Raw genomic sequence first — 55732 nt, forward strand, 5'->3', positions numbered from 1 at the left:
GGCTGTGTGGCGCCGGCGGCAAGGGCGGGGTGGGCGGCGTAAGCGCCACCCAGATCGGCGGCGTCGGTGGCGCGGGCGGTGCCGGCGGACTCTTCGGCGCTGGCGGCGGCGGCGGTGACGGAGGACAGGCTGACGACACCGTCGGCGGGGCCGGCGGAGCCGGTGGTCGTGGCGGAGTTGTACAAGGCTCGGGCGGCAACGGTGGCGAGGGCGGCAATGGCGGCAAAGACGGCGGGGTCGGCGGAGCGGGTGGAGGCGCCGGCTGGTTCGGCACCGGAGGCCACGGCGGCAACGGCGGAACCGGCGGCACCAACGGCGCGGACGGCGGATCGGGTGGCCACGGAGGAATGATCTTCGGCGCCGGCGGTGCCGGCGGGGACGGCGGCAACGGTCAACCCGCCAGCGGCGGCGCCGGTGGCGCGGGTGGCGCTGCCGGCTTGTTCGGTTCCGGCGGTGGCGGAGGTGACGGCGGGGTCGGCCATGACACCGGCGGGCTGGGCGGCGACGGCGGCAACGGAGGCCTGTTCTACGGCGACGGCGGCGACGGCGGCGACGGTGGCGTCGCAGGCCTGGTCGGCGGGTCCGGCGGTGCTGGCGGCAACGCGGGGTTGATCTGGGGCGACGGCGGTGCCGGCGGGACCGGCGGCTGGGGCGGGTTCAGCCTTCCCGGTCAGGGTGGCTCTGGGGGCGACGGGGGCAATGCCGGCCTGCTCGGCAACGGCGGTAACGGCGGAGCCGGCGGCATCACCTCGGCCGTCGGGAGCGTCGGCGGCCCAGGTGGCAGGGGCGGCAATGCCTGGCTGGTCGGCAACGGCGGTAACGGCGGCAACAGCGGGACCGGTACCCCCGCAGGTGAGCCCGGTGCCGCCGGTCGCGGCGGAGATCTGCTGGGCCAGGACGGAATCGTCGGGTCGACCTAGCGACTCGGCCTAGATTCCGATGCACTTGGGCGAGATGCAAATCTATGAAACGGCCATAAAAGTTGCACAGACCGCGATAACATGCTAAACGCGCCGATTCCCCGCCGGTATTGCCCACCGGTTGAGAGCGATTCCCGGCCCGGTCTGACGCATTGACCATCATCGTATGGGAGGTGCCAGATGTCCTTCTTGAGCGTGTTACCCGCCGTCTTGGGAACAGCAGCAACAGATTTGGCCGGAGTCGGTGCCGCCGTGGAAGCGGCCAACAGGGCCGCAGCCGCGCAAACGACCGCGGTACTTGCCGCCGCCCAGGACGAAGTGTCGGTCGCTATAGCCTCGCTGTTCGGCATGCACGGTCAGGCCTATCAATCGCTCAGCGGACAGGCCGCTGCGTTCAACAACGCGTTTGTGCAGCTGTTGAACGGCGGGGCCGGGTCCTATGCGGCCGCGGAGACCGCGGCCGCCCAGCCCTTCCAGAGCCTGATCGACGTGATCAACGCGCAGTTTGTGGCACAGACCGGACGCCCGCTGATCGGTAACGGCACCAACGGCGCCCCGGGGACGGGGCAAGCCGGAACACCCGGCGGATGGTTGCTCGGCAATGGCGGAGCGGGCGGATCCGGCGCACCGTCGGCGGCTGTCGACGGCGGGAAAGGCGGCGCCGGCGGGGCGGCGGGACTGTTTGGTAGCGGCGGAGCTGGCGGAACCGGCGGGAGCACCTCGGCCTCCGGCAAGGCCGGAGGTGCCGGCGGGGCTGGCGGCAATGCCATGCTGATCGGCGCCGGCGGCCTCGGCGGCGCCGGTGGAGCCTCGACCAACGCCGCTGGGGGCGGTCTAGGTGGGGCCGGCGGGGCCGGCGGGAACGCCGGCATGCTCTTCGGGGCGGCCGGGGTCGGCGGTCCTGGCGGATACTCCGCGGCCGTTCTGCCCGCAGGGACTGGAGGAGCCGGTGGCGCCGGCGGCGCCGGCGGAATGTTCTCCAGTGGCGGGGCCGGCGGGGCCGGCGGCGTAGGCGGCAACGGTGGAGCCGGCGGTGCTGGTGGCGTTGGCGGAATGTTCTCCAGCGGCGGTACCGGCGGGGCCGGTGGAACTGCCTTTGACGCAACGGCTGGCACGGGTGGCGCCGGCGGCGCCGGCGGCGCCGGTGGGTTGTTCGGTGACGGCGGCGGCGGCGGGAGCGGCGGACAAAGCCTGGTCAAAGGCGGGGCGGGTGGCCACGGCGGCAACGCCGGCATGTTCGCGTTCGGCACCGGCGGCGCCGGCGGCAACGGCGGGGAGGCCCCAGGAGCCGCCACCACCGGCGGCGTGGGCGGCGACGGTGGCAATGGCGGCATGATCTTCGGCTCGGGTGGCGCCGGTGGGGCCGGCGGGGCCGCCGGGACCACCGGCGGTAAGGGCGGGGCCGGCGGCAACGCCGGTGCACTCGTCGGATCCGGCGGGGCAGGCGGCACCGGTGGCGCCGGCGCCGCGACGCTCGGTGGTGCCGGCGGAGCGGGAGGCACCCCCGGCGTCTTCGGCAATGGCGGCAACGGCGGTAGCGGCGGAGCCAGCGCAGTTACGGGTGGTGCTGGTGGTAGTGGCGGCAACGCCACTAACGGGCTGATCGGCAACGGCGGCAACGGCGGTTTGGGTGGGACGGGTGCGGCCCCAGGTAAGGCCGGCCCCGGTGGCATCAGCGCGCTGCTGTTGGGGGCAGACGGATCGAACGCCCCCGCTAGCGGAAACCCACTGCATGCCGCCCAACAGCAAGTACTCGCCGCGATCAACGGGCCCCTTCAAGCAGCTACCGGTCGGCCGCTGATCGGGAACGGACTCAACGGAACCCCCGGAACCGGGGCTCCCGGTGGAGCCGGCGGATGGCTGTTCGGCAATGGCGGCAACGGAGCGTCCGGCACGTCCGGCGTCAGCGGTGGGGCGGGCGGAGCCGGCGGGGCCGGCGGCATCCTGTTCGGCAGCGGCGGGACGGGCGGCACCGGTGGGGCCGGGGCCGCCGGCACCGGTGGAGCCGGCGGGGCCGGCGGTGCGGCCATGTTCATCGGGTCCGGCGGAGCCGGCGGTACCGGCGGCGTCGCGGGCGGCGGCGGAGGTGCCGGCGGGACCGGCGGCAACGCCGGCATGCTGTTCGGCGCCGCCGGCAACGGCGGAGCCGGAGCCAGCACGAAGGCCGGCGGTGCAGGCGGTGCGGGAGGCAATGGTGGACTCTTCGCAAACGGCGGGATCGGCGGAGCCGGCGGGTTCGGGGGTACCGGTGGGACCGGCGGTTCTGGCGGTGCCGGTGGATTGTTCGGGGCCGGCGGGATGGGCGGCGCCGGCGGCGAAGGCGTCCCGAAAGCCGGGGCCGGCGGCGTCGGCGGGACCGGCGGGTTGTTCGGCGCAGGCGGGACAGGCGGCTCTGGTGGATTCGGCATCAGCGGCGGGGCCACCGGCGGCGCCGGTGGTGCCGGCGGCAACGCCGGCCTCCTGGCTATGGGCCCATCCGGCGGCGCCGGCGGCAGCGGCGGTACCGGCGGGCTCGGTGCCACCACCGGAGGAATCGGCGGTGTCGGCGGCAACGGCGGCATACTGTTCGGCTCGGGAGGCGCCGGCGGGATCGGCGGGTACAGCACCACCACCGGCGGAGCCGGCGGGGCTGGCGGCAATGCCGGCCTGCTCAGCGGCTCCGGTGGCGCTGGCGGCACCGGTGGGGAAGGCGACACGACCGGTGGTGCCGGCGGAGCCGGTGGCAAGGCCGGCGCGAGCGGCAGCGGCGGTGACGGTGGCGCCGGCGGGTTCGGTGCTACCACCGCAGGCAAAGGCGGAAACGGCGGAGACGCAGTGTTGATCGGGGACGGCGGAAACGGCGGTAATGCTGGGAAGGCCGGGGGGACGGCCGGAACGGGTGGCACCGGCGGACTGTTGCTGGGTAACAACGGCAACAACGGTAAGGCGTAACGGTTTACGGTCCGAGCGGCCCGGCGCGTGCATACGCGCGCGCCGCCCCAACCCGCACCGTGACGATCACGTCGAGCCCGTCCATTTCGCAGGCGGCAACGCTCGATCGCATTTCGTGCGCCACCGTCGTGGCGCGTGCGCACGCCGCTGAAACCCCGTGCGGCAGCGCGGCGGCACCGGCTAACGCGGCCAAGTCGGCGGCCGCCTGCGCCCGGTGTCGTGCCACAACGACCGAGCCCAGGTAAGCACCGGCCCCGGTTACGCACAGCAGCACGGCGACCACGGCCACCGCCAGCACGGTGGCCGAACCGCGATCATCGCGGCTCGGCAGCCGAGATTGCTCGGGCGGCAATATCCCAGCCCGGCAACAATTTCGAATGCGCGACGACGGTGGCCACCACGAAATCACCCTCGCGGTGAACCTGGACGTGCGCGCCATCCGGCGCGATGCGGCGCGCGACGTCGACCGCGTCACGATCGTCCCCTCGGGCGGAGAGTCGGGCGGCTTCCCGCGCCGCGTCGACGCAACGCACCTGCATTGACACCGCAGTGATTCCGGCCAGGCACAACACCAGCACCACCACCAAGCTGGCGATCGCCAGTGCCGCCTCAACTGTGCTCGACCCGTCATCTAGACATTGGTGGTCAACGCCCGCCCGATGATGCGGCTCAGCGCTGACACCACCGAATCTCCGGTCACGACGGTGTAGAGGATCGCGCCGAAGGCCGCCGCCGCAATGGTCCCAATGGCGTACTCGACGGTCGACATGCCCGACTCGTCGGCCATCAGCACCGTCATGCGCGCCGCCAGAACTCGAAACATGTTGGGCATCAACGTATTCCTTTCTCAAAGTAAGCCAGACTGCAACACGTCCCCGGCCAGCCCTACCACCACGGGCACAATGCCCAGGCACACAAACGCCGGCAGAAAACACAGGCCGAGCGGACCGGCGATCAGCACCCCGGCGCGCGCCGCGGCTGCGGTTGCCGCGGCGGCAGCGTCATGACGGGATTGCACGGCGAGCTCGGTGACACCGTCGGCCAGTGCGGCGCCCGAAGACGCCGACCGCCGGGCCAACCGCAGCAGGCCGTCAACCTCTGCGTCGACCGCGCCGAGATCCGCCGGCGCCGCCCACGCGATCGCCGGATCAGCACCCAGGGACAGCAAGTCGGCGGCCCGCCGCAACACCGCCGCCAGCCGCGGTGGCGCAAACCGGGCAGTCGCGCCCGCAGCCGTCGCGACCGCCATACCCGCTGCCAAGCAAACAGCGAGCACGTCCAAACTGGACGCCACGCCCAGCGGATCCGGACCGACCCGGCGCGGCCGCCGCACGTCACGAGCCGACGAGGACATGCCAGCCCGCGCACGTACGACCGGTGTACCCCCGCCTACCAACAGGGCCACAGCCAACAACACCGCCGCCGCGGCCGTCACGGCGACACCACGCGATCGGAGATCCGGTCCGACCACAACAGCCCGGCACAAGCCAGCCCCACACCGATGACCAGCACCCAGCCACCTGCGCCGAACAGGAACCTCAGCGGCCGAGCGCCCAGCAACTGTCCCAGCAATACCCCCAGCACCGGCAACCCAGCCAGGATCGCGGCGGTGGCCCTCGCACCGGCCAGACCCGATGTCACCTTTGCCGAGAACCGTTGCCGCTCAGCGATATCGCGTTGGGCTGCCCGCATCAAGGTGGCGATCGCCAGACCGTGATCAGCCGCGAGCTGCCAGCACACCGCCAGTCGCTCCCACTGCGTCGGCAGTGCCGAGGAGGCTGCCGCCGCACGCAGTCCGCCCGCGACGTCGGCGCCCAATCGTGCCCGCGCCGCGACGGCCCGCAATGCCGACGACACCAGCCCGACTGTCTCGTCAGCCGCGGTGTCGAACGCGCGGACCGGATGAGCGCCCACGCGAAGCTCGCCGACCAGCACCTCGAGTCCGGCTTCCAGCGCCCGCGCCTCCCCGATGCCCCGACGGTCGCGGCGGCGGCGACGGTAGCGCAGACCCACCGTCGCGACCAATACGGCCCCGGCCAGGACGGTCGTCATGGGCATTACGAGAACCGCCGCAGCAAACACACACCCGCAGCCCCCTACCGCCGCCCGCGTGCCCAGGGGTACCCGTCGACCGCCGCGTGCCGGCGTGACAAGCCGTCGGCGCGGAGACCCCGGCAGTACCAGCAGCGCCAAAGCCATCAGCACCGTGGCCAGATGCAGCCCCGTCATGCGGGCAACCGAGTTCGCAGCAGTTCACGAAGATCGGGAACCTCAGCGGGGCCGCGATCGACGTGCCATGCCGTGACCGCTTGGACCCGGCCGCCGTCAGCCTGGCGCAACACGGCGATCTCGCTGAGCCGGCGCTGCCCGCGGGGGTCGCGTGTGACGTGTAGTAGCACCTGAACCGCGGCGGCGAGCTGGCTGTGTAACGCGGCGCGGTCGAGACCACCCAACGCGCCCAACGCCTCCAGTCGGGCGGGGACTTCGCCCGGGCTGTTGGCATGCACCGTGCCAGCGCCGCCCTCATGCCCGGTGTTCAGGGCAGCCAGGAGATCCACCACCTCGGCGCCCCTGACTTCGCCGACCACGATCCGGTCTGGGCGCATTCGCAGCGCTTGGCGTACGAGCTGACGAACCGTCACCTCGCCGACTCCCTCGACGTTCGCACACCGTGCGACCAGCTTGACCAGATGCGGATGCGGCGGTGCCAGCTCGGCGGCATCCTCGACGCAGACAATCCGCTCGGCCGGCGAAACGGCCCCCAACATTGCGGACAACAGGGTTGTCTTGCCGGCGCCGGTGCCACCGCAGACCAAAAACGCCAACCGTGCGGCGATGATGTCGGCGACGAGCTCGGCGGCCTCGGGTGTGATCGTCCCCGCAGCAGTGAGCGCCGCCAAATCCTGGGTGGCCGGGCGCAGCACCCGCAACGACAGACATGTGCCGGCGGTTGCCACCGGCGGCAGGACTGCGTGCAGCCGTACCGCGAAGCCGGCGCCGATTCCGGTCAGCTGGCCGTCCACCCACGGCTGCGCATCGTCGAGTCGGCGGCCGGCCGCCAACGCCAGGCGCTGGGCCAGCCGTCGCACCGCGGCGTCATCTGGGAACCGGATATGACTGCGCCGCAATCCATTTCCATCGTCGAGCCAAACGCTGTCCGGCGCGGTCACCAATACATCGGTGGTGCCGTCGGCGCGCAGCAATGGTTCGAGGACGCCAGCACCGGTCAGTTCTGTCTGCAGCAGACGAAGATTTGCCAGTACCTCGGTGTCACCGAGTATTCCGCCGGACTCGGCGCGAATCGCCGCGGCGACCACGTTGGGCCGCAGCGGACCGGATTCGGCGGCCAGCCGTTCCCGCACGCGTTCAATCAGGGGACCGTTCACGCCGCACGACCAGCCAGCGCCCCGCGCCCATCCGCCAGCACACCGAGCACGGAACGAGCGGCAGCGCCCAGTGCGGATCTGCGTCCCAGCCGCAATCCGCCGTGCTCCAACCGCTCGGCCAACCGCGGCTCGGCACGCATCGAAGCCAACAACGGCAGCCCCACGATGTCGGCGACCTCGGCAGCCCGCAGCCCACCCGGTGCCGGCCCACGCACGGCCAGACCGAGATTCGGGTTGATTGCCGCCAACACGGGCGCGAGGGTGGCGGTCGCCGCACACGCCCGCACGTCGCAACGGCTGACCAACACCACCAAATCGGCACTGTCCAAGGCGATGTGGGTTGCCTCGGTCAATCGCCGCGGCAGATCGCACACCACCGTGACTCCCCCGCGGCGACCGGCCTCGACGATCGCGTCTACCGGACCCGCGGCCAGCTCGTATCCGCGCCGAGTGCCCGACAGCACGCTGATCCCGCGATGGCGCGGCAACGCCTCGCGCATCGCCGACCAGTTCAGTCGGCCACCCTGAATCGCTAGGTCAGGCCATCGCAGCCCGGCCGCAGTCTCACTGCCGACCAGCAGATCGGCCCCGCCTCCCCATGGATCCAGATCCACCAGCACGGCATCGACCGCCTCCTGCGCCAGAGCCGCCGCGAACAACGACGCCCCGCCACCACCGCAACCCCCGATGACGGCCACCACCTCGCCGCGATGTCTGTCGTCGCGCGTGCAGCGCGCCAACTCCGCGGCGTCGGCGAGCTCGGCGACGAGTTCCTGCTCCTGCTGGGGCAGTCTCGACACCCGCTCGGCACCGACCGCGACGGCTGCCGCCCACACCGTCGCCGTGACTTCGGTACCCGTCAGGACGGTGACATGAGCGCGGCGCGGTAGGGCTTCCTGCGCGCAACGGTCCGCCGCCGCTCGGTCCAACACCACTGCGGCAGCGGCCGACCAGGTCTTCCTGCTGACCGAACTCCCGCCTGCGGCATGCACCACCCGCACGCCGACGGCGGCGGCAACGCGGTCGAGTTCCGCACGCAGTTCCGGCTCGGTCAACATCGCCAACACACCGGATCCGGTCGGTTGGGGTCGCGGAAACGAAGTCACCGCTCCACCGTGCGGGGCCAACGGTGTTGGACGCCAGTGCCAAAGACGGATCTGGGGACAGAGTCCGGACTGTGTACAAAGACGTTCGCTGGACCCGGCCCGTCCGGGCCAAATCACCGTCCCCGCAACGCGCAGTGGACACGGCTTGCCGGCCGGGAGCGGAAGATTTTTACCCCAGAAAAGGGACGACCCCCGCCAGGGGGGGAGGAGGCGGAGGTCGTCGTGTATCAGCCCCGGGGGGTCGGGCTGATACACCCTCGGCTCGAGGCCGAGTAATGCTTACTATACACATGCCAGCCGGGATTCACGCAAGTACTCCCAGTAATGAAAGTAGCGCTTGAGACGTGTAAATGCGGTGGCCTAAAAGACAACAAGGGTATTCACATTTCCGGATTTGACCCCAAGCTCGCAGCCGCGCGGCATCACCCACCTATGCTGAGTTGGTGACTGTCCCCGACTCGGCCGGGCCGCAGCAAACCTCGCCGCAAACACCGGAGCCAACCGAGGCGAGTGCGCGCACCGCTGCCTTCTTCGATCTGGACAAGACCATCATCGCCAAGTCGAGCACCCTGGCGTTCAGCAAACCCTTCTTCGCGCAAGGCCTGCTTAACCGGCGGGCGGTGTTGAAGTCCAGCTATGCGCAGTTCATCTTCCTGCTCTCTGGCGCCGACCACGACCAGATGGCCCGGATGCGCACAAACCTGGCCAACATGTGCATCGGCTGGGATGTCGAGCAGGTCAAGTCGATCGTCAACGAGACGTTGCACGACATCGTGACGCCCCTGGTGTTCGCGGAGGCCGCCGATCTCATCGCGGCCCACAAGCTGTGCGGACGTGACGTCGTGGTGGTCTCGGCTTCCGGCGAAGAGATCGTCGGCCCGATCGCGCGCGCGCTGGGCGCCACCCACGCGATGGCAACCAGGATGGTGGTCGAGGACGGCAAGTACACCGGCGAGGTCGGCTTCTACTGCTACGGCGAAAACAAAGTGCAAGCCATCCGCGAACTCGCCGCGCGCGAGGGTTATCCGCTCGAGCATTGCTATGCCTACTCCGACTCAGTCACCGATCTGCCGATGCTCGAGTCGGTAGGCCACCCGTCGGTGGTGAATCCCGACCGTGCTTTGCGTAAGGAAGCCGTCGAGCGCGGCTGGCAGGTCCTGTCGTTCTCCCGACCGGTGTCCTTGCGCGATCGGATCCCGGCGCCATCGGGTGCCGCGATCGCCACGACGGCGGCGGTCGGTGTTACCGCCGTGGCTGCCGGCGCGGTCACCTACGCGCTGTTGCGCCGCTTCGCGTTCTAACCCGATCTAGCACTACCGTCCCAACTTTCCCAGCCGCCACGACAGCAAACACGTCTTGCGCGCAATCCGAAGTCGTTCCACAACTTTGACGCGATTAGGCCTTGCTGTGCCTGTGGTCTAGTAGTACAAAGGAGCTACGGCAGCCCGGTGAGGCCAAGGTCGATCCGGAAGAGAAGGTTCGTCCTCCCGACCCGGGCACCCAGCACGGTTCCCGGCACCCACGCGGAGTCATAGCCGCGAAGATGGCAGAAGTGTTGCGGGCCTGCGTAATTGCGAAGAACGGACTGCCTCGACAGCTCTTTGGGTGGGGTTGCAGCAGGAAGTGTCGCAAACGCGCCGAGGCCACCCACGCAGCCCACATAATGCACGCTTGGTAACCGAGAACCGTGTTGGCGGGCGGTGATTCGAAGTCATTCGGGTCACCGCCCGCTTTGCATTCTCCAGACACTGTCGCACTACGTCGTCCGCCGGTTCCAGCTACTTTCGTGGTACCGACTCAGCGATCGACAACGCCTCCTGTGCGCCCGCTCGCAACGCCCGGCAACACAGCACCAACCAGCTCGCCACGCCGTCAGGTACACCCGAGGCGAACTTGACCGCGGCATCGCGGTAAGCCGCCGGCTGGCGCATCCAATTCACCTCCGGCACACCTAGTCCGTGCGGGTCCAACCCGGTCGCGATCGTTACCAAGCGCGACACCGCGCGAGCGACCACTCCGTCCGCGCTGCCAAATGGCCTCAGCGTCAACAACTCTCCATGTGCCACCGCAGCAACCACCGGTGCCGACGCCTGGGTAGGCCGGCTGACCAACTCCGCGAGCAGTTCCAGGCGCGGTCCGATCTCCCGATCGGTACGCGGCCGGCCCAGTCGCTCCTCGTCGACCTGGTCGGCCGCGGCCAACACGTGCAACCGGGCCAAGGCTTGCAGCGGCGCCCGTCGCCAGACCCCGACAAGCGCGCCCTCGCCACCTTCCAGTGCCTGTGCCACCCGCAGCGCTCCCCCGAACACCGGATCACTGACGCCGGTAGCGTCCGCAACATCCTCCAGCCGCACCGGGCCGCCATCGAGGACCGAGGAGGCCCGCGCCGCCCGCAGCGACGCCTCGGCGGCCGTCACAGGCCAGCCCCGCAGATTGGCCCGGTGCCGGTGGGCGCGGCCTAACGCTTCACGTGCCCGGTCGCTGGCTTCGGCGACGCCGGGTAGCTCCATCAGGGGAGCCAGCGGATCTGTCACAGCTTGCCAACCTAGTGGGTCGCCGCCATCACGCCCCGCGCTGTGCCCCGGGAATGGCCTCCAGCAACTGGCGGGTGTAGTCGTGCCCAGGCCGGGTGAACACGGCTTCGGTGGCCGCGTGTTCGACCACCCGTCCGGCCCGCATTACCAACACGTCGTCGGAGATTTGGCGGACCACTGCCAAATCGTGGCTGATGAACAGGTACGTCAGACCCAGGTTCGCTTGCAATTCGCCCAGCAGGTCGAGGATTTGCGCCTGCACAAGTACGTCGAGCGCGGACACCGCCTCGTCGCACACCAGAACGTCGGGACGCAGTGCCAGCGCCCGCGCGATCGCGACCCGCTGCCGTTGACCCCCGGACAGCTCGCGCGGTAGCCGATCCAGCACCGACGACGGTAACGCCACCTGGTCGACCAGCTCACGGACCGCCTGTCGGCGCTGAGGCCGGTCGCCGATCCGGTGAATGCGCAGTGGCTCCTCGATGGCCCGGGACACCGAATACATCGGATCCAGACTGCTGTACGGGTTCTGGAAGACCGGTTGTACGCGCCGGCGGAACGCGAGTGTGGTGCGCGCTGTCGTGACGTCCTGTCCGTCGAAGACGACGCTGCCCGACGTGGGTGGCAGCAATCCGAGCACCATCCGCGCCAGCGTCGATTTGCCTGATCCCGACTCCCCCACGACCGCGACGGTGCTGGCCCGACGCACCCGGAACGACACGCCGTCGACGGCCCGAAACTCCGTCCGGCGCCACGGGACACCGCGAGACTCCCGGTAGCTCTTGGTCAACTCCGAGACGACGAGAATGTCGTCCGATCCGCTGGCGTGCTCCGACGCTTGCGCCGCGACTTGCTCGCGGATCTGTGCCGAGCGCTTGTCGCGGGCGGTCAGCGACGGGGCCGCGGCGACCAGACGCTGGGTGTACTCGTGCTGGGGGTTACGCAGAATCGATTGTGCGGCACCGGATTCCACCACTATTCCGCGGTGAATCACGGCGACTTGCGAAGCCCGTTCGGCGGCCAATGCCAGATCGTGGGTGATCAGCAGCAGCGCGGTGCCCAACTCGTCGGTAAGCCGCTGCAGATGGTCCAGTACCTGCCGCTGGACGGTGACGTCCAACGCGGAGGTCGGCTCGTCGGCGATCAGCAGCCGCGGTCGGCCCGCTAGGCCGATGGCGATCAAGGCGCGTTGGCACATGCCGCCGGACAATTGGTGCGGATAGCGATCCGCCTGCTTCGCGGGATCGGGCATACCCGCGGCCGCGAGCAACTCCACCGCCCGCATTCGCGCGGCACGACCGTCGGTGTTGGCCCGCAACGCTTCCCGGATCTGGAAGCCCACCTTCCACACCGGGTTCAGATTGGTCATCGGGTCCTGTGGCACATAGCCGATCTCGCGTCCCCTGATCGAACGCAATAGCCGCGCGTCGGCGCCGGTGATGTCGCGTCCGTCGAACGTGATGCTGCCGCCGGTGATTCGCCCGCCCGGTGAAAGTAGTCCCAGGATCGCGGCTGCCGTGGTGGATTTGCCCGAACCCGATTCGCCGACCACAGCCACGGTCTGGCCGCGCGGCACGGTCAGATCCACGCCGCGGAGCACGGGCTCGTCAGCGCCGAACCTGACTTCCAGGCCCTCGACCGATAGCAACGGCGATTCGGCGTCGCTCATGCTCGCCACGCCCGAGATGCCGGGTCCAGGCCGTCGCGCAACGCGTCGCCCATCATCATGAAGGCGAGCACCGTAATTGCCAGTGCGCCAGCGGGATAGAACAGGATGGGTGAGCCCGCCCGCAGTCGCAGCTGCGCGACGTTGATGTCGCCACCCCAGGACACCACCGATGGTGGCAACCCGACTCCGAGGTAGGACAACGTGGCCTCGGTCGCCGTGGGCCTAGGCGCCACCCTGGCCGTGTTCGTCGTCGGCGGGGCGCTCGGTGCGCTGGCTGGCTTCTACGGAGGTTGGGTGGACGCGGTGGTGTCGCGGGTCACCGACGTGTTCTTCGCGGTGCCCCTGCTGCTTGCCGCGATCGTGCTGATGCAGGTGATGCACCGAACTGCGCGCGATCCGCGCGACCTGCGGCCACCCGAACAAACCCAGGATGGCGATCACCGTCCACAGCGTGCGGTGGTGCATCACCTGCATCAGCACGATCGCGGCAAGCAGCAGGGGCACCGCGAAGAACACGTCGGTGACCCGCGACACCACCGCGTCCACCCAACCTCCGTAGAAGCCAGCCAGCGCACCGAGCGCCCCGCCGACGACGAACACGGCCAGGGTGGCGCCTAGGCCCACGGCGACCGAGGCCCGTGCGCCGTAGATGGTGCGCGCGTAGATGTCGTGTCCTTGTAGGTCGGTGCCGAACCAGTGTGCCGCCGAGGGCGAAAGCAGGCTCTGGTTCGGATCGGCGTACGCGGGGTCGGCGCTGGTGAACAATGCCGGAAACGCTGCGACCAGGAGAATCAACAGGATCAGCGCGGCCGCGACCAGGAACTTGGGGCGCCTATACATAGCGAATCCGTGGGTCCAGCACCGCATACAGCAGGTCCACCAACAGGTTGCTGACCAGATAGATCAGCACCAGCACTGTCACGATCGAGACCACTGTCGGCGCCTCCTGGCGGGTGACCGCCTGATACAGCACACCGCCGACGCCGTGGATATTGAAGATTCCCTCGGTCACGATCGCACCGCCCATCAACGCCCCGAGATCCGCGCCGAGGAAGGTGACCACCGGAATCAGCGAGTTGCGCAGAATGTGCAGCGTCACCACCCGGGGGCGCGATAAACCCTTAGCGGTCGCGGTGCGCACGTAGTCGGCGTGCGCGTTGGCGGCCACCGCGGAACGCGTCAATCGCACCACATATGCGAATGACACCAGGCCCAACACGATTCCGGGTAGGAGAAGCCGACCGAACGTCGCTTGTCCGCCCACGGTGACTGGCGCCCAACCCAATTCGACCCCGAAGACGAACTGCGCGAGGAAACCGAGCACGAAGATCGGGATCGCGATGATGACCAATCCGGTGATCAGCACCGTGGCGTCGAAGATGCCGCCCTGGCGCAGCCCGGCGATCACACCGAACGCGATGCCCAACACCGCCTCGACCACCAGCGCGATCAGCGCCAGCCTGATCGTCACCGGAAAGGCATGGGCCAGAACGGAGCTGACCGGCAAGCCGGAGTAGGCGCGGCCCAGGTCGCCATGCAGCAGACCGCCCAGGTATCGCAGGTACTGCACCAGGAACGGGTCATCCAGGTGATATTGGGCGCGCAATTGGGCAGCCACCGCGGGACTCAGCGGGCGGTCACCGGCCATGGCGGCCACCGGGTCGCCGGGCAGCAGGAACACCATGCCGTAGATCAACAGCGTGGCGCCCAAAAAGACCGGGACCATGACGGCAATCCGGCGCAACACGTACCAAGCCATTTAAGCCACCCCGGTCTTGACGATGTTCTCGTAGTCGGGCAGCCCGTTCCAGGTGGGGTTGACATTGCTGACCTGACTCGACCATCCGATGACGCTGATGTAATACCACAACGGCACGGCTGGCATGTCGCGCAACAGGATTCGCTGTGCGACATTGGTCAGGACATCGGCGGCGCGCAGATCTGGCGCGGCTTCGGCGGCTGCGAGGGCATCGTCGAACTCGCGACTGGAGTAGCCGACGTCGTTGGATCCGGCGCCCGTGGCGTACAACGGGGCCAGGAACTCGATCATGGATGGAAAGTCGCCGATCCAACCGGCCCGGAATGCGGTGTCGATGGTGCGGTTGGTGATTTGGGTGCGGAAGCCGGCAAAGGTGGGGTGCGGTGCGCCGACCGCGTCGATGCCCAGCACGTTCTTGATGCTGTTTGCCACCGCGTCCACCCACTCCTGGTGTCCGCTGTCGGCGTTGTAGGCGATGGCGTACCGGCCGTCCCACGGCGAGATCGCATTGGCTTGCGCCCAAAGTTGGCGGGCCCGTTCGGGATTGAAATCCAGTGCATCGCTGCCAGGTATGTGGGGATCGAATCCGGGTAACGAACTCGCGGTGAAATCTCGTGCCGGGCTGCGAGTTCCGTTGAAGATCTGTTGACAGATCTGCGGGCGGTTGATGGCCGATGACAGTGCCAAGCGGCGCAGGCGGCCTTCTTCACCGCCGAAGTGCGGCAGCCGCAATGGCGTATCCAGTGACTGGCTGACGGCAACCGGCCCCTTGACCGCGTTGCCGCCCAGGTCCCGCTCGTAGATGGTCAACGCACTGGACGGAATCGTGTCCAGCACATCAAGATTGCCGGACAGCAGGTCGGAGTACGCGGTTTCCAGGTTGCCGTAGAACTCGAACCGCAGGCCCTTGTTGCGGGGCTTGCGATTGCCGTGGTAATCGGGGTTGGCCGTAAGGTCGACCCGGACGTTGTGTTGCCAGGCCGGTCCATCGGCGCTGTCAGCGAGTCGGTAGGGGCCGTTGCCGATTGGATGCTGCCCGAAGGCGGCCATATCCCGAAACGCCGACGGCGGCAACGGATAGAAGGCGCTGTGCCCCAAGCTGAGCACGAAGTCGATGGTCGGTGCTTTCAGGCGCACGGTGAATTCGAGGTCACCGATGACTCGCAAACCGGACATGGTGGTCGGCTTGCCGTCACCCGGTGGACCGGCGACGTCGTCGTAGCCTTGGATGGGGCTGAAAAAGTTCTGCTGCAGTTGGGCATTGGCGCTCAGCGCACCGTAGTTCCAAGCATCGACGAACGAGTGGGCAGTTACCGGTGAGCCGTCGGTGAATTTCCAGCCGGGCTTGAGCACGATCCGGTAGTTGATGTTGTCGGTGGACTCGATCGACTGGGCGACCTCCGGTGACGCCCGACCGGCCGCGTCATAGGACATCAACCCGGCAAAAAGCCGATCGAGGATCCGGCCGCCATTGCTGTCGTTGGTGCCGGTTGGGATGAGCGGGTTGGGGGGTTCGGCAGCGTTGACGACCACCACGTCGGGGGTCAGCACCCCTCCCCCGCAGCCGGTCAACATGGCGACCAGCAACAGGACGGCCCCAAGCATCCCTCGACGCATGACAGCGACCCTAAAGCGTGCCAAGCGTTAAGTAGTCGAACCCGGCTGGATGGTCACCTGCGTGACCGGATGAACCTGCAACTGGCAGCTGGCGATTTCCGTCGTCACCGTCTGCGCGTCGGTCGCCCCAGGCAGGACGACCCGCAGGTCGGCGGCGGTGGGACAGGACTCTGCGTCCGCATCGACGGACAACGCTTCCACGACCGACTCGCCACGCTGGGACGGCGACAACGTGACCGTCGGGAAAGCGTCGGCGCCGTTTGGTAAACCACCCATGTAGCCGCGCAAGGTGGGTTGGGCTGCAACGAGAGACGCGCCGGTGCCGGCCTCCACCTGCGGATAGCCGCTGAGCGTGCACGCGACGACCCCGGGGGCCGCGGCGAAAACCAGGGTCACCGCGCGGTGACCTACCGCCGCTTCCGGGCCGGCGACGGTGATCGAGACCTGCTCAGCCGAGCACGGCGCCGGATCTCCCGGGTCCGCGGCTGCCCGCGCGCCCGACAACGCAATGGCTACACCGACACCCAGGACGGCGGCTGATCGAAAGGCACATGTCATGTCCAAAATCTATGCGCAAGTGGTTCTGATCGCAGCAGAGCTACGCTCACACTCATGACCCCGTCAGAATCGGAAGGCACGCAACAGACCGCGTCGTATCCGCCGCCGACGCAGTTCGCCGAGCAGGCCAATGTCCGCCCCGGCTGCTACGAACAGGCCGAGGAAGACCGCCTTGCGTTCTGGTCCGAGCAGGCCGACCGGTTGTCCTGGGCGACGCCGCACAGCGAAGTGCTGGACTGGTCCGACGCGCCGTTTGCCAAGTGGTTCGTCGGCGGCAAGCTCAACGTCGCCTACAACTGCGTGGACCGCCACGTCGAGGCGGGCAACGGGGATCGGGTGGCAATCCACTGGGAGGGCGAACCCGACGATCATCGCCGCACCTTCACGTACTCCGAACTGCAACAACAGGTTTCGAAAGCGGCCAACGCCCTGCTGGAGCTCGGCCTGGAAGCGGGCGACCGGGTAGCCATCTACCTGCCACTCATTCCCGAAGCCGTGATCGCGATGCTGGCGTGCGCGCGGTTGGGCATCATGCACACCGTGGTGTTCGGCGGGTTCACTGCTCATGCCCTGCAGGCGCGCATCGCCGACGCGCAGGCCAAGGTGCTGATCACCGCCGACGGACAGTTCCGGCGCGGCAAGCCGGCACCGCTCAAGGAGGCCGCCGACGAGGCGGTCTCGGTGCCGGACAGCCCGATCGAACACGTTGTGGTGGTGCGGCGCACCGGAATTGACGTGGCCTGGAACGACGACCGCGACATGTGGTGGCACGACGTGGTCGACTCCGCCGCCGCCGAGCACACCCCCGAGGCGTTCGACTCCGAGCAGCCGTTGTACCTGCTCTACACATCGGGCACCACCGGCACACCCAAAGGCATCGTGCACACCAGCGGCGGTTATCTGACCCAATGTGCGTACACGATGCACGCCATCTTCGATCTCAAACCCGAACGCGACGTCTTTTGGTGCACCGCCGACATCGGTTGGGTGACCGGGCACACCTACGGGGTTTACGGTCCGCTGTCCGTCGGCGCCACCGAGGTGCTCTACGAGGGCACTCCGAACGCACCCAGCGAACACCGGCATTTCGAGATCATCGAAAGATACGGTGTCACAATCTATTACACCGCACCGACGTTGATCCGCACGTTCATGAAGTGGGGCCGCGAAATTCCGGACGCCCACGATCTGTCCAGCATCCGGCTGCTGGGCTCGGTCGGAGAGATCATCAATCCCGAAGCGTGGCGCTGGTACCGCGATGTGATCGGCCGTGGCGAGGTACCGGTGGTCGACACCTGGTGGCAGACCGAGACCGGTGCGGCGATGATCTCGCCGATACCGGGCGTCAGCAACGCCAAGCCCGGTTCGGCGATGGCGGCGCTGCCCGGCATCTCGGCCAAGATCGTCGACGACCACGGCGACCCGCTGCCCCCGGACGAGGAGGGTGAAACGCACGTCACCGGTTACCTGGTGCTCGACCAGCCGTGGCCGTCGATGCTGCGCGGCATCTGGGGTGACCCCGAGCGGTACCGCCGAACGTACTGGTCGAAGTACGCCGAGAAGGGTTACTACTTCGCCGGCGACGGCGCCCGCTTCGACCCCGACGGGGACATCTGGGTGCTGGGCCGCATCGACGACGTCATGAACGTGTCCGGGCACCGGATTTCCACCGCCGAGGTGGAGTCGGCGCTCGTCGGGCACTCCGGGGTGGCCGAGGCGGCCGTCGTCGGTGTCACCGATGACACCACCGGTCAGGCCATCTGCGCGTTCGTCGTGCTACGCAGCAAACACGACGCAACCGAGGGGACCGTCGACGAGTTGCGCGCACAAGTGGCTCACGAAATCTCACCGATCGCCAAGCCGCGCGAAATCCACGTGGTGCCCGAGCTGCCCAAGACCCGCAGCGGCAAGATCATGCGCAGGCTGCTGCGCGATGTCGCCGAGAATCGCGAACTCGGTGACACGTCGACACTGCTGGACCCCAACGTCTTTGACGCGATCCGCGAGTCGAAGTAGGTCAGCTGCTGCGGCATTCGCTCGTCGAACGTCACGTCAGAGTGGCGCCCGGTGCCCGTCGTCGCGCTGGCGTGACGCTCGACGCAAACCGTCGCGAACTCAGCCGATCGGAACGAAGCCCGACCCCGGCCGGTTCTTGGCGTTGATGTCGTCGAGGTCGGCGTTGATCGACATGACCACGGCCGGGGTGTGCAGCGGAATGTACTTGGTGACGCAGGTGGGCAGGCTGTCGCTGAACGCGCCGTGAATCATGCCGACCAGTAAATTGTCGACGGTCACCGGCGCCCCGGAGTCGCCCGGGCCGCCGCATACCTGCATCAGGATGGTGCCGGGGTCCTGGCCCGGCCCCCAGGTGACGCCACATGAGTTGCCGGTGGTGCGGCCCTGTTTGCAAGCCACCTGACCGAACGTCGGTTCGGGACCGATCCCGTTGATGGCGAAGCCGTTGAAGTTAGCCACCGGAGTCACCTTGGCCGGGTCGAACTTGATCACCGCGTAGTCGAGCCCGTCGTTGCCTGCGACCATGGTGCCCACCTGGATGTGGTTCGGACCGGCCTCGGCGGCGACCGGTGCACCCGGACCGCCGCAGTGCGCTGAGCTGAAACCCACCAGATCACCGAACTTGTCATGCCCGATCGCTGTCAGCGTGCACAGGGTGCCGGTGTTGACGATGATGCCGGCACCGCCCCCCAACGGAATCTTGTCGTCTGCCGCCGCGGTGCTCGCAGGTAGAAACAGAAGGCCCAACAGCGCGGCCATGATGACCGCGGCGGGTTTCCGGCCGCTCGGCGCCTTCTGCAAGGTGATGCTCCCGTCGGGTCGTCAAAAAGATTGGAAAGAGATTGGAGACAGTGCGTCAGTGTAGAGGATCGCGGTGCGGGGTCGGCCGCCGTTTCCAGCGCACTTCGGCTGGCCTCGTCCGCCCTGGGGGCGCATGGCAACATAAACCGCGACGCGCGCACTATTTGGGTTCCAGCGGCGCTGAACCGGCGCGAAACGGAGAGGACCGTCTGTGAGCAAGCCCGATCGCAAGAGCGGTGTGCCCAGCACGCTGACCACGATTCCGCTGACTGATCCGCATGCCAGGGTCGGGGACCCGTCGGTCGGTGAGCTGATCAAAGACGTGACGACGCAGATGTCGACCCTGGTGCGCGCCGAGGTCGAACTGGCCCGCGCCGAAATCACCCGCGACGTCAAGAAGGGCTTGACCGGCAGCGTCTTTTTCATCTCGGCATTGGTGGTGCTGTTCTACTCCACTTTCTTCTTCTTCTTTTTCCTGGCCGAGCTGCTGGACAACTGGCTGTGGCGCTGGGCCGCCTTCTTGATCGTCTTCACGCTCATGGTCGTGGTCACCGCCGCGCTGGCGCTGTTCGGCTTCCTGAAGGTGCGCCGCATCCGCGGACCGCAGAAGACCATCGAATCGGTCAAAGAGGCCCGCACCGCGTTCACCCCGGGCCACGACAAGGCCGTCGCTGCCCCGGCGAAAGACATCGCGATCTCCGCCGACACCAAGACGCCCACCGACCCCTCGGGCTGGTAAATGCCGGCTCCGGGACCGTCGATGGTCCGCATCGACGGGCCTTGGCGTCATCTGGATGTGCACGCCAACGGCATCCGATTCCATGTCGCCGAGGCACATTCGGCCGACGAAGAGACGCCGGCCACCACGCTGCCGCTGGTCATCCTGCTGCACGGGTTCGGGTCGTTCTGGTGGTCATGGCGCCACCAGTTGCGCGGTCTGACCGGAGCCCGGGTGGTCGCGGTCGACCTGCGCGGCTACGGCGGCAGCGACAAACCACCGCGCGGCTACGACGGCTGGACGCTGGCCGGCGACACGGCCGGACTTATTCGCGCACTTGGACATTCGTCGGCGACGCTGATCGGCCACGCCGACGGCGGACTGGCCTGCTGGGCCACCGCGTTGCTGCATTCGCGGCTGGTGCGCGGCATCGCGGTGATCAGCTCTCCGCACCCGGCCGCATTGCGGCACTCAACACTCACCCGCCGCGATCAAAGCCGAGCGTTGTTGCCGACGTTGTTGCGGTACCAGGCGCCGATGCTGCCCGAGCGACTACTGACCCGACACGACGGCGCCGAGATCGAGCGGCTGGTCCGTAGCCGTAGCAGCGCCAAATGGGTTGCATCCGAAGACTTTTCACAATGCATCGGCTACCTGCGGCAGGCGATCCAGATCCCGGGGGCCGCGCACTGCGCCCTGGAGTATCAGCGGTGGGCGGTGCGCAGCCAGCTACGCAGCGAGGGTCACCGCTTCATCAAGTCGACCGAGGCTCAACTCGGCGTGCCGTTGTTGCACATTCGCGGCGACGCCGACCCCTACGTGCTGGCCGCGCCGGTGGAGCGCACGCAACGCTATGCCCCGCACGGCCGCTACGTATCCATAGCCGGCGCAGGGCATTTCAGTCACGAAGAGGCACCCGAGGAAATCAATCGGCACCTGTCGCGCTTCTTGCAGCAGGTGCACCGCCCGCGGGTCAGCTGACGCAAGCCCCGGTGTTCACCTGTTGGGTGGCACCGATCTTGTTCAACTGACCGGCCACCTCCTCGGCGGTCAACACGAAGCCGGTGTCGGCGTCGTCGACGGCGGCGCCGAACACCACCCCGAGTACCCGGCCGTTGAGGTCGATCAGCGGCCCACCCGAATCACCTTGCTCCACATTGGCCCGGATGGTGTAGACGTCGCGGGTGACCTGCTGCGGGCTGCGGTAGATGTCGGGCCCGCTGAGCTTGATGGCTTCGCGGATCCGTGCGGGGGTAGCGGTGAAGTTGCCGCCGCCCGGGTAGCCGAGCACCACCACGTCGGTGCCGGTTTTGGCCGGGGTGTCGTCGAACACCAGCGGAGCCGACGGCAGCCCCGGGACGGCCAGAATCGCGATGTCGACCTGCGGGTCATAGGACACGACCGTGGCGTCGAAGTTCTTGCCGTTGGCCTGCAACGAGACGCTGCTGGATCCGGCGACCACGTGCGCGTTGGTCATCACCCGCTCGGGCGAGATTACGAATCCGGTGCCTTCCAATACCTTCTGGCAGCTTGGTGCCAAACTGCGGATTTTCACGACGCTGGACGCCGTCGCGGCCACCACCGGATTGTTGGCCAGCGCCGGATCCGGCGAGGCGACCGGGATCACCGGGGTACGGCTGAACGGTTCGAGCACCGCGGGTAGCCCGGAGGTGTTCAGCAGTGCCGAAAGTCGTTTGGGCACGGATTGCAACCAGGTCGGGGCCACCTCGTTCACTTCGGCGAGCACCCGCGAACCCCGCACCGCAGCGGCCAGTTCCGGCTGGTCCTTGGACTGGGTCAACGGCGTCGCCAACAGCCAGGCAGCGGTCAACACCACCATTAGCTGCACGCCCACGCCGATGACGGAGTCGACGGTGCGGATCGGTCGGTTGCGGATCGCACCACGCACCGCCCGGCCCAGGACCACGCCAGCCACCTCACCGACCACCACCAGGGCCAAGATCAAGAACAGGGCGGCAAACAGTTTCGCGCGCGGCGCGGCGATTTGGCTGACGATGTGCGGCGCCAATAGCACCCCGGCGACCGCGCCGAGCAGCACGCCGGCGAACGACAGCAGTGAACCCAGGGCGCCAGAACGCCAACCGGAGATCGCCGCGATGAACGCGACCGCGAGTATGGCGATGTCCAGCCACTGGGAGGGCGTCATCGAATTCACCGCGGCCCACCCCGCAGCCCGTCCGAGTCGCCGACCAGCTCCATCGCGTCGTCCAATTCGCGGATGTCGTCGGTGTTCCACGGCTGCGCCCAGCCCGCGACATCGAGAACTGCAGAGATCACCTGGCCAGTGAAGCCCCACACCAGCATCTGGTTCAACAGAAACGCCGGTCCGGCCCAACGGCGCCCCAGCGGGCCCCGGTACACCATCAGGCGGTTCGCCGGGTTGACGAAGGCCCGCACCGGGACCCGGGCCACGATCGCTGTTTCGGTGTCGTTGACAACGTCGACCGGGCCGGGATCCGGCGAGTAGGCCAACACGGGTACGACGTGGAAACGCGACGGCGCGATGAACGTCCGTTCCATGGTCGCCAGCGGATGCAGCCTGGTGACGTCGATCCCGGTCTCCTCGCGTGCCTCCCGCAAAGCCGTCGCGACCGGACCGTCGTCGCCAGGGTCGGCCGCACCGCCGGGGAAGGCGGCCTGTCCGGCGTGGTGGCGCAACGTCGAGGCCCGCACCGTCAGCAGCAGGTCGGCGTCGTCGGGCGGTCCACCGGCGGCCGGTGCGGATTGCGGACCCGAAAACAGCACCAAGACAGCGGCATCGCGCCCGCCGCCGGCGAGCGACGTCACCGACTTTGCCGCGGTCACCATCGCAAGAACGTCGGCAGGTAGCCGGCGCCGATACGCCTCCGGAATCTGGTCGACGTTGTCGATCAGCGGTTGCAACCACGTCGGCCCGGCGGCGGGGTTCAACTCGACCGTGCCCCGCTCATGGGTGGTCTCCGCCGCATTCACCGGTACCTCATGTGGTTCGTTCACCCCGCCTCACTCCCCGACCGCGGCCGCGATCTCTTCGGCGCTGCCAAAGGCCCGCGGCAGGGTCTGCGCAACGCTACCGTCCGGCCGTAGCACCACCGTCGCGGGCATCACGTTTGCCACTCGCAGCGCCGCCGCCACCCGGCGGCGGCCATCCTGCAGCGTCGGCAGCCGAACGCCCAATTCGGCCAATCGCAGCAGGGCGGCAGTTTCGTTCTCGTCCTGATGCACCGTCACCACCGTCACGTCGGATCCGACCCGACGTTGATACTCGGCCATCGCGGGCAGTTCGGCAGCGCAAGGCGCGCACCAGTACGCCCACAAGTTGATCACCACCCGTCGTCCGGCCAGCGCCTTCGCCACGTCTACGGCCGTACCGTCCGCCGCGCATTCGACCACCACCCCGCGCAGCGCCGCTATGCCGTCTCCAGAGCCGCTTCGAGAGCTGTCACTTGGGCAGGGCGCCAGGTCGGCCCGCTGCCGGGGCCCGGCCAAGGCTTCCGGGGTGTCGAGGTCGCGGTGTTCGCGTTGCACGGGCGCCTGGGTGGTCGCCGACGGCGCTGGTTCTTCGCGAAGTTCCGCGACCAGCGCCACCACCAGCGCGGCCACCACCACCAGGACCGCAATGGTCCAGCGGGTGGTGCCAGAAAGCTTCATGCCCGCGCGACTACGCGTGTTGATCGAGGCCGGCCAGGGCCAGCAGGTGATCGGTTTCCGGCCCTTGGACCAACGGCGCGGCCAGCAGCGGTTCGGTGGGACCGAGCCCATAAGACGGGCAGTCCTTGGCGAGAACACACACCCCGCAGGCGGGTTTACGGGCGTGGCAGACCCTGCGACCGTGGAAGATCACGCGATGGCTGAGCAAGGTCCATTCTTTGCGCTCGATCAGCTCCCCGACGGCGTGCTCCACCTTGACCGGGTCTTCCTCTTCGGTCCACCGCCACCGCCGGACCAGGCGCCCGAAATGGGTGTCGACGGTGATGCCGGGAATGTCGAACGCGTTGCCGAGGATGACGTTTGCGGTCTTGCGGCCGACACCGGGCAACGTCACGAGCTCAGCCATGGTTTTGGGCACCTCGCCGTCGAACCTTTCGACGAGTGCCTGCCCGAGTCCGATCAGTGAAGTCGCTTTGTTGCGGTAGAAGCCCGTCGGCCGAATCAGCGCCTCCAGCTCCTCGCGATCGGCCTGCGCGTAGTCCAGCGCCGTCTGATACTTGACGAACAACGGCGGCGTCGTCAGATTCACTCGTTTGTCGGTGCTTTGCGCCGACAAAATGGTGGCCACGGCAAGTTCGAGCGGCGAGGTGAAGTCCAGCTCGCAGTAGACGTGCGGAAATGCTTGCGCCAGGGCACGATTCATCCGCCGCGCCCGCCGGACCAAGCCGGTGCGGGTTTCGTTGGCGAAGCGCTTGGCGACGGCGTTTCCGATGGCGTTTGCGACCGGGGGGCTGGGCCGGGCCGGCTTTGCTTTACCGCGCCCGGACGACCCCCCAGACGACTTAGCCGCTGTCACCTACGACAGAGTACTGATTTCGTGATCTAGCTGAGACCCCGTCTTGATAGGAAGCCAGGTTTACTCTTTGGGTGCTGTGGTTGCTGGTGGCCTGCATTCCCTGGCTACTGATGCTGGCGACGCTCGGACTGGGGCGGCTGGAGAAGGTGCTTGCCCACGACCCCGCGCCCGCCGACGCTTTGCAACTCCCGGCAGCCACGCGGCCGGCGCTGACCGGACGGCATCACGCCGAGACGTCCTTCGCCGCCGACGTCTCCGGCCGCATCGAATCGGGTCTGCCCACCCGCATGCAAGGGCAATACCGGACGAACACGCAGTTTACGGTGATTCGACACGTTAATCGTGTGTAGCGTTGAGCAGGTCGTACCGGTTGGCCTACCTTTAGACTCGTGTCCGCCGTCACAGGTTGACCTGCCCGCATCTAATTCGTTGGAACATGAAGAGGTAAGAAGAGGCAACGTGGACGAGATCCTGGCAAGGGCCGGAATCTTTCAAGGGGTTGAGCCCAGCGCAGTCGCAGCACTGACCAAGCAACTTCAACCCGTTGACTTCCCCCGCGGACATACCGTTTTCGCCGAAGGTGAGCCGGGCGACCGGCTTTACATCATCGTCGCGGGCAAGGTGAAGATCGGTCGCCGGTCACCGGACGGTCGCGAGAATCTGTTGACGATCATGGGTCCGTCGGACATGTTCGGCGAGTTGTCGATCTTCGACCCCGGCCCCCGCACGTCCAGCGCGACGACCATCACCGAGGTCAGGGCGGTTTCGATGGACCGCGACGCGCTGCGGGCGTGGATCGCCGACCGGCCGGAGATCGCCGAACAGCTACTGCGGGTGCTGGCTCGCCGGTTGCGCCGCACCAACAACAACCTGGCCGACCTGATCTTCACCGACGTCCCCGGGCGGGTGGCCAAGCAGCTGCTGCAGCTCGCTCAGCGGTTCGGCACTCAGGAGGGCGGCGCGATGCGCGTCACCCACGACCTCACCCAGGAGGAGATCGCCCAGCTGGTGGGCGCCTCTCGGGAGACGGTGAACAAGGCACTGGCCGACTTCGCCCACCGCGGCTGGATCCGGCTGGAGGGCAAGAGTGTGCTGATCTCGGACTCCGAGCGCCTGGCCCGCCGCGCGAGGTAGGCGCCTGCCGATGGCAGGTTCGATGCCGGCCGCGTTCATCGGACACGGCAGCCCGATGAACGCACTCGAGGCCAACCGCTACACCGCCGCGTGGCGGGCGTTCGGCCGTCAGGTGCCCCGTCCCCGCGCCATCTTGGCGATCAGTGCGCACTGGTACATCAACGCGACGGCGATCACCGTGATGCCGCAACCCCGCACCATCCACGATTTCTACGGGTTCCCGTCCGAGCTTTTCGACGTCCAATACCCCGCCCCCGGCCTGCCCGAGCTGGCCGAGGAGGTCGCCGAGGTGGTCCATCCCACCTGGGTGGGCGCGGACGTGGACAGCTGGGGCATCGATCACGGCACCTGGTCAGTATTGGTGCACGCCTTTCCCGACGCATCGGTACCGGTGGTCCAGCTCTCGATCAACGCCGACAAGCCGCTCGACTACCACCTCGACTTGGGCGCGAAGCTGGCACCGCTGCGGGAGCGTGGCGTGCTGATTCTCGGCAGCGGGAACGTCGTGCACAATCTGCGCGCCATGCAGTGGGACCTGGGCGAGCATGGATACGACTGGGCCAGGCGGTTCGACGAGGACGCCAAAGCTCTGATCCTCTCCGACCCCGCCGACGTCGGGCGCCTCCGGGAGCACCCGGACTATCGGGCAGCGGTGCCGACACCGGACCACTTCATCCCGTGGTTGTACGTCGCGGGGCTGGCCAGCGTAGCCACCGACCAACTCGACGTGCTGGCGGACGGGTACGTCTACGGGTCGTTGTCGATGACCGCGTACACGCTCGGGTTGACGCCGGGCGAGGACGTGGGCGCCGATTCAGAGGTGCCGCCGCAGGCGCCATCGTTTCCTGCCGACGCCTCCAACATCTGAACTTCACCCGTGCCGAAGCGGCTCGCGACCTGGGGGGGATTCCACTGCAGCCGGTGAAGCCGGCTCCGGGACCGGCAGAGTCACGGCGTCGTCGCCGAGCGTGAACGACTGCCCGTGGTGGGTGAGCGTCAAGGACTGGCCAGAGTGCAACCGATAAGTGGCTTGCTGATCGCTCACCTCGACCGCCAAACACCTCCCGCGCCACAAGATGCGAAACGCCAGTCGGTTCAGCGCCGGAGGCAGCTGCGGCGCGAACGACAGTGCGTCACCGTGGTTGCGCATTCCGCCGAAACCGGCCACACACACCAGCCAGGACCCGGCAAGGGCCGCGATATGCAAGCCACTCGACACGTTGTCGTGCAGGTTGTGCAGATCGATAAACGCGGTTTCGGCAAGGTAGTCCAGGGCCAGCTGCAAGTGACCGACCTCGGCGGCCAGTATCGCCTGGCCGCACGCCGACAGCGACGAGTCCCGGACCGTCAATGCCTCGTAATAGCGGAAGTTTCGTTCCTTCTCCTGCGCGGTGAAGGCATCACCACGCAGGTACATCGCCATCGTGACGTCGGCCTGTTTGACTACCTGCTTGCGGTACAGCTCGAAGTACGGGTACCGCAGCAGCAGCGGATAATCCTCCTTCGGTGTCGCCGCAAAGTCCCACCGTCCTTGGCGGGTGAAGTTTTCGGCTTGCTCGTGCACACCCAACTCGGCGTTGTAGGGCAGCGTCATCCGATCGGCGCTGTCGCGCCAGCGGGCGGTCTCCTCGTCTCCAACTTCTAGCCGTTGTGCGATGTCGGGGCGTCGCTCACAGGCATCCGCGGCATCACGAAAGTTCTGCTGCGCCATCAGGTTTGTGAATAAGTTGTTATCCCCCAACGCGGAGTACTCGTCGGGCCCGGTGACGCCGTCGATGCGGAACTTCCCGGATGCGTCGCGGTGCCCGAGGCTGGCCCACAGCCGGGCGGTTTCCACCAAAAGCTCTACACCGCAATCTGTTTCGAACTCGGTATCGGCGGTGGCGGCAAGGTACTGTGCGGTGGCATAAGCGATGTCGGCGTTCACGTGCACTCCCGCCGTGCCCGCCGGCCAGTACGCGGAGCATTCCGCACCGTTAATGGTCCGCCACGGGAACATCGCCCCGTCATGACTCAATTCACGAGCGCGGTGTTTTGCCTTGTCCAACGTCGCATGCCGCCAGCGCAGCGCGTCGGCGGCGGCCTCGGGCATGGTGTGAGTAAGCATGGGCAGCACGAAAATCTCGGTATCCCAGAAGGAGTGCCCGTCATAACCGGGCCCGGTGAGCCCTTTGGCCGGAATCGGTCGACTCTCGCCGCGGGCACCGGCCTGCAGCACCTGAAAGAGCGCGTACCGTACCGCCTGCTGCAGTTCCGGGCAGCCGTCGATCTCGATATCGGCGTGCGACCAGAACTTGTCGAGGTAGTCACGTTGTCGTGCGAGCAGGTTCTGCCAGCCGGTCTGTTTGGCCTGGGCGAGCGCGGCGTCCACCTGCGCTCGCAGTGCCGGCACGGAGCGACGGCTTGACCATCCGTAGGCGACGTACTTCGTCAACCGCAGCACCTCACCTTTGGCCACATCGACCGCGATGGTCAGCCGCGCCAGATCTTCCTCCGCCCCGATGGTGACGTCGGCAGCTGAGCTCAGCTCCAAGTGATGATCCATCCCGGTGGCTACCCGCAGTCCCGAACGCTTGGTGTGATGTACCAGGACGGCCGAAAGGTCTTGTGCTGTAGCGAAATCAGCCGCTAGAGGCCGGTCGAGTGCGGCCGCGAGGCGCGGGTCGGCACCACCGGTTGGCACCGGTTCGTTGGCCAACAGGTCGGATTGCACAACCAGATCCAGATCGGCGTCCAGTGGTTCCACCTCGTAGCGGATTGCGGCCACCGCGCGCTGCGTGAACGACACGAGTCGCTCTGAGCGGATTCGCACCGAGCGCCCGGTCGGCGATGTCCAGACTGTGTCACGACGCAGAGTTCCGCTGCGAAAATCCAGTACCCGTTCGTGTTCGACCGCTCTGCTGTAGCGCATGTCCATCGGCGAGTCCTGAACGAACAGCCTGATGATGGTCCCATCGGTCACATTGACGACGGTCTGACCGTCTTCGGGATATCCGTATCCGCCTTCGGGATAAGGCAATTCGCGCTCTTCGTAGAACCCGTTGAGGTAGGTGCCCGGGGTACCGACCGGCTCGCCCTCGTCGAGGGTTGCGCGCACACCGATGTTCCCGTTCGACAGCGCAAATATCGATTCCATGTCGGCCAAGGACTCCAGATTCAGTCCGCACCAACGCAATTCCCACGGAGCGACATGGAATCCGGGTTCGCTGTAATTCTGGCTCATCCCGACAACCCTATGCGACCCCCTATGCGACGTGCCAAGGCCGCCGCGAGCCTCCCGACGCCGGCGGACCCGTCCGGCTTGTTCCGCAGATACCCGGGCGACCGGCGGTCAAACCGGTTACACCGGAAGGAACCGGGTATACGGCGCGCAGTCGTTGTCCGAGCGAGCCATGCCGAGGGAGTTATGGTCTTCTATCGTTTCCGCTGTCAATCCGGTTGTGGCACAACACAACTGATGTACACGATGAATGACCGTCCGGACGTCGTCGACTGTCCGGGATGCTCTGGTCCAGCCCATCGATTGATGGCCGCGCCGCACCTGGGCCGTTCCAGCGCGGCCATGGCCCTGCAAGATGCCACGCGATCCACCGCCGATCAGCCCGGTGTCGTCGGGCCGCCGCCGCCGACGGTCGGACGCCAACGGGTGAGCACGCATCCGCTGCACCGTACCCTGCCGCGGGATTGAGGCCACCTGAGATGCCGGAGCTCATCTTCCCCCTCGACTCGACCAAGAGATTCCCTGACCAGCAGATCGTCGGGCACAATCGCTGGCACCCCGACATCCCGGCGGCGGTGACCGTCAAACCGGGTGACTCCTTTCGAGTGCACTGTCGCGAATGGTTCGACGGGGACATCCACAACGACGATTCCGCCGAGGACATTCTTAACGCGCCGATGACCAAGGTGCACGCCTTGTCCGGGCCCATCGCCGTCGAGGGCGCCCGCCCTGGCGATCTGCTCATCGTGGACATCCTCGACCTCGGCCCGCTTCCGCAGGAAGACTCCGGGCCGTTGGCGGGACAGGGCTGGGGCTACACCGGAATCTTCGCCAAGAGCAACGGGGGCAGTTTCCTTGTCGAGCAGTTCCCGGATGCGTACAAGGCGGTCTGGGACTTCGCGGGAGAAAAGGCGACATCGCGCCACATTCCGGGTGTCGAGTTCACCGGCATCACCCATCCCGGACTGATGGCCACCGCTCCATCTGCGGACCTGCTGGCGAAGTGGAACAGCCGCGAGCGGGCGTTGATCGCGACAGATCCGGACCGCCTGCCGCCGCTGGCGCTGCCGCCGGATCCCGCCGACGCCGTCCTCGGCACCCTCGCCGGTGACGCATTCGAGCAGGTCGCGGCCGAGGCGGCCCGTACCGCCCCGCCGCGGGAGAACGGCGGCAACATGGACATCAAGAACCTGACCCGCGGCAGCCGAGTCTTCTTCCCGGTCTTCGTCGCCGGCGCCAACCTGTCGGTCGGCGACTTGCACTTCTCGCAAGGCGACGGCGAGATCACGTTCTGCGGCGGTATCGAAATGGGCGGGTTCCTCGACCTGCGGGTCGATATCCTCCCCGGCGGGATGGACACCTATGGAGTGAACGAGCACCCGATCTTCATGCCGGGCAACACTCAACCGCAGTACTCCGAGTGGCTGACATTCTCCGGAACCTCGGTCACCCTCGACGGCGAACAGCGGTATCTCGATTCGCAACTGGCTTACCAACGTGCATGTCTGCACGCCATCGCCTATCTGACGAAGTTCGGATACAGCCCGGAACAGGCTTACCTGCTGCTCGGTGCCGCCCCGATTGAAGGACGGTTCTCCGGAGTGGTCGATATCCCGAATTCCTGTGCGACAGTTTATCTTCCGACGGCAATCTTCGATTTCCCCATCACCCCGTCAGCGCGCGGGCCCGTGCAAATCGACCCCGGAATCGGGGCTCCGCACGCCGCGGCGTGACCCGCGATCGGCGCACGGCGCTCCCGACGCGAGGCAGGACTACCGAAGACCGGCGCCGCCCGGGCCCGCGGGCACGCCCTGGACGTAGCGGGCCGCCTCCGCGGCGTGGTTGCCCGTCACGCAGACGTCGTAACGTTGCGCCTCGAGCGTCTGAATGCTGGAGAAGTCGCGCTGGCCCCGCGTCGAGAAGTGGGCTACGAATCCGAACACCGCTCCCCAGAATGCGCCGATAGCCATCGCGATCAGCAACGTCCAGATCCACCACGGTCCCACCGTGAAGATCGCGAACAGCAGACCGATCAGCAAACCGAACCAGGCGCCGCTTCCCGCGCCGGCCAGCGCCGCCCTGCCGTTGGTCATTCGTCCGGTCACGTGCTCGATGGTGCGTACGCCGTCACCGACAATGCGCACGTGCTGAACCGGGAAGCCGCCGTCGGACATGCGGTCCACCAGTCGCTGGGCATCGATGTAGTTCTCGAACGTTGCGATGACTTGGCGTCCACCAGGCGAATCGCCCGTCACCTGGTAGTCGGGCGCACCAGTCGGGTTGACCATCAATAGCTCTTATCGTCGGCTTGGCTTCGTTTGGTCATAGGGACGGGTTAACCGGATTGCAGCGGCAAAAACGTCCCGGTCGGGTTTCGGTCGAGCCGTGCTGCGCAGGAACCGGGTTTTCGGATGCCGCCTAGGGTGGCGGCAGAGCGGGTACGGAATGGTCGAGACACAAATTAGAGAAAGAGCGGATAACCAAACGGATGAATGTTCCTGACTGGGTCTGGGGCGTGACCATTCTCGCCATCATCGGCCTGCTGGCGTTCGACTTCTTCTTCCATGTACGCAAGGCGCACATCCCGACGCTGCGCGAAGCCGCGGTGTGGTCGGCGGCTTACGTCGGCATCGCCGTGCTGTTCGGTGTCGGGGTACTGGTCTTCGGCGGCAACCAGGCGGGCGAGGAGTACTTCGCCGGGTACGTCACCGAAAAGGCGCTGTCCGTCGACAACCTGTTCGTCTTCCTGGTGCTCATCAGCGCGTTCCGGGTGCCACGCGAGGATCAGCAGAAGGTGCTGCTGTTCGGGATTGTGTTCGCCCTGATCGCTCGTACCGGCTTCATTTTTCTCGGCGCCGCACTGATCAACGCGTTCGCGTGGGTCTTCTATCTGTTCGGGCTGATCCTGCTGCTCACCGCCGGCAGCATCATCAAGCCGCACGACGCCGATTCCCGCAAAGCCGACAATCTCATCATCCGGATAGCCCGAAAGGTGATCCCCACAACCGACCACTACGACGGCGACAAGCTGTTCACCACGGTCGACGGCAAGCGGGCGATGACGCCGATGCTGCTGGTCATGGTGGCCATCGGTGGCACCGACATCCTTTTCGCGGTCGACTCGATCCCGGCCATCTTCGGTCTGACGCAGAACGTCTTCATCGTCTTCACCGCGACGGCGTTCTCGCTGCTCGGCCTGCGGCAGTTGTACTTCCTGATCGACGGCCTGCTGGACCGGCTGGTCTATCTCTCGTACGGCCTGGCCGCGATCCTCGCTCTTATCGGCGTGAAGCTGATTCTGCACGCTCTGCACGAGAACAACGTCCCGTTCATCAACGACGGCGAACCGGTGCCGGTTATCGAGGTCAGCACGTCGCTGTCGCTGTCGGTGATCGTCGGTGTTCTCGTGGTGACCGTCATCGTTTCGCTGCTCAGCCATGAAGGCAAAGCCACGACCGCCATCGCCAACGCCCGGCGGCACGCGACGGCCTATCTCGACTCCGAATACACCCACGATCCGGACGAGCGTGAACGCATCTTCCAAAAGTTACTCGATGAACGGGATCAGATCCTGGCGCTCGGACCGAAGTACCGCGAGCAGGTACGCGGTGAGCCGGCGCTGATCGACTTACTCGAACGCGCCGCCGCCAAGCACGACGAGGCGGTCGGGCGCGGCGAAGCCGCACCGCACGCCAGCAAGGGGTTGACCTCGTGACGGTGGTGCCCATTGTTTGATTGGTTGTTCGACGCACTCGGTCACTCGTGGTGGGCGTATCCGCTGATCTTCGCCTTCTGCGCGTTCGACGCGGTCCTGCCGATCCTGCCCAGCGAGACTGTGCTGCTCACCGGCGGCATCCTGGCCGCCGACGGCTCGATGATGCTGGGTTGGGTGATCGTGATGGCGGCCCTGGGCGGGTTTGTCGGCGACAACATCGCCTACCGCATCGGTCATTCGGCCGAAGACTGGGCTCGGCGCTGGATCGCGCGTGGCGAAAAAGGTCAGCGTGCCCTGGACTGGGCACATCGGGAACTGGACCGGCACGGCGGTCCGCTGGTGATCGTGGCGCGGTTCGTTCCGGGCGGTCGCACCGCGACAACGATCTCCTGCGGCGTGCTGCAGTTTCCGTACCGCCAGTTTCTGGTGTACGACGCGATCGGTTCGGTCTTGTGGGCGACGTTGAACACGATGATCGGCTTCGCCGGCGGCCACGCGTTCGACGACCGGCCACTGCTGGCGTTCGTGGTGTCGTTCGGTGTGGCGCTGGCCTTGGCGGGGACGATCGAATTGGTCAGGTGGTTGCGCAGACGCTCCAGGGCGCGGCAAAGCCAGGACTTTTCCGCCCACCCGTAACGCCGAGCTACTCCTGCGGCTCGTCTTCGGGCGGAACGGCGTTTGAGCGACGGCGCACGGACTTGGCAATGGCGTGGCCCGACGACGGCGAGCTCAACACCATGAATGCGATACCCAGCACCGCGAAGGTGATGATGGTGGCGTTCTCGGTGGCGATCGATGATGCGAGGATGGCGATCACCCCCGGTCCGGTGGCCAACCCTTGCGCGTGCAGCTGACTGTTGGTGTCGGGCAGGCGCAGCACGCCGTAGACGCTGATGGTGAGCAGCAGCAGGCCGGCGATCAGCAGGATCGCACCCAGAATGTCCAGTACTAGAGAAATCATTCGAACGGCCCTCCCGAGCCCAGATAGCGGGCAGCCGCGACGGTGGCGACGAAGGACAGCAACGCCAGTGCTACGGCCGCGTCCAGGTAGTAGGGCTGGTGGTGGTAGTAGCACAGCAACGCCAACAGCGACACCACCAGCGCTGCCAGCAGATCCAGGGCAACGACACGTTGGACGACGTCGCGGGCCCGCAGCAGCACCAGCCCACCGGCCACCAACAACAGAGTGTTCCAAACCAGGGCGACGACGAAAAGGACGTGCATCGTGGCGCTCACGGGAACACCCGCTGCTGAGCGCGCCGATAGGAGGCGAGTTGGGCACGTCGGACGGCATCGGGATCGCGCGCGTCCAGGACATGCAACAGCAGTTCGCCCTTGTCGTCGTCGACGTCGACGACGACGCTGTCCGGGGCCAAGCCGACCCGGATCGCCCAGGCCGTCGCCGAGCTGGCGATGTTCGGCTGGATCGGTATGGTCACCACGCCGGGCGCCATCGGCCGCAGGCCGAGGCAGCACCCGGCCACGTGCCAACTGCCGCGGGCCATATCGATCAGCGTGAAGATGACGAATGCCGGCAGCCCGGCGACTCGGCGCCATGCCGTCGTCCCCGGCGGACGCGTCGGACGTGCTTCGTCGCGGCTGGAGACAGCGCCGGCCCCGACGATCAGCGCCGAGAGAACCAGACCTGTCACGATGTCACCGGGCTTCAGACTGGTCAGCGCCAGCAGGTAAACGGCCGTAAGCGTCGCCACTCGGGCCAAGATGGCGATCATCCAAACCTCCCAATGAGCACATTGGCCGCGTCCTGGCTGAGTACCAGCAGGGGCTCTGCCCACAGGCCGACAGACAGGACAAGCGCCGCCAGCACGGTCACGAATACCCGGGTCGCCCGCGGGCTGACCACGTCGACCCGATCCTCGACGATCCAGAATTTGCGCTGATAGATCTGGAACATATAGATCAGCGACAACACGCTGCCTACCACCAGCACCACCACCAGCGCCGGGTTGTGCACCGCGATCGCGGCCCGGAACAGCTCGAGCTTGCCGATGAAACCCGCCGCGGGGGGAACCCCGGCCACGCTGAACGCCCCGATCACAAAGGCGGCCGCGACCAGCGGTCCGCGCAGGCCCGCCGCGAGGAAGAGCAAGCCCTTGTTCAGCGCGTTGACAACGCTGTACACCACCGCCGCGGACAGCCCGATGGGTCCGCCGACGCTCAGCGCAACGAGCACATAACCGACCTGCCCAATGGCCGAGTACGCCAGGGTCTCGCCGTCGTCACCGCGCGACACCGCAAGCACCCCGCCGTACAGGATCGAGGCGACGCCGAGCAGGACCAGCGCGGTCGCAGCGAACTGCAGCTCCTGCGCGAATAACCCGGCACCGAAGCGCAGCAGGCCGTAGCTGCCGATGTTGGCCACCGCGCCGCTGAGGATGGCGGCGACGGCGGGACGGGTCCCGGCGTACACCGTCGGCAGCCAGAAGTGGAACGGGAACAGGCCGAGTTTGACGCTGAACGCGACGAAGAATCCGACGGCGACCAGCATCGCGGCATTGGCCCCGACTGCGTCGATCCGCTTGGCGACGTCCGCCATCGCCAATGCCCCGGTAATCCGGTAGGTGCCTGCGACCGACAGCAGGAAGACAAACGAGCCGAGCAGGTTGACCGACGCGAAGATCAGCGCAGCCCGTAGCTGTCGCGGACGCTGACCGTAGGTGGTCAACGCGTACGAGGCCGTCATCGCGATCTCGAAGAAAACGTAGAAGTTGAACACGTCACCGGTGAGGAACAGCCCGTTCAATCCGGCGGCGAGCAGGACCACCAGTCCCGGGAAGGTACGCGTCTGCGCGCCGTTGACCGCTTCGTTCGCTGCCGCCGCGAGCAGCACGACGATCGACACCAGCGCGAAGGCGACACCCAGGGCGTCGGCGCGTAGCACGATGCCCACCCCGGCCGGCCATCCGCCGGTCACCACCTGCTGAGGTCCATGGCCCACCACGTGCGCGGTGAGGACGACCACCACCAGCAAAGTTGCCGCGAGCGCCGCCACACCCAGCCAGGACACCCAGCGGCGTCGGCCGTCGAGGGCGACCAGCACCGCGCCGGCCGCCCACGGCACCAAGAGTGCCAGCGACAAAAGCATCATCGGACCATCACGTCATCTCGTTCCGGTCCAGCTGCTCGTCGCGCCGCAGGCTTTCTTCGTGCTCGGCTTCTTGAGCGGCCAGTTCGCCGCGGCGCGAGGTCCCGAACATCTCGACGACGCGATGCACCAATGCGAGCAGCAATGCCAGTGTGGCCAGGCCGATAACCAGCGCGGTCAGCACTAGCGCCTGGGGCACCGGGTCGCTGACCGGACCGCCCGATCCCGGGCCGATCGGGGCCCGTCCCCGCGACATGCTGGCGCCGATGAGCGCCACGACTGCGCACTGCGAGATGAGTGCGACACCCACCACGATGCGGATCAAATCGTGCTGCAGCAGCAGATAGGCACCGGCGCCGAACAACACGGCAGCGGTGATGGCGAACGCGAGATTCATGGCACTTCCCCGCTTTCGGTGCGATCGTCGGCCGGATCTTCGATCTGGTAGTCCGGGTCGGCGAGTTGATGCACCAGCATGGTGAGCACGCCAATGACCAGGAAGAAGATTCCGAGGTCGAACAGCAGGGGGGTGAACAGTTCCAGAGAGCCGAAGTGGATCACGGGTTGACCGGCCGCCGGCCGATGGCTGAACAACGGCTCGTTCCACAGCAATGGGAAGAAGCCGACGGCCAGTGACAGCAGCAGGCCGCCGACCGCCACCCACGGCGAATACCGCAGTATCGGCAAGGTCCGTTCGGCGGAGCGGGCACCGAGACCGATGTAGCGCAGCGCGATCGCGAGCGCGACGACCACACCCGCGCCGAAGCCGTCGCCGGTGTCGCGGTATCCCTTCACAATCAGCGCCGCCGCCACCATCAGGCTCGGCCCCAACAGCAGGCGCGAAACGACTCGCAGGACAAGATCGCGCCGCCTCACCACAGCTTGCCCTTGCGTAGTAGCGCGGCCACGCCGACGACGGCAACCAGCAGCACCGTGATTTCGGCGAGGGTGTCCAGTCCGCGGAAGTCGGTGATGATCACCGTCACCACGTCCTCGCCATGGGCGCTGGGCGTCCGATTGATGTACTCCCCAGCCACGCTGGGGGCAGTGCTGGGGGCCGAGAGGAAACCCCAGACGGTGACGAAGGCCGCAAGTCCGGCCAAGCCGCCGGCGGCCAGGTTGCGCCGCCGGCGCCCAGTGTCATCCGGCATGGTGTCACCAGCGCGGACTTCGAGTTCTCCAGCCGCTCCGGGGCGGGGCAACCGGGCCAGCGCGCCGATGAAGACCAAGGTGATCATCGTCTCGACTACCACCGCTACCAACGCGATATCGGGTGCCCCGAAAAGCGCGTATACCGCGGCCAGGCCGAAGCCGACCACCGACAACGCCAACACCATGCCCACCCGCGCCGAGGCCCGGGCAACCGCCAATGTCGCGATAATGACCAGTCCCAGCAGCGGCAGGATCAACCAATCCACGTCGCCGACCGCGCCGAAGGTATAGGCACCGCTGATCGGTGTGACGGCAAACGAGATCCCGGTCAAAACCCCGGCCGGGACGAGCACCGCGGCGACACTGCTACGCAGGTCACGAACCTCCCGATGGTGGATCGCCGAAGAGAGCCGAGACAACGCCCGCAGGCTCCTGGTGTAGACCCGCAGCGGCCCGAACCGGCCGCCTACCCGTAACCACCACCGGGCCAGGCCATTTCGCAGCCGCGGCAACGCCAGCAGCACCGCGGCCAGCGTCCACGCACCCAGCGCCATCAGGTTTCCGGCCCGCGTGTCGAAGTGGTAGCCGGGCGACAGAGTCAGCTGCGACGCACTGGTCACGCTGCCCGCATCCGCGGCGAGACGACTGAACAGTTGCGGCATCACACCACCGACGACACCGATCCCGGCCAGGATCACGATCGGCGCGGTCAGTACGTGCGGTATTCGGCGCGGTTCGGCGCGCGTCGGTCCCAAAAACAGCAGCACCCAGAAGCGCCCGATGTAGGCCAGCGTCAGAGCGGCGGCCAGCACACCACATCCGGTGAGCAACGGCCCGGCGCCCGCGGCCGCTTCGAAGAAGAGCTCGTCTTTGAAGAAACCAACTGTCAACGGCAACCCGGCGAGGTTGGCCGCGGCCAGCGCCGCGGCCACCGCCAGCAGCGGTCTGCGCCGGCCCAGCCCACCGAGGCGCGACAATCGGTCCTGGTCGGTGGCCATCGTCGCCGCGCCGGCCGTCATGAACAACGCGCTCTTGGCCACGCCGTGCGCAAGGACATAGAACGCGGCAGCGCCGGCGCCGGCGCGGCCGCCGATGCCGTAGAGCATCACCACGTAGCCGTACTGCGAGATCGTGGAGTAGGCGAGCACCTGTTTGAGCACGTCCTGGCCCAGCGCGCTGATGCCGCCGACCACGATGGACGCCAGTCCCACCACCAGGACGCCGGTCAGCACGACCTGGCTGTGGGCCAGCAGTGGGTGCACCCGACCGAGCACCAGCACCCCGGCGGCGACCATAGCCGCCGAGTGCAGGTAGGCCGATACCGGCGTTGGAGCCGCCATCGCCTTGGGCAGCCAGAAGTGCAGTGGGACCTGCGCGCTCTTGGCCAGGGCTGCGACGGCGAGCAGCGCCGCGGCGGCCGTAGTGGTCGGTCCGGAATCGATCCGCTCGATCAGCTCCGGAAGCGAGAACGTGTGGTAGCGCGCGTACAGCAGTACCGCGGCCACCAGCAGGGCCACCGCGCTGGCCACGGTGACCAGCAGGGCCATCAACGCCGCCCGGCGGGCGTCCTGCTCGTCCTTGTCGAAACCGATCAAAAAGTAGGAGCAGATCGCGGTTATGTCGAAGAACACGAACAGCAACACCAGGTCCTGTGCCGTCGCGACGCCCACCATCGACATCGCGAACAGGACCATCCAGGGCCAAAATCGCCAGCGCTCCCGCGCCGGCCGGTGCTGATGCGACAGATGCAGGGACAGATAGCCGGTTCCGTAACAGAAGACCAGCGCGCCGACGCCGCAGGCCAGCATCGAATACAAGGCAGCCAGGCCGTCGTAACGGAAACTCAGGTGCATGTTGAGGCTCGGCACCCAGGGCAGACTGATCGAACCCCCGCCGTTAAGCCAGGCAACCAGACACACGCAGAACCCGAGGAGCGCAAGCGCCGCCGAAGCCCAGCCCTGCCAGTCCGCGGGCAGCGGTCGGCCCGACTCGCCGGGTGCTCCGGCGTTGGGGGATTCGGCCACGAAGACTCCTGTTCGGCGCGCTGTGTCCGCACACCAACGTATGTGTTCGCCTTCGGGTGCGCTCAGTTGGTGTCGTGTTCGGCCGGGTCGGTGGCGGTTTCGTCCGCGATGGCCCGCAACCGGGCAAGGTCGGCGGGATGCAGCCCCGGCGCGGTCGCCATCGCATCCATCAGGAGTTCGATCTGGTGGCGCAGTGCCGGAAGATGCTCCTCGCGTCCGATCGAGCGGGAGTGGTCGATCAGCATCCGCAATACCCGCAGCAAGGCAGTGACGACATGCGGTTGGCCGATGCCGGTCTGCCGGATCTGCTCGAATGCATGCGCGATGTACTCGTCGTGCGACAGGTCCCAGGGACGCAGCAGGATCCGCCCGTCAGACCCCGCCACTTCCGAGTGCGGCAAATCCGCGCTGAGTAGCGTGCGCATGATGCTGCCGAGGCGCAGCACCACCTCGGTCGCCGTGGTGGGGTCGTTGATCGCCGAACTAAGCGCGCGCAGCGCCACGTCGACCAATTGTCTGATGCCGAAGTCGATGTCTTGCTGCATCGTGCGCACGTCGGCGATCTCTACGGTCGACAACAGCTTGTCCTCGACCCGTCGCGGATCACCTGGCACCGGCCATACCGTCATCAGGATTTCGTCCCGGTGGATGTAGGCACCCGTCCGGGTCTCTAAACGCACCACCGTCGAGGGCGGCACGGCACCGAGGATGTACTTGCTCGGTGCCTGAGTCACCCAACCGTCGGACATTGCGTGCACCATAAGTCGCTCTGAAGGCACCGACGTCACCGCGGACGGAGCGTGCTTCTCGTTCTTGGTCTGGCGCCCGATGACTTCGATGACGTCGTCGGCTTCGGCGGCGATGGTCCGAACCACCTCACCCACCTGCAGCCCGCGCGCCAACCGGTCCAGGTAGGCGATGATCAACAGCACCGTCGTCACGGTCAGGACGATCGCGAGCGTCATCGATATCCGCGGTGCGCTGGCGTTGGCATCCCCATTGATATGGCGCAGCACCAGCACACAGAAGACGAACGTCGCCACCAGCATGCCGATCACCGTTTGGCTGAGGCGGTTACGGATGAACGAGCGCATCACCCGCGGGGAGAACTGACTGCTGGCCAGTTGCAGACTCACCACGGTCAACGAGAACACCACCCCGGCGGTAGTGATCATCGCGCCGGCGACCGTACTGAGCAGCCAGGTGGCGGCGTTGGTGTTCATCTCGACGGTGAACGGAAGCTGGGTTTCGGCGCCGAGGGCCCGGTCGATGTAGGCCGTCGTCTCGGCCAGCGCGCCACCGCCGAGCACCACCAGTGTGGGTAACTCGAACAGGCTTTCCCGAAATTGGTAGCGCCCGGTGGCGAGCCGCAGCGCCGGCGTAAGTTCGACACGTCGCTTCATGGCGGCACCTTCCGTCCCGCTTCAATCCCGGCGCAGATAGTCCAGCTGTACCTGAACCGACCATTCGGCAGCATCCCAGAGCTTCTCGTCGACATCGGTATAGACGTGTTCGACGACCTGCCGGACGCTTGCGTCCTCACCGAGAGCACGCAGTGCCGAACGCACCTGCTCCAACCGTTTCTGGCGGTGCACCAGGTAACCCTGGGTGACGTCGTCCAGGTTCGGCAGGTCCGGCCCGTGCCCGGGCAACACGGTGCGCCGTCCCAGCCCGCGGAGCCGCTGCAGTGTTTCCAGGTAGTCGGTCAGGTTGCCGTCTTCTTTGTCCATCACGGTGGTGCCGCGACCCAACACTGTGTCGGCGGTCAGCACCGCGTCCTCGAGCAGGAACGACAACGAATCGGCGGTGTGGCCGGGCGTAGCGATCACTTTGATTTTCAACCCGGCGGCGTCGATCACTTCGCCGTCGACCAAGTGGCCGCCCAAGCCGCGCAGGAAACCGCTGCCCGCCGAGCGCACCGTCGCGCCGGTCAGTTCGACCAGCTTGTCGATGCCGTCGGTGTGGTCGGGGTGGCGGTGACTGATCAACACCAACGTGATGCGGCCCAGCGCGGCAACCCGCGCAATGTGCTCGTCGTCATCGGGTCCGGGATCGACGATCACCAACTCATCGCTGCGCGGGCCGCGCAGCACCCAAGTGTTGGTGCCCTCGAGCGTCATCAACCCGGGGTTGTCGGCCAACAGCACCGATGCCGTGTCGGTGACAGGCCGCAACTGACCGTAGGCGGGATGCGTCAGCGCTGCCTCGGTCACGGCCGTTACCCGACCTCCACGATCAACTCGACCTCCACCGGAGCGCCCAGGGGCAGCTCGGCGACGCCGACGGCCGAGCGCGCGTGGGCACCTCGGTCGCCGAAGACCTCGGCGAGCAGGTCCGAAGCCCCGTTGACGACACCGGGTTGACCATGGAATTCCGGCCCGGAGGCAACGAATCCGACCACCTTGACCACCTGGGTCACCGAGTCCAGACCCACCAGCGAGTCGATCGCGGCCAGCGCGTTGAGCGCGCACGTCCGCGCCAGCGCCTTGCCCTGTTCGGGTGTGACGTCAGCGCCCACCTTGCCGGTGGTGTGCAACTTGCCGTCCACGAACGGCAGCTGACCCGCGGTGTAGACGAGATTGCCGGTGCGCACCGCGGGCACGTAGGCCGCCAGCGGGGCAACCACTTGCGGGAGTTCGAGGCCGAGTTCGGCCAGTCGGGCTGTCGCGCTTTCCGAGGCGCTCATCAACCCTGCTTCGGGCGTTTCAAGTAGGCGACGTGCTGTTCGCCGGTCGGTCCGGGCAGTACCGCCACCAGTTCCCAACCATCGGCGCCCCACTGGTCGAGGATCTGCTTGGTGGCGTGTGTGAGCAGCGGAATCGTCGCGTACTCCCATGCGGTGGGTTGGGTCATGCCGCGAGCTTATCGGCCAAACCGCAACGGCTAGCATGCGATGGTGGCAAACACATCGAGCGGCGGCGCATCGGTCGGGTGGCCCTCGCGCTTGTCCAAGGCCCGCCTGCATTTCGTGACCGGCAAGGGCGGCACCGGAAAGTCGACGATCGCGGCGGCGCTGGCGTTGGCCCTCGCCGCGGGGGGACGGAAAGTTCTTCTGGTCGAAGTTGAAGGGCGCCAAGGGATTGCGCAACTCTTCGACGTCCCGCCGCTGCCCTACAAGGAACTCAAGATCGCGACCGCCGAACGTGGTGGTCAGGTCAACGCGCTGGCCATCGACATCGAAGCCGCGTTCCTGGAATACCTGGACATGTTCTACAACCTCGGGATCGCCGGGCGCGCGATGCGCCGCATCGGCGCCATCGAGTTCGCGACGACGATCGCGCCCGGCCTGCGCGACGTGCTGCTGACCGGCAAGATCAAGGAGACGGTCATCCGGGTCGACAAGAACCGACTGCCGCTCTATGACGCGATCGTCGTCGACGCGCCTCCGACGGGCCGTATCGCGCGCTTCCTGGACGTCACCAAGGCGGTGTCGGACCTGGCCAAGGGCGGGCCGGTGCATTCCCAGGCCGAGGGTGTGGTCAAGCTGCTCCACTCCGACCAGACCGCGATCCATCTGGTGACGCTGCTGGAAGCGCTCCCGGTACAGGAGACCCTGGAAGCGATCGAGGAACTCGCCGAGATGGAACTGCCGATCGGCAGCGTGATCGTCAACCGCAATATCCCGGCCTATCTCAATTCCGACGATCTGGCCAAGGCAGCCGAGGGCGTGGTGGATGCGGACTCGGTGCGCTCCGGTTTGGCGCTGGCCGGGATCGAGTTGGCGGACGAGGATTTTGCGGGCCTGTTGACCGAAACGATCGAGCACGCCACCCGGATCTCGGCGCGCTCGGAAACCGCGCAACAACTGGACTCCTTACAGGTCCCCCGGCTGCAGTTGCCGACGATCTCCGACGGCGTCGATTTGGGCAGCCTGTACGAACTCTCCGAAGTACTTGCGCAGCAAGGGGTTCGATAGTTATGACGCATCCGCACAAACCGAAAACCCTTGACATGTCGGCCATTTTGGCCGATACGTCCAATCGCGTGGTGGTGTGCTGCGGCGCGGGCGGCGTCGGCAAGACCACCACTGCCGCGGCGATCGCGCTGCGGGCGGCCGAATATGGGCGCACCGTAGTGGTTTTGACCATCGACCCGGCAAAGCGGCTCGCACAAGCGTTGGGGGTCAACGATCTTGGCAACACGCCACAACGGGTGCCGTTGGCGCCGGAGGTTCCTGGTGAGCTGCACGCGATGATGCTCGACATGCGCCGCACCTTCGACGAAATGGTGGTGCAGTACTCGGGATCCGATCGGGCGCAATCGATTCTGGACAACCAGTTCTACCAGACCGTCGCCACGTCGCTGGCTGGCACGCAAGAGTACATGGCGATGGAGAAGCTGGGTCAGCTGCTGGCGCAGGACCGCTGGGACCTGGTGGTGGTGGACACTCCGCCGTCGCGCAACGCGCTGGACTTCCTGGACGCTCCCAAACGCCTGGGCAGCTTCATGGACAGCCGGTTGTGGCGGCTGCTGCTCGCTCCCGGGCGCGGTATCGGGCGGTTGGTCACCGGCGCGATGGGCCTTGCCATGAAGGCGATGTCGACCATCCTGGGTTCGCAGATGCTGGGCGACGCGGCGGCATTCGTGCAGTCGCTGGACGCGACGTTCGGCGGATTCCGCGAGAAGGCGGACCGCACCTATGCCTTGCTGAAGCGGCGCGGCACTCAGTTCGTCGTCGTTTCGGCCGCCGAACCCGACGCGCTGCGAGAAGCTTCCTTCTTCGTCGACCGACTGTCGCAAGAAGGGATGCCACTGGCCGGCCTGGTCCTGAACCGCACCCACCCGACGCTGTGCTCGTTGCCAGTGGAGAGCGCCATCGATGCCACCGAGAAACTCGAGTCCGAGGGATCGGAGGCCGCTTCCTTGGCTGCCGCCGTGCTGCAGATCCACTCGGATCGGGCACAGACAGCGAAGCGGGAGATCCGGCTACTGTCGCGATTCACCGGGGCCAACCCGCATGTGCCCGTGATCGGGGTGCCGTCGCTGCCATTTGACGTGTCGGACCTCGAAGCGCTCCGCGCCCTGGCCGACCAGATCACGTCGGCCTGATCCCGGCGCGCGCCTGTCAAAACCGCCGTGACCTGCGGTGATTGGCGTCGTGTCTGCGATTTATTGACGCGCATTCAACGCCGCCCCTAAACAACATCCGCATCTGCAGTCTCAGAAAACCCTCTGACCTGCAAAAATATCCGTCGCCAAATAGCTCGCCCGGCTAACCTGTAACAGAAAAGTAATGATGAGTGCAGCCATTTCGGGCGCGGGCACGGCAACTTGGTAGCCAGTCCGATCCGTAGTCGGATAGACGCGTCGGACGCCGGCCGGTCCTGCCCGGCCAACCCTTCGCCGCACTGTCACCGCGCTGGGTGCCGTAATGCTGCGACCAGCGACGATACCGCCCAACGCAGCCGCTATTAGACGCAATTTAATGGCGGTTCGAACCAGGCTCAAATCAGACACCCGTCCAGCCGCCAAAAAACGCCCGCTGACCAGCACAAACACCAAGAATCGAGAATTACGGCCAGCTAAGCTGTAACGAAAAAGTAATGAGAAGCGCGCCCTCGCGGGACCGGAAACAGACTGGAATCAGACGATATTGCGACGCTTGCGCTTGTCCAGGTAGTCCTGCCAGGAGACCACCTCTGGGTGCTGCTTGAGCAGCGCGCGGCGCTGACGCTCGGTCATACCGCCCCAAACACCGAACTCGACTTTGTTGTCCAGCGCGTCAGCGGCGCATTCCTGCATGACCGGGCAGTGGCGGCAGATGACAGCGGCTTTCCGCTGGGCCGCTCCACGTACGAACAGCTCGTCGGGGTCCGCGGTCCGGCAGAGCGCTTGCGAAACCCAGGTGATGCGCTCTTCGGCATCGACGCTGCGGAGCAAGTTACCTGTGGACGTGAGGTTGGTCCTTCGAGCGCCCGGACGCGTTCCTGACACGAGCTGATCCCTTCCTTCCGGCCGCCGACCTTCCTGATCGGCGAGACCGCCCTCCTCGGGCACCAGCCGATGCGAAATGGAGCACACTGTGCACATCGGTGTTACCTGAATCTCACTGCGTATATAAGTTAGAAGGTCGGGTGGCAATTGCGCAACAGTCCGATAACGCTTTTTCTGGGACGTGCGTCCCGCCTTGCGGCAAGCGGCCGGGGGATATGCGCCTCGCTTGTCTGTTTCGAGGCCTCTGACCAGTAGCATCGCGCCAATCGCGGGTCGGCCCGTCGAAGGCAAAGCTGTTCTACACCTGCCAAAGAATTTTTTCTAGAACGCGCGGCTCGGCGGCAATACGAGGGGTGGTTACTGTAGTACGCATGCCCGAGCGTCCCCCGGTAGCACTCACCCTGCTGAAGCTTGCCGGCTTCTGTGTGCTCGCCAGCGTCGTGGCCACCGCCCTTATGTTCCCGTTCGCCGGCGGCATCGGCCTGATGTCCAACCGCGCCTCAGAGGTGGTGGCCAACGGCTCGGCGCAGCTGCTGGAGGGACAGGTCCCCGCGGTGTCGACGATGGTCGACGCGAAGGGCAACACGATCGCGTGGCTGTATTCCCAGCGTCGCTTCGAGGTTCCCTCCGACAAGATCGCCAACACTATGAAACTGGCGATCGTCTCCATCGAGGACAAGCGGTTCGCCGACCACAACGGGGTGGACTGGAAAGGCACATTGACCGGTCTGGCCGGTTACGCCTCCGGGGATGTCGACACCCGAGGTGGCTCGACCATCGAGCAGCAGTACGTCAAGAACTACCAGCTGCTGGTCACCGCCCAGACCGACGCGGAGAAGCGCGCGGCGGTGGAAACCACGCCGGCGCGCAAGCTGCGCGAGATCCGGATGGCGCTCACGCTGGACAAGACCTTCACCAAGCCCGAGATTCTGACCCGCTACCTGAACCTGGTGTCGTTCGGCAACAACTCGTTCGGTATCCAAGACGCCGCGCAGACCTACTTCGGCGTCAACGCAATCGACCTGAACTGGCAGCAGGCCGCGCTGCTGGCGGGCATGGTGCAGTCGACCAGCGCGTTGAACCCCTACACCAATCCCGAGGGCGCGCTGGCCCGGCGAAACCTGGTGCTGGACACCATGATCGAGAACATCCCCGCCGAGGCTGATGCGCTGCGCGCGGCGAAGGCCCAGCCGTTGGGGATCCTGCCGCAGCCCAACGAGCTGCCACGCGGCTGCATCGCGGCCGGTGACCGGGCCTTCTTCTGCGACTACGTCCAGGAGTACCTGTCGCGCGCCGGTATCAGTAAGGAACAGGTCGCCCGGGGCGGCTACCTGATCCGCACCACGCTGGATCCCGACGTGCAGATTCCGGTGAAGGCGGCAATCGATAAGTTCGCTCCCCCGACACTGTCCGGCATCTCCAGCGTCATGAGCGTGATCCTGCCCGGGAAGACATCACACAAAGTTGTGGCGATGGCCAGCAACCGTAAGTACGGGCTGGATACCGAGGCCGGCGAAACCATGCGGCCCCAGCCGTTCTCCCTGGTCGGCGACGGTGCCGGGTCGATCTTCAAGCTCTTCACCACCGCTGCTGCCATGGACATGGGCATGGGCATCAACGCCAACCTGGACGTACCACCGCGGTTCCAGGCCAAAGGCCTGGGCAGCGGCGGCGCCAAAGGCTGCCCGAAGGACACTTGGTGCGTGGTCAACGCCGGAAATTACCGGGGTTCGATGAACGTGACCGACGCGCTGGCCACGTCGCCCAACACGGCGTTCGCCAAGCTGATCTCGCAGATCGGGGTGTCGCGGGCGGTCGACATGGCCATCAAGTTGGGTCTGCGGTCCTACGCCAATCCCGGCACCGCGCGCGATTACAACCCCGATAGCAACGAAAGCCTGGCCGACTTCGTCAAGCGGCAGAACATCGGCTCATTCACCCTCGGCCCCATCGAGGTCAATGCGCTGGAGCTGTCAAATGTCGCGGCCACGCTGGCATCCGGTGGGATGTGGTGCCCGCCCAACCCGATCGACAAGCTGATCGACCGCAACGGCAACGAGGTCGCCGTCACGACCGAAACCTGCGAGCAGGTGGTCCCGGAGGGTCTGGCCAACACTCTTGCCAACGCCATGAGCAAGGACGCGGTGGGCAGCGGCACCGCGGCCGGTTCGGCCGGAGCGGCCGGCTGGAACCTTCCGGTGTCGGGCAAGACCGGTACCACAGAGGCACACCGGTCCTCCGGCTTCGTGGGTTTCACTAACCGCTATGCGGCGGCCAATTACATCTATGACGACTCCCCCTCGCCAACGGACCTGTGTTCGGCACCGCTGCGGCACTGCGGTAGCGGCGACCTGTACGGCGGCAACGAGCCCGCCCGCACGTGGTTCACCGCACTTCAACCGATCGCGAACAACTTCGGCGACGTGCACCTGCCGCCCACCGACCCGCGGTACGTGGAGGGTTCGCCCGCCGGGCGGGTGCCCAGCGTGGCCGGTCTGGACGTCGACCAGGCCCGCCAGCGCCTTCGGGACGCCGGTTTCCAGGTCGCCGACCAGCCCAACTCGGTCAACAGCAGCGCCAAGTACGGAGAGGTCGTCGGCACCTCACCAAGCGGCCAGACGATCCCGGGTTCGATCGTGACGATTCAAATCAGCAACGGCATCCCGCCGCCACCTCCGCCCCCGCCGGACGCTGGTCTGCCACCGGAGGTAGTCGGGTCGCAGGTGGTCGAGATTCCCGGTTTGCCGCCGATCACAATTCCGCTGCTGGCGCCTCCACCACCGGCCGCACCGCCTCCGTAAGCCTGGTACGCGCAGTAAACTGCCTGGCATGGCTGATGTACTGCCCGTCGTATTACGTACTGGTGCCGCCGCGCTCGGTTCCGCCGTTGCCGGGATCGGCTACGCCGCGGTTGTCGAGCGCAACGCGTTCGTGCTGCGCGAGGTGACGATGCCCGTCCTGAGCCCGGGTTCTACGCCGCTGCGGGTGCTGCACATCAGTGACTTGCATATGACGCCGAACCAGCGGCGTAAGCAGGCTTGGCTGCGCGAGCTGGCCAGCTGGGAGCCCGACCTGGTGGTCAACACCGGCGATAACCTGGCGCATCCCAAGGCGGTTCCCGCGGTGGTGCAGTCCCTGGGCGACCTGCTGTCGCGGCCGGGTGTCTTTGTGTTCGGCAGCAACGACTATTTCGGCCCGCGGCTGAAGAACCCGATGAACTACCTGACCAACCCCGGCCACCGCATCAAGGGTGAGCCGCTGCCCTGGCAGGACCTGCGGGCGGCGTTCACCGAGCGCGGTTGGTTGGACATGACCCACACCCGGCGTGAGTTCGAGGTGGCCGGCCTGCATGTCGCTGCCGCCGGCGTGGACGACCCACACATCGACCGCGACCGTTACGACACGATCGCCGGTCCGGCCAGTCCTGCGGCCAACTTGCGACTGGGGTTGGTGCATTCGCCGGAGCCGCGCGTGCTGGACCGCTACGCGGCCGACGGCTACCAATTGATCATGGCCGGCCACACCCACGGCGGGCAGCTTTGCCTGCCCTTCTACGGCGCGATCGTGACGAACTGCGGCCTGGACCGCTCCCGCGCCAAGGGTGCTTCCCAGTGGGGCGCCAACACGCGGTTGCACGTCTCTGCCGGCATCGGCACCTCGCCGTTCGCACCGGTCCGGTTCTGCTGCCGGCCCGAGGCCACCTTGTTGACGCTGATCGCCACCCCGATGGGCGGCCGCGATTCAAGCAGCAACCTCGGCCGTTCCCAGCCGACCGTGTCGGTGCGTTGACGCGGACTCGCGTCGCGGTTCGCAATCATTCCCGCGGCTGGGCCGACAACGCGATCCGGCTGATCGAGGCCGACGCCCGGCGCAGTGCCGACACCCACTTGCTGCGTTACCCACTGCCCTCCGCGTGGGGTAAGGACGCCGGTGTTTCGCTGTACCTGAAGGACGAAACCACCCATATCACCGGCAGCCTCAAGCATCGATTGGCTCGGTCATTGTTCCTTTACGCACTGTGCAACGGATGGATCGACGCGGGCACCACGGTGGTCGAGGCGTCCTCGGGTTCGACGGCGGTGTCGGAGGCTTACTTCGCGGCGCTGCTGGGGCTGCCCTTCGTCGCGGTCATGCCGGCGGCGACCAGCGTGGCCAAGGTCGCGCTGATCGAATCACAAGGTGGTCGTTGCCATTTCGTCGAAAAGTCAAGTGAGGTCTACGCCGAGGCGGCACGCGTCGCCGCGGAAACCGGTGGGCACTACCTGGATCAGTTCACCAATGCCGAGCGCGCCACCGATTGGCGCGGCAACAACAACATCGCGGAGTCGATCTTCCGGCAGATGTGCGCCGAGACGCATCCCATCCCCGCCTGGATCGTGGTAGGCGCCGGCACCGGGGGAACCAGCGCGACCATCGGCCGCTACATCCGCTATCAACAGCACGCGACGCGGTTGTGCGTGGTGGACCCGGAGAACTCCGCGTTCTTTCCGGCATATGCCGAAGGCCGCGACGACCTCACGACGGGTGCGTCGTCGCGGATCGAGGGCATCGGCCGACCCCGGGTCGAGCCGTCGTTTTTGCCGTCGGTGGTCGACCGGATGGTCTCGGTGCCCGATGCTGCCTCGATAGCCGCCGCGCGCCACGTCAGCGTCGTCCTGGGCCGGCGGGTGGGGCCTTCGACGGGTACCAACCTGTGGGGCGCATTCGGTCTGCTCGCGGAGATGGTCGCCGAAGGGCAGGGCGGTTCGGTGGTCACCCTGCTGGCCGACAGCGGCGACCGCTATGCCGACACGTACTTCGACGACGATTGGGTCGCCGCGCAGGGTCTCAACCCCAGCGAAGCCACTCGCGCTTTGGTCGAATTCGAGCAGTCCTGCCGGTGGAACTGATTCCTCTACCTGCCGTTTGGGAAGTGGCTGGCTCGGTGCGATACGCTGTCGTGGCTTCAAGCGGGGTGTGGCGCAGCTTGGTAGCGCGCTTCGTTCGGGACGAAGAGGCCGTGGGTTCGAATCCCGCCACCCCGACTCAGGACTGCTCTTCGTCTTCCATGATTTGCAGATGACTGTCGTGTGCGGCCTGCCAGTGCTGGTCGGCTTTGTGCTGCAACGCCTGAGGCGATCCGTCAGCCCCTTCAAGAGCCCCTTCAATGGCGGCACGTTGATAGATGTTCGCTATTAGCTCGTGGATTCGAGCCAACTCCTTGTGACGAGCAATTACAGCCTGATGAGCTTGGTCAGCCCGATTGGCCGCATCCGCAGCGCGCTGCCGGGCGAGTTCTACCGACTCCGGCGACGGCACCGTTCCCGCGGCCAATTCGGCTCTGCGCCGGCGAAGCTCGTTGACCCGCTCTCCGATCTGCGCGGCACGTTGCAGCGGACTTCCATACGACTGGCCTCTAGAATTATCGGCCATATCATCGGCCGTCATGGCCAATAACGGCTCATATTTGCTGTGCCTTTTCTATCGGTTTCAACTACTTGCAGGCCGCACACAGAACTGCGAGTATCCGGTTGCCGCATCGAAATCCCGGAGGATTTCGCGGCAACCGGATACTCAGGGCCTAGCGGTGCTAGAACCAGACTCTTCGACCGCCTACTGGGCGGCCAACCGCACCCAAGATCCACAACACCACGCCGACCAGCACGAGGATGCCGCCGATTGTGTAGAGGATCGAAAGACCGGTGAAATAACCGATCAGCAGGAGAACAATCCCGAGGATGATCATGTCGCGCCCCTTCTGTTGAACGCTGTCTAATTAACCGACAATTGTGGGTACCCCGGTATATGTGCGTCCAATCACGATGGATCACAAGAGAATCCCTGGTTTGGTCGCGGCCGATACCGCACCTTGGTGCCGCCACGCGGCGCCAGCATGATGGAGCGGCGCACGATCCGCTCGGGACTGGGGTCGACGGCATCGAATTCGCCTTCACGCAGCAGCACGTGCAGCACGGTGACGAGTTCGCGCATTGAAAACGCCGCGCCCAGGCAGCGTTTGACGCCGCCCCCGAACGGGACCCAGGCATAGGTTTGCGGGTGGCTATCCAGGAAACGTTCGGGGCGGAACTCCTGCGGCCGCTCATAGGTTTGCGGGTTGCGGTTGATGGCGACGATGTGAACGACAATCCGCGTGCCGGCCGGAACCAAATAGCCGCCGATAGCAAACGGTTTGGCCGCCACCCGAGCCGTCAGTGGGGCGGGTGGACGTACCCGCAGGGTCTCGTGGATCACCGCGCTGGTAAACGTCTCAGCACCGCTGATCGCCTCCTCGCGCACCCGCCGCAACGCATCGGGGTGATGCAGTAGCAAGTCGAAAGCCCAAGCAAGTGTGGTGGCCGTCGTCTCGTGGCCAGCCAACATCAAGGTGATCAAATCGTCACGAATCTCGTTGTCCGACAGTCGCTCTCCATCCTCTCCGCGTGCGCACATCAGTACCGCCAGGATGTCGCGGCGTTCTTTCAGGGCTGGGTCGCTGCGCCGGGCGGCGATGAGCGGCATGATGACGTCGTCTATCTCCCGGTTGGCTCGCGCACGTGACGGCCACACCCGCAACGCTCCGAGGCCGCGCAGCGCATACCGCACGGTCAATTGTTCGGAGACACCGAGTTTCAGGAGCCGCTCGAACGGTTGGCCCAGCCGTCGGACCTCGTCGGGATCCTCGACGCCGAAGATGACCTTGACGATGACGTCCAGCATCAACGCCCTTGCGGCGTACAACATTTCGAATGGTGTGTCGACGGGCCAGCCGCGCATAGCCGACCGAGCGGCGGCTTCGATGATCGGCACGTAACCGGTCAACGCGCCGCCGTGCAACGGCGGCGTGAGGAGTTTGCGCCGGCGCAGGTGTTCGGGTTCCTCCTGGACGAACATCGATCCAGATCCGTAGATCGCCGCCGCGGGGCCCACGCCTTCGCCGCCGAGCAACACGTCGGTGGGTGCGGTGAAAACCTGCTTGGCCAGCGCCGGGTCCGACACGATCGCGACGTCACCCAGGCTGAGGATGGGCATGGTCATGATCGGCCCGTAGCGACGGATCAGCCGCAGCATCCGCCGCTCGCCGCCTATCAGGTAGGCCAGTGCGTACGTTGCGGCGAAGACACCGCGAAAACCGTGTGGGGCAGGCAATCCGGGCGCGGGGGTCACGCGCAGCGATTGTCCTCCACCCCGGGGCGGGACAGAAGTATCAAGCGCAGTCGGCGCAAATGTGTCGTCCGCCGGAGGAGACGCGCAGCCGGTTGCGGTGTTGCACCAGGAAGCAGCACGAGCAGGTGAATTCGTCGGAGCGCTGCGGGATTACCACCACCGACAGCTCTTCGCCGGATAAATCGGCTCCGGGCAGCTCGAACAAGGACGATTCGTTGGGATCGTCATCGACCACAGCGGTAGTCAGCTTCGGCAGCGGTCCCAATTCACGAAGAGTGGACTGATCCGCTGCGTCGGCGTCGGTCACGCGGCGTGTGTCGTAATCGCTGGCGGTCTTCATGACGGTTCCTTCCCGCTGAGTGACCGGGCTTTGCACCTCACCAGTGGTCGCCCGTTGGCTCAGGCTGTACCCCGTTCGAATACGGTCCACACCCGTCTATGGGAAGAAATTGCGCGTGTGCTAAGCAGCGCTGTAAACGTGGTTCAGCGCGCTGTGGTCTGCGCTGCCGGCCAACCGCCCGAATAGGGAGCGGCTTGCGCGACAAACGCACGCTCGTGGCGCATGCGAGCGCGCTGACTGTGCGAGACCCACGCCAGGCCGAACCAGGGCGACATGATGGCCAGCACCAGCGACACGCCGGCAAGCAGTTCGTGTCCGGTGGCCAGCGCGATCAGTCCGATTATCAATCCGACCGTCCAGGTAGCGGCGGCCACCGAGCCGGGCACGCTGAAAGCCCGCTCGTCGGAGTCGCTGGCCACGGCCGATCCTTGTGCGAATGTGTCGGCACCGCTGTAGACCATGCTCACTCCCGAGATAGCAGAAAACCAATAGCGGTCACTATATCCTAGGGATACTGTTGCTGCACTACTCAATTTGTTGATCTGCCGCAGAGCGGGTATTAGAAGCGCGTGAGTGACACCGCGTTGCTGGTCATCGACATGTTCAACGACTACGACCACCCCGACGGCGAACAACTGGCGGACAACGTCGCGGCCATCGTCGACCCGTTGGTCAGCCTCATCGGCGATGCCGACGCCCGCGACGACGTCGACCTCATCTATGTCAACGACAATCACGGCGACTTCACCGCTGATCACCACGCCATCATTTCGAGCGCGCTCGAGGGCAAGCGGCCCGAGTTGATCAAGCCGCTGGTCCCGCGGGAAGGCACCCGGGTCATCACGAAGGTTCGGCACAGCGTCTTCTACGCCACCGCCTTGGACTACCTCCTGGATCGCCTCGAGACGAAGCGCATCGTGCTGGCCGGTCAGGTCACCGAGCAGTGCATCCTCTACAGCGCGCTGGACGGCTACCTGCGGCACTACGACGTGGTCGTTCCGCCCGATGCGGTCGCTCATATCGACGAGGAACTCGGTGCAGCCGCGCTGCAGATGATGGAACGCAACATGGGTGCAGAACTGCTACCCGCCGCACGCTGCCTGCCATAACGGCATCGAAAGGAAACGACACCATGACCCGACGCAAGGGCGAGTCCGACGTGGCTGAGGACGAGCATGTTGCCGACTCCCGCGAAGGCCGAGAAGACGAGGGCGACTACGTCGGCCGCACTGCAGCCGACGATGACTTCGACGCGGGTGAGACCGGCGCGGAGGCGCGAAGTCAGGACGGCTGAACTGAACTAGCTCCTGAACTAGCGATGCAGGTCGACCGCCAGCGGCCGGTGGTCCGAAATGGGCATCACCTCGGCCAGGGTTTCGGCCGCACGCAGTTGTCGATCGTCGGTCACGATGTGGTCGAGTTGGCGGTGCGGCTCGGGCGCAGGGAACGTCGGCGCTGTGGCCAACGGTCGCATGCCGGTCCAGCGGTGCACGTGTGCGGGTGAAAGATTGAGGTCGCCGAGCAGCAACCGCGGCCCCGGCAGACCGCGTAAGTCGCGGACCAACCGGCGCAGCTGGCGCACATTCCAACCGGGCACGAAGGACAAGTGCGTATTGGCCACCGTCATCAGACCCAATGGGGTCTGCACGCGCGCGATCACCGCCGTCCGCGGCTCTTCGTTGACGACCACTACTTTGTTGGGTCCCCCCAAATACATCGGGAATCGCACCGGGATGCGCGGCAATCGCACCACCTGCCAACTGGTCACCGGATATCGGGACAGCAGCGCGATCCCGTAAGCGGCAGTTCCGGGCTGTTCCCGGCCGGTGGCCGCAATCCAGGTCGCCCCAGGAGTGCCCGAGATCGCCGCGACGAACCGGTGCTCCACCGCGCCCATTGCTGCTGCCGCCGCTGCGGTCAGATCGGCTCTACCGGACCGCGGCTGGTCGAAGTCCACCTCCTGCAGCGCAAGGATGTCCGGGTCCAACCGGCGTACGCAGTCCTGCAGGCGCTGTGGATCCACCCCGTCCCCGACGGTGCGTCCGTGCAGGATGTTGAAGGTTGCCACCCGCATGGCTAGCCCGTGGCTCCCGGCACTTCTTCCTGCGCCGCGACCGATCGTCCGTCGCCGGTATCGAATACGTCGATAAGCACGTCGTCGTCGCGGTAGCGGCCCACCGGCGTCAAGCCGGGCGTTTCGGCGATGACGGCGTGCGCGGCGTCGCCGGTCAGTGGATAGTCGGCCACGGGGTGCCGCCAGTGCGCGGCGACTACGGTGGCACCGCTGGGCAGTCGGGCCGACTCCCGGCGCAGCACCTGGCTCAATGCGTCGGCGCGCAGGTAGTACGCCACCTCGCTGAGCACCACCAGGTCAAACGGTCCGTCGGGCCATGGCTCGTCCAGCGAGGCTCGGCACAACGTCACGTGGTCGCGGCACCCGTGGGCGCATAGCCGGGCGTCGGCCGCGCGGAGGGCCGCCGGCGCGACATCCACGGCGGTGATGTGGTCGCAACGGGAGGCCAGCAGCGTGGTCAACGTCCCGATGGCGCAGCCGGGCTCGAACGCGTGCCGATACCGGTGGCGCGGTAGCAGCGCCATCGTGATCGCATACTTGCGTTGCTCGTACCAGCGGGTCGAAAGGTGCCAGGGGTCGTCGGCATCGGCATACATCCGATCGAAATAGGCATCCGGCAGTCGGGCCGTCATCGAAAAACCATCTCTCCCAACGCCATTAAGCGGTGCAGCACGAACGGCGGCAGTACCGCGGTGGGGCCGTACGGCTCGAACTGGCTGCGAAAGCAATGCGCGGCACGACTTTTGCACGCGACGGACCAGTCGGCCAGGGGCACTGTGCAGGCCCGTTCCCAGGGCACATCAGGATCGCCGGGAATGGCCCAGTGCCACATCCAGATTGGATATTCCAGCAGCGTGACGCCGGTACGGGCACACGCCGCGGCCGCCGCGCGTCCGACGGCTTCATGGTCGGGGTGTCCGTCGCCCCGCCAGGTGGCCGCGCACCAGGTGCCGGGTGCGCTCCCGTCCAGAATCTCCACGAGCAGCTCGACCAGGCGGTCTTCATGCTCACTCAACTGCCCGTCGGGCAAACCGAGCGAGAACGGCCTGTCTACCCCCAATACGCTTGTCGCATCAAACAATTCGCCACGACGGACAGCCTGAAGCCGGATCCGTTCGGCCGTCGAGGCGTCCGGGTGGGCGGCGCCGCCGTCGCTGACCGACACCACCCGCACGGCAACGCCCGAAGCGGCCAGTTGAGCCGATGTTGCACCCAGCCCAAGGGTCTCGTCGTCAGGATGCGCGCCGACCACGACCAATCGCGCACATTCGCTCATATCTATGACGGGAGGGCGATCTGCGACCAGCCACTCTTGTATCGAAGTACCCCCCTCGGTCAGCGGCATAGCCGCGAACCGAGGTCCGTTGG

General features: G+C 66.6%; 57 protein-coding genes, 1 tRNA gene and 6 pseudogenes (1 of these 64 cut by a window edge). 23 read left to right on the plus strand and 41 right to left on the minus strand.

What is annotated here, in order from left to right:
- The 4 genes and pseudogenes from A5634_RS28505 to A5634_RS30225 all read left to right on the plus strand — a co-directional run.
- Positions 1-920, plus strand: a pseudogene (locus A5634_RS28505) (hypothetical protein); the annotation flags it as partial.
- A 180-nt stretch (positions 921-1100) separates the two neighbouring features.
- Positions 1101-1610, plus strand: a pseudogene (locus tag A5634_RS30215) (PE family protein); the annotation flags it as partial.
- A gap of 1074 nt (positions 1611-2684) precedes the next feature.
- Positions 2685-2777 (plus strand): annotated as a pseudogene (locus A5634_RS30220) (PE family protein); the annotation flags it as partial.
- Between the two features lie 3 nt (positions 2778-2780).
- On the plus strand, positions 2781-3851 hold the full coding sequence (locus A5634_RS30225; protein WP_437339931.1) for a hypothetical protein: 1071 nt from the start codon (positions 2781-2783) through the stop codon (positions 3849-3851).
- 4 nt (positions 3852-3855) lie between these two features.
- Here the strand turns inward: A5634_RS30225 and A5634_RS01590 are convergent, their stop codons facing one another.
- The 7 genes and pseudogenes from A5634_RS01590 to ssd all read right to left on the minus strand — a co-directional run bounded on the left by A5634_RS01590 (position 3856) and on the right by ssd (position 8295).
- On the minus strand, positions 3856-4140 hold the full coding sequence (locus A5634_RS01590; protein ID WP_437339929.1) for an Rv3654c family TadE-like protein: 285 nt from the start codon (positions 4138-4140) through the stop codon (positions 3856-3858).
- A pseudogene (locus A5634_RS29065) lies at positions 4110-4453 on the minus strand (TadE family type IV pilus minor pilin). The gene A5634_RS01590 and the pseudogene A5634_RS29065 overlap by 31 nt, the downstream one beginning before the upstream one ends.
- A gap of 29 nt (positions 4454-4482) precedes the next feature.
- On the minus strand, positions 4483-4683 hold the full coding sequence (locus A5634_RS01600) for a DUF4244 domain-containing protein (protein WP_065142342.1): 201 nt from the start codon (positions 4681-4683) through the stop codon (positions 4483-4485).
- A gap of 15 nt (positions 4684-4698) precedes the next feature.
- Complete coding sequence (locus tag A5634_RS01605; protein WP_216638700.1) at positions 4699-5286, minus strand: type II secretion system F family protein; 588 nt, start codon at positions 5284-5286, stop codon at positions 4699-4701.
- Positions 5283-6080: a type II secretion system F family protein gene (locus tag A5634_RS01610; RefSeq protein WP_065142343.1), complete on the minus strand. Its 798-nt coding sequence runs from the start codon at positions 6078-6080 to the stop codon at positions 5283-5285. The genes A5634_RS01605 and A5634_RS01610 overlap by 4 nt, the downstream gene beginning before the upstream one ends.
- Positions 6077-7237, minus strand: coding sequence for a TadA family conjugal transfer-associated ATPase (locus tag A5634_RS01615; RefSeq protein WP_065142344.1), 1161 nt, complete (start codon positions 7235-7237; stop codon positions 6077-6079). Before A5634_RS01615 ends, A5634_RS01610 begins: the two co-directional genes overlap by 4 nt.
- Positions 7234-8295, minus strand: a complete 1062-nt coding sequence (gene ssd / locus A5634_RS01620) for a septum site-determining protein Ssd (protein ID WP_065142399.1) — start codon at positions 8293-8295, stop codon at positions 7234-7236. The genes A5634_RS01615 and ssd overlap by 4 nt, the downstream gene beginning before the upstream one ends.
- Positions 8296-8786: 491 nt before the next feature.
- Between ssd and A5634_RS01625 the strand changes: the two genes are divergently transcribed.
- Positions 8787-9644 (plus strand): HAD-IB family hydrolase, encoded by an 858-nt coding sequence (locus A5634_RS01625; RefSeq protein ID WP_065142345.1) that lies wholly within the window; start codon positions 8787-8789, stop codon positions 9642-9644.
- A gap of 477 nt (positions 9645-10121) precedes the next feature.
- Here the strand turns inward: A5634_RS01625 and A5634_RS01630 are convergent, their stop codons facing one another.
- The 7 genes and pseudogenes from A5634_RS01630 to A5634_RS27915 form a co-directional block, all read right to left on the minus strand.
- Complete coding sequence (locus tag A5634_RS01630) at positions 10122-10853, minus strand: oxidoreductase (RefSeq protein ID WP_065142346.1); 732 nt, start codon at positions 10851-10853, stop codon at positions 10122-10124.
- A 52-nt stretch (positions 10854-10905) separates the two neighbouring features.
- A complete protein-coding gene (locus A5634_RS01635) occupies positions 10906-12546 on the minus strand; it encodes a dipeptide ABC transporter ATP-binding protein (RefSeq protein WP_065142400.1) in 1641 nt (546 codons plus the stop codon).
- Positions 12543-12761, minus strand: a pseudogene (locus A5634_RS01640) (ABC transporter permease); the annotation flags it as partial. The pseudogene A5634_RS01640 and the gene A5634_RS01635, both read right to left, overlap by 4 nt.
- Positions 12762-12920: 159 nt before the next feature.
- A pseudogene (locus A5634_RS01645) lies at positions 12921-13413 on the minus strand (ABC transporter permease); the annotation flags it as partial.
- Complete coding sequence (locus A5634_RS01650) at positions 13379-14305, minus strand: ABC transporter permease (RefSeq protein ID WP_065142348.1); 927 nt, start codon at positions 14303-14305, stop codon at positions 13379-13381. The gene A5634_RS01650 and the pseudogene A5634_RS01645, both read right to left, overlap by 35 nt.
- Entirely contained in the window at positions 14306-15922 is a 1617-nt protein-coding gene (locus A5634_RS01655) for a peptide ABC transporter substrate-binding protein (RefSeq protein ID WP_065142349.1), read from the minus strand.
- A gap of 27 nt (positions 15923-15949) precedes the next feature.
- A complete protein-coding gene (locus tag A5634_RS27915; RefSeq protein ID WP_155769298.1) occupies positions 15950-16480 on the minus strand; it encodes a DUF4232 domain-containing protein in 531 nt (176 codons plus the stop codon).
- A gap of 54 nt (positions 16481-16534) precedes the next feature.
- Here A5634_RS27915 and acs point away from each other — a divergent pair, with 54 nt between their 5' ends.
- The gene (gene acs, locus A5634_RS01665) at positions 16535-18496 is read left to right on the plus strand and encodes an acetate--CoA ligase (protein ID WP_065142350.1); all 1962 of its coding nucleotides are present in this window, start codon (positions 16535-16537) and stop codon (positions 18494-18496) included.
- Between the two features lie 99 nt (positions 18497-18595).
- Here the strand turns inward: acs and A5634_RS01670 are convergent, their stop codons facing one another.
- Positions 18596-19255, minus strand: coding sequence for a S1 family peptidase (locus tag A5634_RS01670; RefSeq protein ID WP_065142402.1), 660 nt, complete (start codon positions 19253-19255; stop codon positions 18596-18598).
- Between the two features lie 253 nt (positions 19256-19508).
- Here A5634_RS01670 and A5634_RS01675 point away from each other — a divergent pair, with 253 nt between their 5' ends.
- On the plus strand, positions 19509-20036 hold the full coding sequence (locus A5634_RS01675; RefSeq protein WP_065142351.1) for a phage holin family protein: 528 nt from the start codon (positions 19509-19511) through the stop codon (positions 20034-20036).
- Positions 20037-20996 carry an alpha/beta fold hydrolase gene (locus A5634_RS01680; protein ID WP_065142352.1) on the plus strand — a complete coding sequence of 320 codons (960 nt, stop codon included), beginning with the start codon at positions 20037-20039 and terminating at the stop codon, positions 20994-20996.
- Here A5634_RS01680 and marP read toward each other — a convergent pair.
- The 4 genes from marP to nth are packed head-to-tail and all read right to left on the minus strand — an operon-like array spanning position 20989 to position 24369.
- A complete protein-coding gene (marP, locus tag A5634_RS01685; RefSeq protein ID WP_065142403.1) occupies positions 20989-22182 on the minus strand; it encodes an acid resistance serine protease MarP in 1194 nt (397 codons plus the stop codon). The genes A5634_RS01680 and marP overlap by 8 nt on opposite strands.
- 5 nt (positions 22183-22187) lie before the next feature.
- Positions 22188-23012: an NUDIX hydrolase gene (locus A5634_RS01690; protein WP_065142353.1), complete on the minus strand. Its 825-nt coding sequence runs from the start codon at positions 23010-23012 to the stop codon at positions 22188-22190.
- Between the two features lie 6 nt (positions 23013-23018).
- A complete protein-coding gene (locus A5634_RS01695) occupies positions 23019-23666 on the minus strand; it encodes a TlpA family protein disulfide reductase (protein ID WP_065142354.1) in 648 nt (215 codons plus the stop codon).
- A gap of 10 nt (positions 23667-23676) precedes the next feature.
- A complete protein-coding gene (nth, locus tag A5634_RS01700) occupies positions 23677-24369 on the minus strand; it encodes an endonuclease III (protein WP_155769308.1) in 693 nt (230 codons plus the stop codon).
- A gap of 263 nt (positions 24370-24632) precedes the next feature.
- Between nth and A5634_RS30230 the strand changes: the two genes are divergently transcribed.
- The 3 genes from A5634_RS30230 (at position 24633) to ygiD (ending at position 26524) form a co-directional block, all read left to right on the plus strand.
- Entirely contained in the window at positions 24633-24872 is a 240-nt protein-coding gene (locus A5634_RS30230; RefSeq protein WP_437339932.1) for a hypothetical protein, read from the plus strand.
- Positions 24873-24981: 109 nt separating this feature from the next.
- Complete coding sequence (gene crp, locus A5634_RS01710; RefSeq protein WP_036362963.1) at positions 24982-25656, plus strand: cAMP-activated global transcriptional regulator CRP; 675 nt, start codon at positions 24982-24984, stop codon at positions 25654-25656.
- Between the two features lie 22 nt (positions 25657-25678).
- Positions 25679-26524, plus strand: a complete 846-nt coding sequence (gene ygiD, locus A5634_RS01715) for a 4,5-DOPA dioxygenase extradiol (RefSeq protein WP_065142405.1) — start codon at positions 25679-25681, stop codon at positions 26522-26524.
- Positions 26525-26527: 3 nt separating this feature from the next.
- Here the strand turns inward: ygiD and A5634_RS01720 are convergent, their stop codons facing one another.
- A complete protein-coding gene (locus A5634_RS01720; protein ID WP_065142356.1) occupies positions 26528-28879 on the minus strand; it encodes a glycoside hydrolase family 65 protein in 2352 nt (783 codons plus the stop codon).
- Between the two features lie 243 nt (positions 28880-29122).
- Here A5634_RS01720 and A5634_RS27920 point away from each other — a divergent pair, with 243 nt between their 5' ends.
- Together A5634_RS27920 and fmdA are read left to right on the plus strand one after the other, a co-directional pair.
- Positions 29123-29344, plus strand: coding sequence for a zinc ribbon domain-containing protein (locus tag A5634_RS27920; protein WP_155769299.1), 222 nt, complete (start codon positions 29123-29125; stop codon positions 29342-29344).
- A gap of 11 nt (positions 29345-29355) precedes the next feature.
- Positions 29356-30609 carry a formamidase gene (gene fmdA, locus A5634_RS01730; RefSeq protein ID WP_065142357.1) on the plus strand — a complete coding sequence of 418 codons (1254 nt, stop codon included), beginning with the start codon at positions 29356-29358 and terminating at the stop codon, positions 30607-30609.
- Positions 30610-30648: 39 nt separating this feature from the next.
- Here fmdA and A5634_RS01735 read toward each other — a convergent pair whose 3' ends face one another.
- Positions 30649-31164, minus strand: coding sequence for a general stress protein (locus tag A5634_RS01735; RefSeq protein ID WP_065142358.1), 516 nt, complete (start codon positions 31162-31164; stop codon positions 30649-30651).
- 200 nt (positions 31165-31364) lie between these two features.
- Here A5634_RS01735 and A5634_RS01740 point away from each other — a divergent pair, with 200 nt between their 5' ends.
- On the plus strand, positions 31365-32591 hold the full coding sequence (locus A5634_RS01740; protein ID WP_065142359.1) for a TerC family protein: 1227 nt from the start codon (positions 31365-31367) through the stop codon (positions 32589-32591).
- A gap of 12 nt (positions 32592-32603) precedes the next feature.
- Positions 32604-33227 (plus strand): DedA family protein, encoded by a 624-nt coding sequence (locus A5634_RS01745; RefSeq protein ID WP_065142360.1) that lies wholly within the window; start codon positions 32604-32606, stop codon positions 33225-33227.
- A 7-nt stretch (positions 33228-33234) separates the two neighbouring features.
- Here A5634_RS01745 and A5634_RS01750 read toward each other — a convergent pair whose 3' ends face one another.
- The 11 genes from A5634_RS01750 to A5634_RS27925 form a co-directional block, all read right to left on the minus strand.
- Positions 33235-33552, minus strand: a complete 318-nt coding sequence (locus A5634_RS01750; protein ID WP_065142361.1) for a cation:proton antiporter — start codon at positions 33550-33552, stop codon at positions 33235-33237.
- Positions 33549-33827 carry a monovalent cation/H+ antiporter complex subunit F gene (locus A5634_RS01755; RefSeq protein ID WP_216638701.1) on the minus strand — a complete coding sequence of 93 codons (279 nt, stop codon included), beginning with the start codon at positions 33825-33827 and terminating at the stop codon, positions 33549-33551. Before A5634_RS01755 ends, A5634_RS01750 begins: the two co-directional genes overlap by 4 nt.
- A complete protein-coding gene (locus A5634_RS01760; RefSeq protein WP_065142362.1) occupies positions 33824-34324 on the minus strand; it encodes a Na+/H+ antiporter subunit E in 501 nt (166 codons plus the stop codon). The genes A5634_RS01755 and A5634_RS01760 overlap by 4 nt, the downstream gene beginning before the upstream one ends.
- Positions 34321-35700, minus strand: a complete 1380-nt coding sequence (locus A5634_RS01765; RefSeq protein ID WP_065142363.1) for a complex I subunit 5 family protein — start codon at positions 35698-35700, stop codon at positions 34321-34323. The genes A5634_RS01760 and A5634_RS01765 overlap by 4 nt, the downstream gene beginning before the upstream one ends.
- A 7-nt stretch (positions 35701-35707) precedes the next feature.
- Positions 35708-36094 (minus strand): sodium:proton antiporter, encoded by a 387-nt coding sequence (locus A5634_RS01770; RefSeq protein ID WP_065142364.1) that lies wholly within the window; start codon positions 36092-36094, stop codon positions 35708-35710.
- Positions 36091-36573 carry an MnhB domain-containing protein gene (locus tag A5634_RS01775; RefSeq protein WP_155769300.1) on the minus strand — a complete coding sequence of 161 codons (483 nt, stop codon included), beginning with the start codon at positions 36571-36573 and terminating at the stop codon, positions 36091-36093. Before A5634_RS01775 ends, A5634_RS01770 begins: the two co-directional genes overlap by 4 nt.
- Complete coding sequence (gene mbhE, locus A5634_RS01780) at positions 36570-38873, minus strand: hydrogen gas-evolving membrane-bound hydrogenase subunit E (RefSeq protein WP_065142366.1); 2304 nt, start codon at positions 38871-38873, stop codon at positions 36570-36572. Before mbhE ends, A5634_RS01775 begins: the two co-directional genes overlap by 4 nt.
- Positions 38874-38935: 62 nt before the next feature.
- Complete coding sequence (locus A5634_RS01785) at positions 38936-40276, minus strand: DUF2254 domain-containing protein (RefSeq protein ID WP_065142367.1); 1341 nt, start codon at positions 40274-40276, stop codon at positions 38936-38938.
- A 21-nt stretch (positions 40277-40297) separates the two neighbouring features.
- A complete protein-coding gene (locus A5634_RS01790; RefSeq protein WP_065142368.1) occupies positions 40298-41086 on the minus strand; it encodes an MBL fold metallo-hydrolase in 789 nt (262 codons plus the stop codon).
- A 5-nt stretch (positions 41087-41091) separates the two neighbouring features.
- Positions 41092-41559, minus strand: a complete 468-nt coding sequence (locus tag A5634_RS01795) for a RidA family protein (RefSeq protein ID WP_065142369.1) — start codon at positions 41557-41559, stop codon at positions 41092-41094.
- Positions 41559-41726 carry a DUF4177 domain-containing protein gene (locus tag A5634_RS27925; RefSeq protein WP_155769301.1) on the minus strand — a complete coding sequence of 56 codons (168 nt, stop codon included), beginning with the start codon at positions 41724-41726 and terminating at the stop codon, positions 41559-41561. Before A5634_RS27925 ends, A5634_RS01795 begins: the two co-directional genes overlap by 1 nt.
- A 40-nt stretch (positions 41727-41766) precedes the next feature.
- On the opposite strand from A5634_RS27925, the gene A5634_RS01800 reads away from it, so the two are divergent.
- Positions 41767-42789, plus strand: a complete 1023-nt coding sequence (locus A5634_RS01800; RefSeq protein WP_065142370.1) for an ArsA family ATPase — start codon at positions 41767-41769, stop codon at positions 42787-42789.
- Between the two features lie 2 nt (positions 42790-42791).
- Positions 42792-43922, plus strand: a complete 1131-nt coding sequence (locus A5634_RS01805; RefSeq protein ID WP_155769302.1) for an ArsA family ATPase — start codon at positions 42792-42794, stop codon at positions 43920-43922.
- Positions 43923-44456: 534 nt separating this feature from the next.
- On the opposite strand, the gene A5634_RS01810 is transcribed toward A5634_RS01805, so the two are convergent.
- Complete coding sequence (locus tag A5634_RS01810; RefSeq protein WP_065142409.1) at positions 44457-44807, minus strand: WhiB family transcriptional regulator; 351 nt, start codon at positions 44805-44807, stop codon at positions 44457-44459.
- Between the two features lie 371 nt (positions 44808-45178).
- Between A5634_RS01810 and ponA2 the strand changes: the two genes are divergently transcribed.
- The 4 genes from ponA2 to A5634_RS01830 all read left to right on the plus strand — a co-directional run bounded on the left by ponA2 (position 45179) and on the right by A5634_RS01830 (position 49831).
- Complete coding sequence (ponA2, locus tag A5634_RS01815) at positions 45179-47608, plus strand: transglycosylase/D,D-transpeptidase PonA2 (RefSeq protein ID WP_065142371.1); 2430 nt, start codon at positions 45179-45181, stop codon at positions 47606-47608.
- A 28-nt stretch (positions 47609-47636) separates the two neighbouring features.
- The gene (locus tag A5634_RS01820; RefSeq protein WP_065142372.1) at positions 47637-48596 is read left to right on the plus strand and encodes a metallophosphoesterase; all 960 of its coding nucleotides are present in this window, start codon (positions 47637-47639) and stop codon (positions 48594-48596) included.
- Positions 48593-49696 (plus strand): PLP-dependent cysteine synthase family protein, encoded by a 1104-nt coding sequence (locus tag A5634_RS01825; protein ID WP_065142373.1) that lies wholly within the window; start codon positions 48593-48595, stop codon positions 49694-49696. Before A5634_RS01820 ends, A5634_RS01825 begins: the two co-directional genes overlap by 4 nt.
- 61 nt (positions 49697-49757) lie before the next feature.
- Positions 49758-49831, plus strand: a tRNA-Pro gene (locus tag A5634_RS01830).
- Position 49832: 1 nt separating this feature from the next.
- Here the strand turns inward: A5634_RS01830 and A5634_RS01835 are convergent.
- The 5 genes from A5634_RS01835 to A5634_RS28855 form a co-directional block, all read right to left on the minus strand.
- Positions 49833-50234: a hypothetical protein gene (locus A5634_RS01835; protein WP_081290130.1), complete on the minus strand. Its 402-nt coding sequence runs from the start codon at positions 50232-50234 to the stop codon at positions 49833-49835.
- A gap of 142 nt (positions 50235-50376) precedes the next feature.
- Positions 50377-50532 (minus strand): hypothetical protein, encoded by a 156-nt coding sequence (locus tag A5634_RS27930; protein WP_155769304.1) that lies wholly within the window; start codon positions 50530-50532, stop codon positions 50377-50379.
- Positions 50533-50603: 71 nt separating this feature from the next.
- Positions 50604-51956, minus strand: coding sequence for a cytochrome P450 (locus A5634_RS01840; RefSeq protein WP_155769305.1), 1353 nt, complete (start codon positions 51954-51956; stop codon positions 50604-50606).
- A gap of 34 nt (positions 51957-51990) precedes the next feature.
- The gene (locus A5634_RS01845; protein ID WP_065142374.1) at positions 51991-52290 is read right to left on the minus strand and encodes a DUF4193 domain-containing protein; all 300 of its coding nucleotides are present in this window, start codon (positions 52288-52290) and stop codon (positions 51991-51993) included.
- A 143-nt stretch (positions 52291-52433) separates the two neighbouring features.
- The gene (locus A5634_RS28855; RefSeq protein ID WP_065142375.1) at positions 52434-52751 is read right to left on the minus strand and encodes a hypothetical protein; all 318 of its coding nucleotides are present in this window, start codon (positions 52749-52751) and stop codon (positions 52434-52436) included.
- Between the two features lie 108 nt (positions 52752-52859).
- Between A5634_RS28855 and A5634_RS01855 the strand changes: the two genes are divergently transcribed.
- Positions 52860-53399 carry a cysteine hydrolase family protein gene (locus A5634_RS01855; protein ID WP_065142376.1) on the plus strand — a complete coding sequence of 180 codons (540 nt, stop codon included), beginning with the start codon at positions 52860-52862 and terminating at the stop codon, positions 53397-53399.
- A gap of 23 nt (positions 53400-53422) precedes the next feature.
- Positions 53423-53584 (plus strand): hypothetical protein, encoded by a 162-nt coding sequence (locus A5634_RS28510; protein ID WP_172831588.1) that lies wholly within the window; start codon positions 53423-53425, stop codon positions 53582-53584.
- An 18-nt stretch (positions 53585-53602) separates the two neighbouring features.
- Here the strand turns inward: A5634_RS28510 and A5634_RS01860 are convergent, their stop codons facing one another.
- The 3 genes in view from A5634_RS01860 to A5634_RS01870 are tightly spaced (at most 2 nt apart) and all read right to left on the minus strand, a layout consistent with a single transcriptional unit that may run on beyond the window.
- The gene (locus A5634_RS01860; protein WP_065142377.1) at positions 53603-54364 is read right to left on the minus strand and encodes an endonuclease/exonuclease/phosphatase family protein; all 762 of its coding nucleotides are present in this window, start codon (positions 54362-54364) and stop codon (positions 53603-53605) included.
- A 2-nt stretch (positions 54365-54366) separates the two neighbouring features.
- A complete protein-coding gene (locus A5634_RS01865) occupies positions 54367-54996 on the minus strand; it encodes an SAM-dependent methyltransferase (RefSeq protein WP_065142378.1) in 630 nt (209 codons plus the stop codon).
- On the minus strand, positions 54993-55732 hold the 3' portion of the coding sequence (locus tag A5634_RS01870) for a PIG-L deacetylase family protein (RefSeq protein WP_065142379.1). It continues 19 nt past the right edge of the window; the window shows 740 of its 759 coding nt (coding positions 20-759); its start codon lies beyond the right edge, outside the window; its stop codon occupies positions 54993-54995. The genes A5634_RS01865 and A5634_RS01870 overlap by 4 nt, the downstream gene beginning before the upstream one ends.

Origin of the sequence: Mycobacterium asiaticum, assembly GCF_001673365.1 — a bacterium.
GTDB lineage: Bacteria > Actinomycetota > Actinomycetes > Mycobacteriales > Mycobacteriaceae > Mycobacterium > Mycobacterium asiaticum_A.

What these genes read in the sequence shown, in the direction of transcription:
- ssd (WP_065142399.1), bottom strand. Translation starts at nt 8,295, where the DNA reads ATGTTGACCGAGCCGGAACTGCGTGCGGAACTCGACCGCGTTGCCGCC.
- A5634_RS01865 (WP_065142378.1), bottom strand. Translation starts at nt 54,996, where the DNA reads ATGACGGCCCGACTGCCGGATGCCTATTTCGATCGGATGTATGCCGAT.
- A5634_RS01750 (WP_065142361.1), bottom strand. Translation starts at nt 33,552, where the DNA reads ATGATTTCTCTAGTACTGGACATTCTGGGTGCGATCCTGCTGATCGCC.
- A5634_RS01650 (WP_065142348.1), bottom strand. Translation starts at nt 14,305, where the DNA reads ATGGCTTGGTACGTGTTGCGCCGGATTGCCGTCATGGTCCCGGTCTTT.
- A5634_RS01695 (WP_065142354.1), bottom strand. Translation starts at nt 23,666, where the DNA reads ATGAAGCTTTCTGGCACCACCCGCTGGACCATTGCGGTCCTGGTGGTG.
- A5634_RS01680 (WP_065142352.1), top strand. Translation starts at nt 20,037, where the DNA reads ATGCCGGCTCCGGGACCGTCGATGGTCCGCATCGACGGGCCTTGGCGT.
- A5634_RS01720 (WP_065142356.1), bottom strand. Translation starts at nt 28,879, where the DNA reads ATGAGCCAGAATTACAGCGAACCCGGATTCCATGTCGCTCCGTGGGAA.
- A5634_RS27930 (WP_155769304.1), bottom strand. Translation starts at nt 50,532, where the DNA reads ATGATCATCCTCGGGATTGTTCTCCTGCTGATCGGTTATTTCACCGGT.
- nth (WP_155769308.1), bottom strand. Translation starts at nt 24,369, where the DNA reads ATGAATCGTGCCCTGGCGCAAGCATTTCCGCACGTCTACTGCGAGCTG.
- A5634_RS01610 (WP_065142343.1), bottom strand. Translation starts at nt 6,080, where the DNA reads ATGACGGGGCTGCATCTGGCCACGGTGCTGATGGCTTTGGCGCTGCTG.
- marP (WP_065142403.1), bottom strand. Translation starts at nt 22,182, where the DNA reads ATGACGCCCTCCCAGTGGCTGGACATCGCCATACTCGCGGTCGCGTTC.
- A5634_RS27920 (WP_155769299.1), top strand. Translation starts at nt 29,123, where the DNA reads ATGAATGACCGTCCGGACGTCGTCGACTGTCCGGGATGCTCTGGTCCA.
- A5634_RS01785 (WP_065142367.1), bottom strand. Translation starts at nt 40,276, where the DNA reads ATGAAGCGACGTGTCGAACTTACGCCGGCGCTGCGGCTCGCCACCGGG.
- A5634_RS01630 (WP_065142346.1), bottom strand. Translation starts at nt 10,853, where the DNA reads ATGGAGCTACCCGGCGTCGCCGAAGCCAGCGACCGGGCACGTGAAGCG.
- A5634_RS01760 (WP_065142362.1), bottom strand. Translation starts at nt 34,324, where the DNA reads ATGATCGCCATCTTGGCCCGAGTGGCGACGCTTACGGCCGTTTACCTG.
- A5634_RS01655 (WP_065142349.1), bottom strand. Translation starts at nt 15,922, where the DNA reads ATGCGTCGAGGGATGCTTGGGGCCGTCCTGTTGCTGGTCGCCATGTTG.
- A5634_RS01600 (WP_065142342.1), bottom strand. Translation starts at nt 4,683, where the DNA reads ATGCCCAACATGTTTCGAGTTCTGGCGGCGCGCATGACGGTGCTGATG.
- A5634_RS01820 (WP_065142372.1), top strand. Translation starts at nt 47,637, where the DNA reads ATGGCTGATGTACTGCCCGTCGTATTACGTACTGGTGCCGCCGCGCTC.
- A5634_RS01670 (WP_065142402.1), bottom strand. Translation starts at nt 19,255, where the DNA reads ATGGCCGCGCTGTTGGGCCTTCTGTTTCTACCTGCGAGCACCGCGGCG.
- A5634_RS01770 (WP_065142364.1), bottom strand. Translation starts at nt 36,094, where the DNA reads ATGAATCTCGCGTTCGCCATCACCGCTGCCGTGTTGTTCGGCGCCGGT.
- A5634_RS01805 (WP_155769302.1), top strand. Translation starts at nt 42,792, where the DNA reads ATGACGCATCCGCACAAACCGAAAACCCTTGACATGTCGGCCATTTTG.
- A5634_RS01860 (WP_065142377.1), bottom strand. Translation starts at nt 54,364, where the DNA reads ATGCGGGTGGCAACCTTCAACATCCTGCACGGACGCACCGTCGGGGAC.
- acs (WP_065142350.1), top strand. Translation starts at nt 16,535, where the DNA reads ATGACCCCGTCAGAATCGGAAGGCACGCAACAGACCGCGTCGTATCCG.
- A5634_RS01765 (WP_065142363.1), bottom strand. Translation starts at nt 35,700, where the DNA reads ATGATGCTTTTGTCGCTGGCACTCTTGGTGCCGTGGGCGGCCGGCGCG.
- A5634_RS01740 (WP_065142359.1), top strand. Translation starts at nt 31,365, where the DNA reads ATGAATGTTCCTGACTGGGTCTGGGGCGTGACCATTCTCGCCATCATC.
- fmdA (WP_065142357.1), top strand. Translation starts at nt 29,356, where the DNA reads ATGCCGGAGCTCATCTTCCCCCTCGACTCGACCAAGAGATTCCCTGAC.
- A5634_RS27925 (WP_155769301.1), bottom strand. Translation starts at nt 41,726, where the DNA reads ATGACCCAACCCACCGCATGGGAGTACGCGACGATTCCGCTGCTCACA.
- A5634_RS01735 (WP_065142358.1), bottom strand. Translation starts at nt 31,164, where the DNA reads ATGGTCAACCCGACTGGTGCGCCCGACTACCAGGTGACGGGCGATTCG.
- A5634_RS01795 (WP_065142369.1), bottom strand. Translation starts at nt 41,559, where the DNA reads ATGAGCGCCTCGGAAAGCGCGACAGCCCGACTGGCCGAACTCGGCCTC.
- A5634_RS28855 (WP_065142375.1), bottom strand. Translation starts at nt 52,751, where the DNA reads ATGGTCTACAGCGGTGCCGACACATTCGCACAAGGATCGGCCGTGGCC.
- A5634_RS01835 (WP_081290130.1), bottom strand. Translation starts at nt 50,234, where the DNA reads ATGACGGCCGATGATATGGCCGATAATTCTAGAGGCCAGTCGTATGGA.
- A5634_RS28510 (WP_172831588.1), top strand. Translation starts at nt 53,423, where the DNA reads ATGACCCGACGCAAGGGCGAGTCCGACGTGGCTGAGGACGAGCATGTT.
- ygiD (WP_065142405.1), top strand. Translation starts at nt 25,679, where the DNA reads ATGCCGGCCGCGTTCATCGGACACGGCAGCCCGATGAACGCACTCGAG.
- A5634_RS01635 (WP_065142400.1), bottom strand. Translation starts at nt 12,546, where the DNA reads ATGAGCGACGCCGAATCGCCGTTGCTATCGGTCGAGGGCCTGGAAGTC.
- A5634_RS27915 (WP_155769298.1), bottom strand. Translation starts at nt 16,480, where the DNA reads ATGACATGTGCCTTTCGATCAGCCGCCGTCCTGGGTGTCGGTGTAGCC.
- A5634_RS30230 (WP_437339932.1), top strand. Translation starts at nt 24,633, where the DNA reads ATGCTGGCGACGCTCGGACTGGGGCGGCTGGAGAAGGTGCTTGCCCAC.
- A5634_RS01845 (WP_065142374.1), bottom strand. Translation starts at nt 52,290, where the DNA reads ATGAAGACCGCCAGCGATTACGACACACGCCGCGTGACCGACGCCGAC.
- ponA2 (WP_065142371.1), top strand. Translation starts at nt 45,179, where the DNA reads ATGCCCGAGCGTCCCCCGGTAGCACTCACCCTGCTGAAGCTTGCCGGC.
- A5634_RS01800 (WP_065142370.1), top strand. Translation starts at nt 41,767, where the DNA reads ATGGTGGCAAACACATCGAGCGGCGGCGCATCGGTCGGGTGGCCCTCG.